At 70.9% G+C, this 57,047-nt stretch carries 52 protein-coding genes and 4 tRNA genes (1 of these 56 running past the window's edge); 26 read left to right on the plus strand and 30 right to left on the minus strand.

Annotated elements, in window-relative coordinates:
- Positions 1-59 precede the first annotated feature (59 nt).
- The 5 genes from ABZ459_RS42450 (at position 60) to ABZ459_RS42470 (ending at position 5,482) form a co-directional block, all read left to right on the plus strand.
- Entirely contained in the window at positions 60-776 is a 717-nt protein-coding gene (locus ABZ459_RS42450) for an ABC transporter ATP-binding protein (RefSeq protein ID WP_357983510.1), read from the plus strand.
- Positions 773-1,498 carry an ABC transporter permease gene (locus tag ABZ459_RS42455; protein WP_357983513.1) on the plus strand — a complete coding sequence of 242 codons (726 nt, stop codon included), beginning with the start codon at positions 773-775 and terminating at the stop codon, positions 1,496-1,498. The genes ABZ459_RS42450 and ABZ459_RS42455 overlap by 4 nt, the downstream gene beginning before the upstream one ends.
- Positions 1,495-2,685 (plus strand): sensor histidine kinase, encoded by a 1,191-nt coding sequence (locus ABZ459_RS42460; RefSeq protein WP_357983515.1) that lies wholly within the window; start codon positions 1,495-1,497, stop codon positions 2,683-2,685. The genes ABZ459_RS42455 and ABZ459_RS42460 overlap by 4 nt, the downstream gene beginning before the upstream one ends.
- A 3-nt stretch (positions 2,686-2,688) precedes the next feature.
- Complete coding sequence (locus ABZ459_RS42465) at positions 2,689-3,315, plus strand: response regulator transcription factor (RefSeq protein WP_357983517.1); 627 nt, start codon at positions 2,689-2,691, stop codon at positions 3,313-3,315.
- A 124-nt stretch (positions 3,316-3,439) separates the two neighbouring features.
- The gene (locus ABZ459_RS42470; protein ID WP_357983520.1) at positions 3,440-5,482 is read left to right on the plus strand and encodes a cellulose binding domain-containing protein; all 2,043 of its coding nucleotides are present in this window, start codon (positions 3,440-3,442) and stop codon (positions 5,480-5,482) included.
- Between the two features lie 175 nt (positions 5,483-5,657).
- On the opposite strand, the gene ABZ459_RS42475 is transcribed toward ABZ459_RS42470, so the two are convergent.
- Together ABZ459_RS42475 and ABZ459_RS42480 are read right to left on the minus strand one after the other, a co-directional pair.
- A complete protein-coding gene (locus ABZ459_RS42475) occupies positions 5,658-7,592 on the minus strand; it encodes a protein kinase (RefSeq protein WP_357983522.1) in 1,935 nt (644 codons plus the stop codon).
- A 378-nt stretch (positions 7,593-7,970) separates the two neighbouring features.
- On the minus strand, positions 7,971-8,954 hold the full coding sequence (locus ABZ459_RS42480; protein ID WP_357983525.1) for a DUF5937 family protein: 984 nt from the start codon (positions 8,952-8,954) through the stop codon (positions 7,971-7,973).
- Between the two features lie 135 nt (positions 8,955-9,089).
- Between ABZ459_RS42480 and ABZ459_RS42485 the strand changes: the two genes are divergently transcribed.
- Complete coding sequence (locus tag ABZ459_RS42485) at positions 9,090-9,944, plus strand: isocitrate lyase/phosphoenolpyruvate mutase family protein (RefSeq protein ID WP_357983528.1); 855 nt, start codon at positions 9,090-9,092, stop codon at positions 9,942-9,944.
- 264 nt (positions 9,945-10,208) lie between these two features.
- Here ABZ459_RS42485 and ABZ459_RS42490 read toward each other — a convergent pair whose 3' ends face one another.
- Positions 10,209-10,700, minus strand: coding sequence for a hypothetical protein (locus ABZ459_RS42490; protein ID WP_357983531.1), 492 nt, complete (start codon positions 10,698-10,700; stop codon positions 10,209-10,211).
- 617 nt (positions 10,701-11,317) lie between these two features.
- Here ABZ459_RS42490 and ABZ459_RS42495 point away from each other — a divergent pair.
- Positions 11,318-12,370 carry a hypothetical protein gene (locus tag ABZ459_RS42495; RefSeq protein WP_357983534.1) on the plus strand — a complete coding sequence of 351 codons (1,053 nt, stop codon included), beginning with the start codon at positions 11,318-11,320 and terminating at the stop codon, positions 12,368-12,370.
- A gap of 233 nt (positions 12,371-12,603) precedes the next feature.
- Here the strand turns inward: ABZ459_RS42495 and ABZ459_RS42500 are convergent, their stop codons facing one another.
- The 6 genes from ABZ459_RS42500 to ABZ459_RS42525 form a co-directional block, all read right to left on the minus strand.
- A complete protein-coding gene (locus ABZ459_RS42500; protein ID WP_357983537.1) occupies positions 12,604-12,732 on the minus strand; it encodes a hypothetical protein in 129 nt (42 codons plus the stop codon).
- Between the two features lie 155 nt (positions 12,733-12,887).
- Positions 12,888-13,682, minus strand: a complete 795-nt coding sequence (locus ABZ459_RS42505; RefSeq protein WP_357983540.1) for a barstar family protein — start codon at positions 13,680-13,682, stop codon at positions 12,888-12,890.
- A 98-nt stretch (positions 13,683-13,780) separates the two neighbouring features.
- Positions 13,781-13,857 (minus strand) — tRNA-Phe (locus ABZ459_RS42510).
- 5 nt (positions 13,858-13,862) lie between these two features.
- Positions 13,863-13,937: transfer RNA gene (locus tag ABZ459_RS42515), tRNA-Asp, on the minus strand.
- A 100-nt stretch (positions 13,938-14,037) separates the two neighbouring features.
- A tRNA-Glu gene (locus ABZ459_RS42520) sits at positions 14,038-14,110 on the minus strand.
- Complete coding sequence (locus tag ABZ459_RS42525) at positions 14,111-15,616, minus strand: metallophosphoesterase (protein WP_357983543.1); 1,506 nt, start codon at positions 15,614-15,616, stop codon at positions 14,111-14,113. It lies immediately after the preceding tRNA gene.
- Between the two features lie 96 nt (positions 15,617-15,712).
- Between ABZ459_RS42525 and ABZ459_RS42530 the strand changes: the two genes are divergently transcribed.
- Complete coding sequence (locus tag ABZ459_RS42530) at positions 15,713-16,054, plus strand: metallopeptidase family protein (protein WP_352360967.1); 342 nt, start codon at positions 15,713-15,715, stop codon at positions 16,052-16,054.
- A 109-nt stretch (positions 16,055-16,163) separates the two neighbouring features.
- The gene (locus tag ABZ459_RS42535; RefSeq protein ID WP_357983546.1) at positions 16,164-17,450 is read left to right on the plus strand and encodes an MFS transporter; all 1,287 of its coding nucleotides are present in this window, start codon (positions 16,164-16,166) and stop codon (positions 17,448-17,450) included.
- Here ABZ459_RS42535 and ABZ459_RS42540 read toward each other — a convergent pair whose 3' ends face one another.
- A complete protein-coding gene (locus tag ABZ459_RS42540) occupies positions 17,451-17,744 on the minus strand; it encodes a PspC domain-containing protein (RefSeq protein WP_357983549.1) in 294 nt (97 codons plus the stop codon).
- Positions 17,745-17,835: 91 nt separating this feature from the next.
- On the opposite strand from ABZ459_RS42540, the gene ABZ459_RS42545 reads away from it, so the two are divergent.
- Positions 17,836-18,990 (plus strand): acyl-CoA dehydrogenase family protein, encoded by a 1,155-nt coding sequence (locus tag ABZ459_RS42545; protein WP_357983552.1) that lies wholly within the window; start codon positions 17,836-17,838, stop codon positions 18,988-18,990.
- A gap of 49 nt (positions 18,991-19,039) precedes the next feature.
- Positions 19,040-19,115: transfer RNA gene (locus ABZ459_RS42550), tRNA-Lys, on the plus strand.
- Between the two features lie 869 nt (positions 19,116-19,984).
- Here ABZ459_RS42550 and ABZ459_RS42555 read toward each other — a convergent pair.
- The gene (locus ABZ459_RS42555; RefSeq protein WP_357983555.1) at positions 19,985-20,287 is read right to left on the minus strand and encodes a hypothetical protein; all 303 of its coding nucleotides are present in this window, start codon (positions 20,285-20,287) and stop codon (positions 19,985-19,987) included.
- 87 nt (positions 20,288-20,374) lie between these two features.
- On the opposite strand from ABZ459_RS42555, the gene ABZ459_RS42560 reads away from it, so the two are divergent.
- From ABZ459_RS42560 to ABZ459_RS42570, 3 genes are all read left to right on the plus strand, one after another.
- A complete protein-coding gene (locus ABZ459_RS42560) occupies positions 20,375-23,077 on the plus strand; it encodes a LuxR C-terminal-related transcriptional regulator (RefSeq protein ID WP_357983558.1) in 2,703 nt (900 codons plus the stop codon).
- A 129-nt stretch (positions 23,078-23,206) separates the two neighbouring features.
- On the plus strand, positions 23,207-23,788 hold the full coding sequence (locus ABZ459_RS42565; RefSeq protein WP_357983561.1) for a dihydrofolate reductase family protein: 582 nt from the start codon (positions 23,207-23,209) through the stop codon (positions 23,786-23,788).
- A gap of 181 nt (positions 23,789-23,969) precedes the next feature.
- Positions 23,970-24,176, plus strand: coding sequence for a hypothetical protein (locus tag ABZ459_RS42570; RefSeq protein ID WP_357983564.1), 207 nt, complete (start codon positions 23,970-23,972; stop codon positions 24,174-24,176).
- A gap of 454 nt (positions 24,177-24,630) precedes the next feature.
- Here the strand turns inward: ABZ459_RS42570 and ABZ459_RS42575 are convergent, their stop codons facing one another.
- Positions 24,631-24,933: a hypothetical protein gene (locus ABZ459_RS42575; RefSeq protein WP_357983567.1), complete on the minus strand. Its 303-nt coding sequence runs from the start codon at positions 24,931-24,933 to the stop codon at positions 24,631-24,633.
- 643 nt (positions 24,934-25,576) lie between these two features.
- Here ABZ459_RS42575 and ABZ459_RS42580 point away from each other — a divergent pair.
- Together ABZ459_RS42580 and ABZ459_RS42585 are read left to right on the plus strand one after the other, a co-directional pair.
- Positions 25,577-25,954 carry a DUF5655 domain-containing protein gene (locus tag ABZ459_RS42580; protein ID WP_357983570.1) on the plus strand — a complete coding sequence of 126 codons (378 nt, stop codon included), beginning with the start codon at positions 25,577-25,579 and terminating at the stop codon, positions 25,952-25,954.
- Between the two features lie 177 nt (positions 25,955-26,131).
- Positions 26,132-26,707: a DUF6461 domain-containing protein gene (locus tag ABZ459_RS42585; protein ID WP_357983573.1), complete on the plus strand. Its 576-nt coding sequence runs from the start codon at positions 26,132-26,134 to the stop codon at positions 26,705-26,707.
- A gap of 213 nt (positions 26,708-26,920) precedes the next feature.
- On the opposite strand, the gene ABZ459_RS42590 is transcribed toward ABZ459_RS42585, so the two are convergent.
- Positions 26,921-27,073: a hypothetical protein gene (locus ABZ459_RS42590; RefSeq protein ID WP_357983576.1), complete on the minus strand. Its 153-nt coding sequence runs from the start codon at positions 27,071-27,073 to the stop codon at positions 26,921-26,923.
- 495 nt (positions 27,074-27,568) lie between these two features.
- Between ABZ459_RS42590 and ABZ459_RS42595 the strand changes: the two genes are divergently transcribed.
- The 3 genes from ABZ459_RS42595 to ABZ459_RS42605 are packed head-to-tail and all read left to right on the plus strand — an operon-like array spanning position 27,569 to position 33,984.
- Positions 27,569-27,952 carry a YbaB/EbfC family nucleoid-associated protein gene (locus ABZ459_RS42595; RefSeq protein WP_357983579.1) on the plus strand — a complete coding sequence of 128 codons (384 nt, stop codon included), beginning with the start codon at positions 27,569-27,571 and terminating at the stop codon, positions 27,950-27,952.
- Positions 27,949-28,251, plus strand: a complete 303-nt coding sequence (locus ABZ459_RS42600; RefSeq protein ID WP_357983582.1) for a hypothetical protein — start codon at positions 27,949-27,951, stop codon at positions 28,249-28,251. The genes ABZ459_RS42595 and ABZ459_RS42600 overlap by 4 nt, the downstream gene beginning before the upstream one ends.
- A 6-nt stretch (positions 28,252-28,257) precedes the next feature.
- Positions 28,258-33,984 (plus strand): hypothetical protein, encoded by a 5,727-nt coding sequence (locus ABZ459_RS42605; protein WP_357983585.1) that lies wholly within the window; start codon positions 28,258-28,260, stop codon positions 33,982-33,984.
- A 9-nt stretch (positions 33,985-33,993) separates the two neighbouring features.
- Here the strand turns inward: ABZ459_RS42605 and ABZ459_RS42610 are convergent, their stop codons facing one another.
- The gene (locus tag ABZ459_RS42610; RefSeq protein WP_357983588.1) at positions 33,994-34,905 is read right to left on the minus strand and encodes a LysR substrate-binding domain-containing protein; all 912 of its coding nucleotides are present in this window, start codon (positions 34,903-34,905) and stop codon (positions 33,994-33,996) included.
- Between the two features lie 229 nt (positions 34,906-35,134).
- Here ABZ459_RS42610 and ABZ459_RS42615 point away from each other — a divergent pair, with 229 nt between their 5' ends.
- Positions 35,135-36,895, plus strand: a complete 1,761-nt coding sequence (locus tag ABZ459_RS42615) for an adenine deaminase C-terminal domain-containing protein (protein WP_357983591.1) — start codon at positions 35,135-35,137, stop codon at positions 36,893-36,895.
- 75 nt (positions 36,896-36,970) lie between these two features.
- A complete protein-coding gene (locus ABZ459_RS42620; RefSeq protein ID WP_357983594.1) occupies positions 36,971-37,639 on the plus strand; it encodes a DUF6198 family protein in 669 nt (222 codons plus the stop codon).
- A gap of 13 nt (positions 37,640-37,652) precedes the next feature.
- Here ABZ459_RS42620 and ABZ459_RS42625 read toward each other — a convergent pair whose 3' ends face one another.
- Positions 37,653-38,228, minus strand: a complete 576-nt coding sequence (locus tag ABZ459_RS42625) for a hypothetical protein (protein ID WP_357983597.1) — start codon at positions 38,226-38,228, stop codon at positions 37,653-37,655.
- Positions 38,229-38,358: 130 nt separating this feature from the next.
- Between ABZ459_RS42625 and ABZ459_RS42630 the strand changes: the two genes are divergently transcribed.
- Both ABZ459_RS42630 and ABZ459_RS42635 read left to right on the plus strand, forming a co-directional pair.
- A complete protein-coding gene (locus tag ABZ459_RS42630) occupies positions 38,359-38,919 on the plus strand; it encodes an RNA polymerase sigma factor (RefSeq protein WP_357983600.1) in 561 nt (186 codons plus the stop codon).
- Between the two features lie 20 nt (positions 38,920-38,939).
- Positions 38,940-39,596, plus strand: a complete 657-nt coding sequence (locus ABZ459_RS42635) for a hypothetical protein (protein ID WP_357983603.1) — start codon at positions 38,940-38,942, stop codon at positions 39,594-39,596.
- Between the two features lie 101 nt (positions 39,597-39,697).
- On the opposite strand, the gene glpK is transcribed toward ABZ459_RS42635, so the two are convergent.
- Positions 39,698-41,209, minus strand: coding sequence for a glycerol kinase GlpK (gene glpK, locus ABZ459_RS42640; RefSeq protein WP_357983606.1), 1,512 nt, complete (start codon positions 41,207-41,209; stop codon positions 39,698-39,700).
- A gap of 21 nt (positions 41,210-41,230) precedes the next feature.
- On the minus strand, positions 41,231-42,037 hold the full coding sequence (locus ABZ459_RS42645; RefSeq protein ID WP_357983609.1) for an MIP/aquaporin family protein: 807 nt from the start codon (positions 42,035-42,037) through the stop codon (positions 41,231-41,233).
- Between the two features lie 110 nt (positions 42,038-42,147).
- On the opposite strand from ABZ459_RS42645, the gene glpD reads away from it, so the two are divergent.
- Positions 42,148-43,830 (plus strand): glycerol-3-phosphate dehydrogenase, encoded by a 1,683-nt coding sequence (gene glpD, locus ABZ459_RS42650; protein ID WP_357983612.1) that lies wholly within the window; start codon positions 42,148-42,150, stop codon positions 43,828-43,830.
- Between the two features lie 27 nt (positions 43,831-43,857).
- On the opposite strand, the gene ABZ459_RS42655 is transcribed toward glpD, so the two are convergent.
- From ABZ459_RS42655 to ABZ459_RS42665, 3 genes are all read right to left on the minus strand, one after another.
- Entirely contained in the window at positions 43,858-44,844 is a 987-nt protein-coding gene (locus tag ABZ459_RS42655) for a S66 peptidase family protein (RefSeq protein WP_357983615.1), read from the minus strand.
- Positions 44,845-46,011, minus strand: coding sequence for a ThiF family adenylyltransferase (locus tag ABZ459_RS42660; protein ID WP_357983619.1), 1,167 nt, complete (start codon positions 46,009-46,011; stop codon positions 44,845-44,847).
- 153 nt (positions 46,012-46,164) lie between these two features.
- A complete protein-coding gene (locus ABZ459_RS42665; protein WP_357983622.1) occupies positions 46,165-47,454 on the minus strand; it encodes an MFS transporter in 1,290 nt (429 codons plus the stop codon).
- A gap of 186 nt (positions 47,455-47,640) precedes the next feature.
- Here ABZ459_RS42665 and ABZ459_RS42670 point away from each other — a divergent pair, with 186 nt between their 5' ends.
- Together ABZ459_RS42670 and ABZ459_RS42675 are read left to right on the plus strand one after the other, a co-directional pair.
- Positions 47,641-48,132, plus strand: coding sequence for a hypothetical protein (locus tag ABZ459_RS42670; RefSeq protein ID WP_357983625.1), 492 nt, complete (start codon positions 47,641-47,643; stop codon positions 48,130-48,132).
- Between the two features lie 25 nt (positions 48,133-48,157).
- A complete protein-coding gene (locus ABZ459_RS42675) occupies positions 48,158-49,066 on the plus strand; it encodes a cation transporter (RefSeq protein ID WP_357983628.1) in 909 nt (302 codons plus the stop codon).
- Here ABZ459_RS42675 and ABZ459_RS42680 read toward each other — a convergent pair.
- The 10 genes from ABZ459_RS42680 to ABZ459_RS42725 all read right to left on the minus strand — a co-directional run.
- Positions 49,039-49,824 (minus strand): hypothetical protein, encoded by a 786-nt coding sequence (locus ABZ459_RS42680; RefSeq protein WP_357983631.1) that lies wholly within the window; start codon positions 49,822-49,824, stop codon positions 49,039-49,041. The genes ABZ459_RS42675 and ABZ459_RS42680 overlap by 28 nt on opposite strands.
- Complete coding sequence (locus ABZ459_RS42685) at positions 49,821-50,654, minus strand: hypothetical protein (RefSeq protein ID WP_357983634.1); 834 nt, start codon at positions 50,652-50,654, stop codon at positions 49,821-49,823. Before ABZ459_RS42685 ends, ABZ459_RS42680 begins: the two co-directional genes overlap by 4 nt.
- Complete coding sequence (locus ABZ459_RS42690; RefSeq protein ID WP_357983637.1) at positions 50,651-51,490, minus strand: ATP-binding cassette domain-containing protein; 840 nt, start codon at positions 51,488-51,490, stop codon at positions 50,651-50,653. The genes ABZ459_RS42685 and ABZ459_RS42690 overlap by 4 nt, the downstream gene beginning before the upstream one ends.
- Positions 51,487-52,290: a zf-HC2 domain-containing protein gene (locus ABZ459_RS42695; protein WP_357983640.1), complete on the minus strand. Its 804-nt coding sequence runs from the start codon at positions 52,288-52,290 to the stop codon at positions 51,487-51,489. Before ABZ459_RS42695 ends, ABZ459_RS42690 begins: the two co-directional genes overlap by 4 nt.
- A complete protein-coding gene (locus ABZ459_RS42700; RefSeq protein WP_357983643.1) occupies positions 52,287-52,814 on the minus strand; it encodes an RNA polymerase sigma factor in 528 nt (175 codons plus the stop codon). The genes ABZ459_RS42695 and ABZ459_RS42700 overlap by 4 nt, the downstream gene beginning before the upstream one ends.
- A 134-nt stretch (positions 52,815-52,948) precedes the next feature.
- Entirely contained in the window at positions 52,949-53,872 is a 924-nt protein-coding gene (locus ABZ459_RS42705) for an ABC transporter ATP-binding protein (protein WP_357983646.1), read from the minus strand.
- Positions 53,872-54,840, minus strand: coding sequence for an ABC transporter ATP-binding protein (locus ABZ459_RS42710; RefSeq protein ID WP_357983649.1), 969 nt, complete (start codon positions 54,838-54,840; stop codon positions 53,872-53,874). Before ABZ459_RS42710 ends, ABZ459_RS42705 begins: the two co-directional genes overlap by 1 nt.
- The gene (locus ABZ459_RS42715) at positions 54,837-55,802 is read right to left on the minus strand and encodes an ABC transporter permease (protein WP_357983652.1); all 966 of its coding nucleotides are present in this window, start codon (positions 55,800-55,802) and stop codon (positions 54,837-54,839) included. Before ABZ459_RS42715 ends, ABZ459_RS42710 begins: the two co-directional genes overlap by 4 nt.
- The gene (locus ABZ459_RS42720; RefSeq protein WP_357983655.1) at positions 55,799-56,716 is read right to left on the minus strand and encodes an ABC transporter permease; all 918 of its coding nucleotides are present in this window, start codon (positions 56,714-56,716) and stop codon (positions 55,799-55,801) included. The genes ABZ459_RS42715 and ABZ459_RS42720 overlap by 4 nt, the downstream gene beginning before the upstream one ends.
- Positions 56,717-56,750: 34 nt before the next feature.
- Positions 56,751-57,047: the final stretch of an ABC transporter substrate-binding protein gene (locus tag ABZ459_RS42725; protein ID WP_357983658.1), read on the minus strand. Its footprint extends 1,338 nt past the window's final position; 297 of the gene's 1,635 nt are visible here — the last part of the coding sequence; its start codon lies off the right edge, out of view; it ends in the stop codon at positions 56,751-56,753.

Genomic DNA, 57,047 nt, shown 5'->3' on the forward strand with positions numbered 1-57,047 from the left:
CCCGCCCATCCACCGATCGGTGGATGGGCGGGACGCCGCTCCCCCGTGATGCTCGGATCATGACAGTCATCGAGATCGACGACCTGCGCAAGAGCTACCGGCACACCCGGGCCCTCGACGGCCTCTCCCTGACCGTGGAACGCGGCGAGATCTTCGGGCTCGCCGGGCCCAACGGCGCCGGGAAGACGACGGTCGTGGAGTGCGTGTCCGGGCTGCGGCGTCCCGACGGCGGCAGCGTACGCGTGCTGGGCCTCGACCCGCAGAGCGACCGGCGCGCGCTGCTCCAGCGAGTGGGCGCCCAGTTGCAGGAGGCCGCACTCCCCGACGGCATCAAGGTCGGCGAGGCCCTGCGGCTCTACGCCTCCCTGTACGACCGCCCGGCCGACTGGCGGGCCATCATGGACGAATGGGGCCTCACCGACAGGAAGGACGCCCGCTTCGGCGGCCTGTCCGGCGGCTGGAAGCAGCGCCTGTTCATCGCGCTGGCCCTGGTCGGCGACCCCGAGGTGGTCCTGCTCGACGAGCTGACCACCGGCCTCGACCCCGACGCCCGCCGCACCACCTGGGGGCTGATCCGGGCCATGCGCGACCGCGGGATCACCGTCGTCCTGGTCACCCACTTCATGGACGAGGCCGAGGCGCTGTGCGACCGGATCGCCGTCGTCGACCAAGGCCGGGTCGTGGCCGAGGGCAGCCCGCCCGAGCTGATCGGCCGGGCGCGGGCCGCCTCCCTGGAGGACGCCTACTTCGCGCTGACCGGGAGGGCCGAGGCATGAAGGGCTTCACGAGGGTCGTCGCCGTCGAGCTCAGGCTGGGGTTGCGCGATCCGATGTCGGCGTACTTCGCGCTGGGCTTCCCACTGGTGATGCTCTGGGTCAAGCTGCGCGGCGGCGACCGGCCGCTGCCCGGCGGCGAGCGGCTGGTCGACGCCACCGTGCCGATGCTGATCGTCTTCGTCGTGGGGCTGGCCGCGCTGGTCGTCCTGCCGGCCACGCTGGCCCAGTACCGGGAGCGCCGGGTGCTCAAGCGGCTGCGGGCCACGCCCGCCACGCCGTTCATGCTGTGCGGCGCCCAGTGGGCCGCGCACATGCTGCTGGCGGTGCTCGGCAGCGTGCTGCTGGTCGTCCTGGGCGTGGCCGGCTACGGGCTGAGCGCGCCCGCGAGCCTGCCCGGCGTGCTGCTGGCCTGGCTGCTCGGCGCGCTCAGCCTCGGCGCCGTCGGGCTGCTCCTGGGCGCGCTGGCCCCCAGCGGACGGGCGGCGACGGTGATCGGGCTCGCCCTGTTCTTCCCGATGGTGTTCCTGTCCGGCGCGGTGATCCCTCGCGAGACCATGTCGGGGTCGATGCGGGCGATCGGGGACCTGACGCCCATGGCGCCCGCCGTCCAGGCGATCCGCGACGGCTGGTCGGCCGGTGCGCTGCCGCCGCTCGCCCTCGGGATCATGGTGGCGGTCGGCGCCGTCGCGGGCGGCCTCGCGGTGAGGGCCCTGCGGTGGTGAGCCGGTGGGAGCGGGCCATCTCGGCCCTGCCGTACCTGCTGGTGCTGCTTCCCGCGCTGTTCTCGCTGCTGCGGGTGTGGCGGGTCGAGGTGCTGGCGCTGGCGCTGTTCGCGGCGGCCTGGCACTGGTTCGTGGTGGCCTTCCGGCCCGGCTGGACCGCGCGGGCGTGGGTGGTGGCCGGGTACTTCGTGGTGCTGCTGGCGGTGGTCGCGGCGCTGGTGCGGATGGACACGGTCTTCACCGTGACCGGGGTGGGGGTGTTCGTCCAGTGCTTCGCGCTGCTGCCGGGGTGGTGGGCGTACGCCGGGGTCGCGGTGACGGTCGGGACGCTGGTCGCCGCCCGTCCGCCGGCCGGTCGCGCTCCGGTCGAGCTGCTGGCCTCCTTCGTGGTCGGGGTGCTGGTCGCGTCCATGACCGGGCTGGTCTTCCAGACCATCTCCGAGCAGAACGCGCAGCTCAAGGAGAAGAGCGCCAGGCTGGCCGCGCTCGCCGAGGAGAACGCCGACCTCCAGGCCCGGCTCCTGGTCCAGGCCCGCGAGGCGGGCGTGCTGGGCGAGCGGCAACGGCTGGCCAGGGAGATCCACGACACCGTGGCCCAGGGGCTGACCGGCATCCTCACCCAGCTGGAGGCCGCCGACGAGGCCGCCGGAGCGACGCCCGCGGTGCGCGCGCGGCTGGCGACCGTACGGGAGCTGGCCAGGGAGAGCCTGACCGAGGCCCGCCGCTCGGTCCAGGCGCTGCGCCCGGCGCCGCTGGCGACGGCGGCGCAGCTCGGGACCGCCCTGTCGGAGGTGGCGGCGGCCTGGTCGCGGGCCTGCGAGGTGTCGGCCACAGTGTCGGTCACGGGCGACGCCCGGCCGCTGCACACCGAGGTCGAGAGCACGTTGCTGCGGGTGGCCCAGGAGGCGCTGGCCAACGTGGGCAAGCACGCGCGGGCCTCCCGGGTGGGGATCACGCTGTCCTACATGGAGGACGTGGTGGCGCTCGACGTCCGCGACGACGGGTCCGGCTTCGCCCCGGGGCCGGGCGGCGGCTCGGGCAGCGGCTCGGGCGGCGGCTTCGGGCTGGTGGCGATGCGGCAGCGGGTCACCCGCCTGGCCGGCAGCCTCGCCGTCGAGAGCGCCCCTGGCCAGGGCACGGCGATCTCCGCTACCGTTCCGGCCATCCCCGCCGACCCGGGAACGTGAGCCATGCCGGTACGCCTGATCATCGTCGACGACCACCCCGTGGTCCGCGACGGGCTGCGCGGCATCTTCGAGACCGACGGCTTCGAGGTGGTCGGCGAGGCGGCCGACGGCGCCGAGGCGCTCGCGGTGGCCCTGCGCACCGCCCCCGACGTCGTGCTCCTCGACCTGCGCATGCCGGGGCCGAGCGGCGCCGAGCTCATCCGCCTGCTGCGCGAGCAGTGCCCTGGCACGCACGTGCTCGTGCTGACCACCTTCGGCGACGACGCCGACGTGGTGCCCGCGATCGAGCAGGGCGCCACCGGCTACCTGCTCAAGGACACGCCGCGCGCCGAGCTGCGCCGGGCCGTGCTGGCCGCGGCCCGCGGCGAGAGCGTGCTGTCGCCGGCCGTGGCCGGGGTGCTGACGCGGCACGCGCACCCCCCGGAGCGGCGCGAGCTGAGCCCGCGAGAGCTCGAAGTGCTCGGCCTCATCGCCCGCGGCGCGACCAACCGCGAGGTGGCCAGGAAGTTGTTCGTCACCGAGGCCACCGTGAAGACCCACCTGCTGCACGTCTTCGCCAAGCTGGAGGTCAACGACCGGGCGGCGGCCGTCGCGGCGGCGTACGACAGGGGCCTGCTCAAGCCCGCCTGACCGGCCGGGGCCGTGAAAGTTTCAGCGCCGATTGACGGGCCGGACCCCACGTCGCATGATCATGCTTGCCTCCTGGTCAGGAGGGGGCGTCGAGCCATACCGCTACCCACGGCGAGGTACCCCGATGCCTGGCAAGATCCTGCCCAGGGCCGCGACCGCGGCCCTCCTGACCCTCACCGCGCTGATCGCTCCCCCGGCGCGCGCCGACGACGTCACCCCCGTCACGGTGACCGTCAACGCCCGCGCCGCCCTGGCCACCGCCCCCGAGACCGGCATCGGTTCCAACCATGCGATCTGGGACGCGAACCTCGGCACCGACCAGACCGCCGACCTCCTCAAGGACGCCGGCGTCAAGCTGCTGCGCTACCCCGGCGGCTCCTACTCCGACATCTACCACTGGGCCGACCACACCGCCCCCGGCGGGTACGTCGCCCCGAACACCGACTTCGACACCTTCATGCGCGGCGTACGGCGTACCGGCGCGCAGGCCATGGTGACCGCCAACTACGGCACCGGCACCGCCGAGGAGGCCGCCGCCTGGGTCCGGCACGCCAACGTCACCAAGGGCTACGGCGTCAAGTACTGGGAGATCGGCAACGAGAACTACGGCAACGGCCACTACGGCAGCGCCTGGGAGGCCGACGACCACGCCGACAAGAGCCCGGCCGAGTACGCCCGTCACGTCGTCGCCTACGCCGACGCCATGAAGGCGGCCGACCCGACGATCAAGGTCGGCGCGGTGCTGACCACCCCCGCCAACTGGCCCGACGCCATCACGGCCGAAGGCGACGACGGGAGCTGGAACAAGGTCGTCCTGTCCCTCGCCGGACCGAAGATCGACTTCGTGATCCTCCACTGGTACCCCGGCGCCCTGGACAGGGCCGGTCAGGTGCCCGACATGATCCGGCTCACCCGGCAGCAGCTCGCCGCGTACGCCGGGCCCGGCTCGGACCGGATCGGCATCGCGATGACCGAGTTCAACACCGGCTCCAGCAGCAACGGCACGAACACCCAGCCCGGCGCCCTGGCCGCCGCCGACGCCTACGCGAGCCTGCTGGCGAACGGCGTGTTCACCGTCGACTGGTGGAACGTGCACAACGGCATCGGCAACGTCACCGAGGTCGAGGGGCACACCGACTACGGCGACTTCGGGCTGCTGTCCAGCGGGGTCTGCAACTCCTCCGGGGTCTGCGAACCGCCGCTGAACACGCCGTTCGCGCCCTACCACGCGTTGCGGATGGTCAGCGTGTTCGCCCGGGCCGGTGACCAGTTCGTCAGGGCGGCGACCGACCAGCCGAAGGTCAGCGCGCACGCCGTCCGGCGGCCGGACGGCGACCTGGCGGTCATGCTGATCAACACCTCGCCGGACACGTCCTACCCGGTCGCCGTGGACTACGCGGGCTTCACGCCGGCCACGGGCGCGCCCACCGTACTGACGCACGTCAACGGCGCGACCGCCATCACCACCTCGACCACCGGCACCGCCACCAGCCAGACGCTGCCCCCGCTCTCCCTGACCACCGTCGTCGTGCGTCCCGCCGCGCCCCCGACCGGCCTCCCCGGCGCGCCCGGCCGCCCGACGGCCTCGAACGTCACCGACCGGGCCGCCGCCGTCTCCTGGCCCGCCGCCGCCCCCGGCGCCCGCCCGATCGTCAAGTACGAGCTCCACCGCCAGAACGGCGCCGTCAGCGAGCAGCTCGGCGAGACCGCCGGCACCTCCTACACGGTGGGCAACCTCAAGCCCGGCACCACCTACACGGTCAACGTGATCGCCCGCGACAGCGGCGGCGGCGTCTCCTGGGCCTCACCGCCCCTGACCTTCACCACCGGCACCCCGGCGACCAGCTCCTGCGCCGTCCGATTCACCGACCAGACCGACTGGGCCAGCGGCTACGTCGGCGCCGTCGAGATCACCAACAACGGCGCCCCGGTCAACGGCTGGACCCTGAGCTTCAGCTGGCCGAGGCCCTGGCAGAGCCTCGGCAGCGGCTGGAGCGCCACCTGGACCCAGACGGGCTCGACCGTCAAGGCCGTCAGCGAGCCCGGCAACGCCTCCCTGGCCACGGGCGCCTCGACCACGATCGGGTTCGTCGGCAACTACGCCGGCCCGAATCTCCTGCCCACCGTCTTCACCCTCAACGGAACCGTCTGCACCACCAGACAGTGACCCGGCTCCCCGCACCCGGCCCTGGGCCACGGACTCGTGAGCCGGGGCCGGGTGCGCGGCGAAGGCCCTTCAGGCCCGGCCCGGCCGTCATCACAGCAGGCAGGGGCTCTCGCCGCCGTCCGGTCTGACCGTCACCACAGCAGGAAGGGGCTCTCGGGGCCGTCCGGTCTGGCCGTCACCACAACATCCAGGGACTCTCGGCGCCGCCGCCGAACGCCGCCGTGCCCGTCCGCCGCCACCGCTGCCGCACGTCATGCTTGGCCCGGATGGCCGGCGCCGTGGTGGTGAACGGCCCGCAGGTGGCGACCTCGCCGTCGTTCCTCGGGGACACCCCGGAGCAGGTGAAGGGCTGGGAGACGTTGCGGTCCGCGTCGGTGTTGTAGAGCTGGACGTGCACGTCCGACCGGACAGAGCTCGCCCCTCGGATGCGTCCCATCAGGTAGAAGACGTCGCCCACCATGGCCATGCAGGGCGACATCTCCACGCCGCTGCCCGCGGAGATCCACGAGCGGCATTTCCAGTCCGGCTGGGAGCTGCGCGGCGGGGCGCCGTCACCGTCGGTCTCGGGGTCCACGGTGTGCGGGGCCTCCGTCTTCCGGTCGGCCGGCGTCCGGCGGGGGTCGGCGGTACGGTTCGGCGTGGGGTCCGTCGTCGCGTTCGGCGTCCGTTCCGGGACGGCCGTGCCCGGCGTGCGGACGGACTCCTTCGGCGTCTTCTTCGCCGACGACTTGAGCGGTTCGTCCTCGGTGCCGGACGTCTCCTCGTCCGCCTCCGACGGGACAGGGGTCTGCTTCGCCGTCCCGGGGTCGACGGGTGTCGACGTGCCGACCGCATCGGGCGACCTGGACACCGAGAGCCCGGCCGCGTCGTTCACGGCCCCCGCACCCGGCGTCCGCCATGGGGCCATGACGGCCACCGCCGCCGCGGTCAGCGCCACCGCCGCCGTGGTGCTCGCGATGACGACCAGCCGCCGGCGGGACCGTCCGGACGGCTGCGCAACCGCCTTGCCCGCCTGGCCGGCGGCGGCCCGCCCCGAGGGTGGAACCGTACCGACCTGGGCGGCCGCGGCCCGCCCAGCGGACGGAACCGTGCCGTCCCCACCGGCGACGCCCGAGGCCGCCCCGGCCCCGGCGATCTCCCCAGAGGCCGCGCGCGGAGCAGGACCCTGAGCGGGCTCACCGGGCGGCCCGGCGGCGGCCGGCGAGGAACCCGGCGGCGGCCCCGGCAGCGGCTCGGACGTCGCGGACGGGGCGTCCGACCTGCCGACCCGCGGCAAGGCGGCCAGCCCCGCCACCACCGGCCCCGCCTCCCGCAGCGCCACCGCCACCTGCCCGGCCGCCGGACGCCCCGCCGGATCCTTCGCCGTGCAGGCCGCGATCACCGACCACAGGGCGTCGGGCATCCCGGGCAACCGCCGCGGCATGGCCATCGCATGCTGCCGGAGCAGGGCCATCGGATGCTCACCCACGAACGGCGGACGCCCGGCCAGCAGCTCGTAGAGGATCAGACCGGCCGCATAGACGTCCACCGCCGGCGTGGGTGCACCGCCGTCGGCCACCTCGGGCGACAGGTACGTGGGCGTGCCGATGATCGAGGTGGTCTGCGTCAGCCCCGGCCCGAGGACGATCCGGGCGACCCCGAAGTCCGTCAGCCGGACCTGCCCCGTGGGCCCGTCGATCAGGACGTTCCCCGGCTTGACGTCCCGGTGGACGACGCCCGTCGCGTGCGCCGCCGCCAGCGCCTCGGCGACCTGGGCCATCAGCTCGGCGGCCATGGCCGGCGGCAGCGTGCCGTGCTGCTGGAGCAGGCCGCGCAGATCCCCGCCCTCGACGAGGTCCATCACCAGCGCGAGCCGCTCCCCCTCGATGACGAAGTCGCGCATCGTGACGATGTGGGGATGGCGAAGGGTGCGCAACACATTGCGTTCCTGCACGAACCGCAGCACCAGGTCCTGGTCGCCGACGAGGTTGCTGCGCAACAGCTTGACCGCCACGATCTCGCCGGTCTCCCGGTGCCGTGCCCGCCAGACGGTCCCCATGGCCCCGGCGCCGATCTCGTCGAGCAGCACGTACCGGCTGCCCAGGAACGCCTCGGCCCCACCCTCGTCCATCGCCCGCCTTTCCCCCGAACAGTGGGGATCACAATAGTCAGGATGATCCAGACAAAAAAGATCAACGCCTCCGCGGCCTCACAGCACGCCCCCGGCTGACCAGGCCCCCCGGCCGCGCACCCCGCCGGGCCAGAACCACCCCCACAGCCCAGCAGCGAGCACAAGGCCCGCACCGGCCTCCGTCCGGCCTGTCACCCAACCCACCCAACGATCAGCCGCAACGCCGCCAACGCACCGAACAGCCGCCCCACCCCCACCAGACCCCCTCAGAAGACCCCACCCTCAGCCCCACCAGCGCCCTTCGAAGGCCCCATCCTCACCCCCACCAGCGCCCCCGCCCTCACCCCACAAGAGCCCCTCTGATGGCTCCACTCCAGCTCACACCTGTGCCGTGAGCAGGGCGTCCGCGAGACCCGTGCGGGCGTAGAACACCGTGCGGCCCGCCCGGTGAGTGCTGGTCAGCCCGGCGGCCCGCAGCGCGGTGAGATGCTGCGACACCCCCGCCGCGGACATCCCCGACCGCTCGGCGAGCTCGGTGGTCGAGGCCGGCGAGTCGAGTTCGGCCAGGATCAACGCCCGGGAACGGCCGATCACGGCGGCGAGCGCGTCCATGGGCGCATGCCGCCGCGACTCCCACAACGCGCCGATGCCACGCGCCGGGTAGGCGAGCTGCGGCGGCTCCGACGCGACGGACCGCGTCAGCACCCGCGGCCACGCGAAGACCGACGGCACGAGAAGCAGCCCCGCACCGGTCTCGATCCTGGTGATCGCACAGTGCCGCTCTGCCAGCCGGAGACCGCCGCTGTCCCAGCGCACGGTGTGGTGGAGCTGGTCGAGCGTCCGCGCCGTACCGTGCTCGGCCACCTGGCGGCCCCGGTGGAAGACGTCCGCGTCCAGCACCGACCGGATCCGCGCCCAGTAGGGCGCGATCGCGAGCTCCCAGTAGGTCTCGATCTCCGCGACGACCTTGGGCAGGTACGCCCGGGGATTGCGGTGCAGGTTCCGCAACCGGGGCGGCAACCGGCCGTCCCGCTCGGCGGACAACAGGTCGAGGTCTCGTCGTACCTGCTCGGGGTCGGTGGCCTCGATGGCCGCCAGTTCGTCGGGCAGCTCGTGGGACGCGGTCGTCGGATTGAGAAAGTCCGGGAAATGGCCGACGGGCGCCACCATGTCGGCCAGCCACCCACGATCGAGCCCCGCCGCCGCCACCCGGGGACGCACCTGCTCGGCCCACCCACGATGAGGATCGGGCACCGTGGCCGCGGCCAGCGCCCGGCAACTCGTGACGACCTCCCACATGGACGAGACGGCGAACCGGGTCTCGGCCAGATCGTTCACCGAAAAGGCCAGCCGCGCCTTCATCCCGCCTCCCGGAGGTCCACGATTCGGTCAGAGCTTAATCAATGGACGCCTACCTCGCGGCCCGGCAACATCCCGGACCAGGCACCCACCGAGCCATGGTGCCGGACTCCGAACACCCCGAAGGCGGTCACCCACATGTCTGTGGACAACTCCTCCTCCGCTTCTCCCTCCTCTGAGAGGAAGGCGGACCTCTTCCGCAAGCTCAGCGCCGACTCCGTACTGATCCTCCCCAACGCCTGGGACGCCGCCAGCGCCGCCGTGATCGCCGCAGCCGGCGCCACAGCCATCGCCACGACCAGCGGCGGCGTCTCCTGGTCCCTCGGCCGCGGCGACGGCCAGCACCTCACCCGCGACGAGATGCTGCAAGCCGCCCAGCGCATCGTGAACACCGTGGACCTCCCCGTGACGGTCGACATCGAGGGCGGCTACGGCCCCGCCCCCGAGGACGTCGCGGACACCGTCCGGGCCGTGGCCGGAGCCGGTGCGGTGGGCGTCAACCTGGAGGACTCCCAGGCCGTCGGCGGCCCGCTGTTCGACCTCGCCGACCAGACCGCCAGACTCCACGCGGCCCGGGAGGCGGCGGCCGCGGCGGGCCTGCCCGGACTGTTCGTCAACGCCCGCACCGACGTCTTCCTCTTCGCCATCGGCCCCTCCGCCGGCCGCCTGGACGAGGTGCTCAAGCGCACGGCGGCGTACGCCGAGGCCGGCGCCGACGGCATCTTCGTCCCCGGCCTCCTCGACCTCGACGCGCTGGCCACCCTGTGCGCCGAGTCCCCGCTCCCGGTCAACGCGATGGCCGTCGCCGGCGGCCCCACGATCGCCGAACTCACCCAGGCCGGCGTCCGCCGGATCAGCCTCGGCACCGCGCTCGCCCAAACCGCCTACACCGCCGCCCGCCAAGCCGCCGCCGAACTCCTCACCACCGGCACCTACGACTCCCTGACCGACTCCCTGGACTTCAGCACCCTGAACACCCTCTTCCACCCTTGACCCCACCCCGACAGCCGAGCCCTGGCCGCCGCCACGCCATGCCCCGAGCCGTCGATAACGCGACACGCGGCGGCCCACCGCTGGCCAGGCGAACCCGGTGACACCGTCATCGGGCGCACTTCGCTATGACCCGATCCCGGAGTACGCGAACGTAGTCGAATCCCCGGCCCTCCAACCGCCGCACGACCCACTGAGCAGCACAATCGTCAGGATCGAGTTCCCGTAAGTGAGATCGAAGGCTCTCGATCGCGATCCTTGGATTCCTCACATTCGCCCGGTCTCCGTCGCCGGCACCCATGCGAGAGTCACGCCTTTCTGCGACTCCCCTTTGCGGTAGATCTCGCGGGCGTCGCGTCCCTGCGCCCATCGCCGGGCGTACGGGGCAGCCTCGACCACGATGCCGTCACGCACGACCAGTCCAACAGTGGCGCGGTGCGTGGACCACCAGATGAGGCCATTCCTGAAATCGTCATCCACGACCGAACCGTAGCGGCGGCATACGACACGGCTAACGGCGTGGACGAACTGGACCTCGACGCCCCGCCGCACATCGTCGGCCACAGCGACATCGCGGCCACCATGACGATCCACGCACACGCCTCCAGAAGGGCGAAGCGAAAGGCTCTCGGCACGCCCGACGACTGTGCCCGTCACTCGCAGCGCTCGAAGACGAGCTCCACGCCACGCCTCCTTCGTCAAAGTCGGCATCGCGCTGGGAACCGAAAGGCACAGGCTCAGAGCCTCGTCCAGCGCCATCTCGTTCCCCAGCCTGGGCAAGAAGCGCCTCGACAGGCTCAACGCGGCCGACGTCCGCCAGTTCGTGACGTCGTTTCGGTCCGGCTGCCTGTGTCGCCAGCGCGGATGGGACAAGGCGCGGAAGCCGTCCGAGCACTTCGCCAAGAAGAGCGGCGAGTGTTGTGCCTACAAGATCGAGCCTCGGATGGTCCAGTTCATCCACACCGTTCTGAGGAACGCCCTGGGGAGCGCCGTCCGGAAAGAGATCACCGCGCAACGTCGCGAAGCTCATCAAGATCTCGCCCCCAGTACAAGGTCAACCGTGGCCTCACGGCCACTCAGGCGTCAGGGGCAGGGTCGAACTGCCGACCTTCCGCTTTCAGGCGTAGCAATCGTCCTGCTCCTCATCTGCTACGAGGACTCAGCCGGCCGTCCGTGGTGCCCTTCGTGTGAGTTTGGTGACCGACGTTGCCGTCAGCGTTGCCGTCACGGAACCCGCCGTACCCTGCCGCAGGCCTCGACCAAGGAGAGCCACGGCGGGTCCGGCCTCTTGAAGGCCGAGGGAAATGTCAGCACTGCCTACATCATGTAACCAAGATCCAGCCACGCCCTCTTCGTGCGGGATAGCGTGATCGTTCGTGAGATTTGCGACGGTCCTCGTCCTCCTGCTCGCGGTCTGCGGCGCGGACGTACAGGCGACGTGGGCGGCCACGTGGCGGCTCACGTACGCGGTGCGGGGATGGACCGGCACGATGGGCGCCACAGGGCAGGGACAGGCCTGGGCCCTCCTCCAGCACGGCAGGCAGCAGACCAGCTCGACGATGCTCCGCTGGGACGGCGCCTCCTGGCGGGCCACCGTGCTGCCGAAAGGCGCCAGCGCCTACAACGCGCGCTTCGCCGCCTCCCCCTCAGGGGACGACCTGTGGATGTTCTCCGGGGACCGCCCGTTCCAGCTGACCGGCGGCCAGTGGGTATCCCGCCCGTGGACCAGCAAGTACGAGCGCGGATCCGTCGCCGTCGGAGCCAAGGACGACGTCTGGATTTCCGAACACGGTGGCCCGGACGACTACTCCGGATCAGGACTCAGCCATTGGGACGGCCGCTCGTGGAAACCGGTCCCCAAGCCGAGCCCGTACGGCGACCTTGACCAGGTCTCGCTCGTCGCCGCCCCCAACGGGGGCGAGGCATGGGCACTGATCCATCCTCCGGGAGCGACAGCGGCGATACGGCGGAACGGCTCCGGATGGGTCACCGCTCCCCTGCCTCCCGCGCCTGGTTGCCCCCCTTCCCCCACCGGGGGCTTCTACGGCATGGCGGCCCGCGCCCACGACGACGTGTGGCTGGTGACGCAGGGCGCATACGAGCGGTCCGGGTCCTGCGAGGTGCCCGACCGCGGCATGATCGTGCGCTGGGACGGCACCGCGTGGAGGTGGCTGAACCTGCCGTTGGCCAAGACCTGGCTGCCTGCCGTCCGCGCGGACCGGGTCGGCGGCGTGTGGGTCGCCGCCAACCCCGCCCACGCGCAGTCGTACGTGCTCAACTTCCGCGGTGGCCGCATGACCAGATCGACGCTGCCCGCGGGAGGGGGGTGGGCGGGAATCGTGGACATCGTCCCGGAACCGAACAGCACCCGGCTATGGACTCTGGCCCGGCGTGTGGACGGCACCCTCCTGATCTACGAGCTGACCTGACCGCCCATCATCACAGCACCGTGGCCCTGCCGGTGGGACAGCCGGATCAGTCCTCGATCTCCCCACGGGGAGCCGTTCCGGGCTGAAAATCGGGGTAGTGGCTTCGAATACCGCCCCCGAAGATGCGACCTGTCTGGATGACCGGACCACAATGCTTTCCCCCGTACGGCATTCCTCGTGGACGGCGTGCGGAGTCGATGGCCTGCCTGCCCCGGGTCGCCCGATGGTGTCGATCAACCGGTTTGGCCTCGCACCGTGACCGCATGGGTGCCCTGCGCGGCGAGCACCCGGTGATGACGATCAAGGATGATCTCGTACTCGTCTTCGGTGTCGGCGTACCGCTGTCCCACCGAGTTCGCCACGCAGTGGTGAGCGACTCCACCTCGTCGTCCGTCACGGTAACCCCTGTCTGGAAGGCAACAGTGAGCAACCGTCTTCTCAGCCCAGAGGGCCCATAGATCATCTAGCCGGATCTGTCGCACGGAACCTGAGACCTGACATGTGTGCGGGCTGACGCTCACCTCAACACGACACTCACCTCGAGCCCCGCGAAGATCGTCTGAATGGCGTCGAAAAAGGTCGGAGAGTGGTCCACCTGCTCCAAGAGCGTCGACGGAGCCCGTCGCGCAACTTGGGAGTCGCTCCAGACCAAGGTGAACGGTGCCGTTGCCCCGAACCCTCCGCACAGACAGTCATTCAGGGCATCGAGATTCCAACCGAAATAGCCCCCCGGCCCGTTGACGGCTTCTCCGACTGCGAGGTAGAAGGAGGTCATATCAGTGACGTGAGCTCCATCGAGGCAATAAACACGTCCTGCCGGACGATCCACTGGACCCATCTGCCGGAACCTGCTGCGGCCGACAAGGGTCAGCCATTCCCGTCTGCCCTCCGAGTCGTACACCGCCCACTGGTTGATCTGGTCAGGCCGGGCCGTCCGCCAGCGCTCCCAGATATGCCGCGTGCCGGCCTGCGGGCTGTCGTAGCCCCACTTGGCGATGATGTCCGCCCGTTCGGAGCCGAGCCGCGAGGGCCGCCACTCGATGATCTCGCTCACCCAGAAGTCCGCAAGAGGCTCTCCTGCCGCGTCGAGCATCCGAAGCCCTTCCAGCCAGAGAGGATTTCTCAGGCGGTACCGATTGGAACTCCCCAGGTAGTCACGTAACCGCTGAGAAGGAAGGCATCCCAGAATCTCGACCGTCACAGGCCCATCGCCCTCCGCCGCCTCGACGAAGACACCCTCGGCATCGAGGCAAGTGCCGAGAACGCGCCCATCTCCGTCGATCAGCAAGAACTTCGGCTGACTGATATCCACGGACCCGATCCTCATGCATGCATCCGAGACGTTGCTGTCAGTGGATACCAAAAAGCCCCGAACGGTAATCCGCTCGGGGCTTCCTTGTTGTTCAAAGCTGGTGGTCAGGGGCAGGGTCGAACTGCCGACCTTCCGCTTTTCAGGCGGACGCTCGTACCAACTGAGCTACCTGACCCAGAGCGGTCCTGACGGGACTTGAACCCGCGACCTCCACCTTGACAGGGTGGCGAGCACTCCAAACTGCTCTACAGGACCTTGCGTTTCTTGCGTTTCTTTCTGTTTGCGCTTGCTTAGCTTACCAGCTTCCCGGTGGCCTTTCGACCAGCCGGTTCGCGGTGCGCCAAACACTCGCAAGTGCCCCCAACGGGATTCGAACCCGTGCCGCCGCCTTGAAAGGGCGGTGTCCTAGGCCGCTAGACGATGGGGGCTCAGGATTCCCTGTCGCCTTCCGTCGGAGACCTCTGAAGCATAGGGGACGATTGCCCTTGATGCCAAAGTGGCTGACCGGCGGTCGGTGACGCAGTGCCAGTGACCGTTCCCGTTGGCGACGGGGCGTTCGTTGGCTCCGGAGAAATCATACGTTGTGGGTCGGCCTCCACGTGACGCTGGATGTACACCGACTGCTCCCCAAGGCCGCCCAGCGTGATGTCGTCCCAGGCACGCAGGCGGCGTGTCTCCCGGTCGAAGTACAGAACCGAGGCCTGTACGGGCGTGGGCTGGGCGTGTTCGAGCGCCCGCAGGCCGGCGCCGCCGGTCGAGCCCTGGACGAGCATCCGCGAGCCGGACGGCAACATGGACGTCGACCGGTCATGCGTGTGACCGGCCAGGATCATGGGCGTGGCCCCGCTGAAGCCGCGGCCGACGACAGGGTCGTGGACGGCCACTACGTCCGCCTTGTCCACGTTGGGCAGGTGTGAGCGGGCGAATTGTTGGAGCGCGTCCGGGTCCGAGTCGACGGCCACCGATTTGTCGGGGGTGAACCGGGGGTCGCCCAGGCCGTAGATGCGCAGGCCCGCGACCTTTTCCACCCTGTCGTCCAGGACCACGGCGTTCTTCTGCCTCTCGACCGCCTTCTGGGTGATCATCGAGTCGTGGTTGCCCCGTACGTACACGTACGGCACCCCGAGGCGGCTGATCTCGTCGACAAACTTGTTCTCCGGTTTGGTCCCGTGGTCCGAGATGTCACCGGTGTCGATGATCATGTCGACGGCGAACTGGTCCTTGAGCGAGCGGATGACGTTCCAGGCGATGGGGTTGATGTGGATGTCCGAGACGTGCAGGACCCGGATGGAATTGGGGTCGGCGTCGTACAGCGGCAGGGTCGAGACGGTGTCGTACAGCTTCGAGACGTTCGTGACGAGCTTGGTCAGCTGCGACCGGTACGACTCGAACTTCGTCACGATCGACTCCGCGCTGCCCACGAGCGACGGCGCCGCGGCGACCAGACCCGAGTAGCGCGGCTCCACGAGCGAGTTGGGGCGGAACGTGAGGGCGGCGAGGGCCCCGGTGGCCGCGAGGCCCACAGAGGCCGCCAGAAGCCCCACCAGAGCCGTCCTGGGGCGCCTGTAGACCATCAGGACGGCGATCAGGGCCCCCGCCCCGGCACACAGCATGCTGCGGATCGCCAGGGCGCGCACACCGTCCAGGAGGTCGCTCTCGATGAGGCCCGGCAGGCGGTCGGCCAGTTTGGGGTCCTCGATGAGCGCCTTGGCGCGCTCCTGGTCGATGTTCTCCAGGGTGATGCGGAGCCTGAGCGGGGCGTCGTGGGTCTGGAAGGTCAGCGTGCCGAGGGGGCTGGCGTCGACGACCGTCTCGCCGTTCCAGGCGGGTCTGAGCGACATGCCCGTCTCGACCGGGCCGACCTGGGCGTGCACGGTGCCGCTCAGGAAGATGCCCAGCCACGCGCCGGCAGCGGCCACCAGGAGCACCGCCACGGCCCTCGTTGCACGTGATCGAATGACTGCTTTCAACCTGTCAGCGAACTTCATACAGTTTCTTGCATACCTGACCGACAGGGCAGAATGGCATGCGTGATCGAGGTTTCGCGGGAGAAGTTCGAGGAACTCGTGGCCGAGGCTTTGGACACGATCCCCGCCGAGCTCACCCGCGTCATGAGCAACGTCGTCGTCACGGTCGTCGATGATCCGCCAGAGCCCCACCTGCTCGGCCTGTACACCGGTGTCCCCCTCACGGAGCGCGGCGACTGGTACTCAGGTGTCCTGCCCGACCGGATCGAGATCTACCGCAATCCCATATGTCAGATATGCAAGACAGAAGAGGAAGTCGTTAACGAGGTGCGCATCACCGTTGTCCATGAGGTGGGACACCATTTCGGGATCAGCGATGACAGACTTCACGAACTGGGCTGGTGACCCTTTGCAGCCCGTTGACTTCTTTGGGTTGCGCCTTGCCTCATGATCGGGCACCTTAGGTCACATAGCGAACACGGTGAGTCAGGCACAGCGGAGTCCAATGGGGGCCATGCAGGCAGGTAGGCCGCCGGGACGGCATCGCCGTGCCGAGACAGACCAGGCCACCTACGGCGAGGTCATCGCCATCCGGGAGTTCCGGGCACTCTGGTACGGCCAGGGCCTCTCCCTCCTCGGTGACCAGCTCGCCCAGGTGGCGCTCGCCGTCCTCGTCTACTCCCGCACGGGGTCGCCCCTGGCCACCGCGGCCGTCTACGCGCTGACGTACCTTCCGTCGATCGTCGGGGGGCCGCTGCTGGCGGGGCTGGCCGACCGGTTCGCGCGCCGGGGCGTCATGATGACCTGCGACGTCGTCCGGGCGGTGCTGGTCGGCGTGATGGCGCTGCCGGTGATGCCGTTCTGGGCGTTGTGCGTGCTGGTGTTCTTCGTGGTGCTGCTCAGCGCCCCGTTCTCGGCGGCGCGCGCGGCGCTGCTGCCCGAGGTGCTCGAAGGCGACCGGTACGTCGTCGGCTCGGCGTTGCAGAACATGACGAACCAGGCCGTACAGATGCTGGGTTTCGCCGCGGGCGGAGCGATGATCGCCACCCTGGGCCCCTACCGGGCGCTCGCGCTCGACGCGGCCACGTTCCTCGCCTCGGCCCTGATCCTGGTTTCCGGGGTGCGCCCGCGGCCGGCCGCCGGCCAGGACGGCGCGAAGCCGTCCATGTGGGCGATGACCAGGGCGGGAGCCCGACTCGTCTTCGGCTCGCACAGGTTGCGAACGCTTGTCCTGTTCGCGTGGTTGTGCGGCTTCTACATCCTCCCTGAGGGCCTCGCCGTGCCCTATGCCGCCGAACTCGCCACGGGGTCGTTGTCGGTGCCCGTGATCACCGGTCTGCTGATGGCCGCGATGCCGACGGGCACGGTGGTGGGCGCGTTCCTGTTCAGCAGGTTCGTGACCCCGGCGCGGCGGCTGCGGCTGATGGGGTGGATGGCCATGCTGAGCTGCGCGCCCCTGGCCGTGACGGCGCTCCGGCCGCCGCTCGCGGTGGTGCTGGCCGCGTGGGTTCTGTCGGGGATCGGTGGGGCGTACCAGCTCGCGGCGAACGCGGCGTTCGTCCAGAATGTGCCGCCGGAGCGGCGCGGCCAGGCGTTCGGGCTGGTGCAGTCGGGGTTGATGGCCGTGCAGGGGATCGGGATCCTGGTCGGCGGGTTCGCGGCGGAGAGACTCGGTCCTGAGCTGGTGGTTGCGCTCTCCGGCATCACCGGAGTGATCGCGGCGGCCGTGCTCGCCCTGATGTGGACCGAGTCCCGGGACGACCGTGATGCCCAGGAGCTGCCCGCCCGGGCGCCGGCCTGATCACTGCTGCGGCTTGTGCTCGCCGGTCCAGTCGGTGGCGTTCCGCTGCTGCTGCTTGCTGATCAGGTCCTGGACGATCGAGGTGTCCCGCTCCTCGTCCGGCAGCAGGAGCCAGCCGATCGCGTACACGCCGACGCCGACCCCGCCGAACAGGGTGGCGATGGCGAGGGCGACCCTGATCAGGTTCGCGTCGATGCCGACGTACTCACCGATGCCCGAGCAGACGCCCGCGACGATCCGGCCCTTGTTGGTGCGGCGAAGCTTCTTGACGTTGTGCTCGCTGTATTCGTTCATGTCTCAAGACTGCCCCTGGGGCCGGTGTTAGCACATCAGGATTGTCCCTGGTAGAACCCTGGTAACCCCTTACGCGAGGAGAGGACCCGCCATGGACGATCTGCTGCGCCTCGACGACCGCCTCAACGGCGACCAGCGGCTGATCCGCGACACGGTCAGGTCCTTCGTCGCCGACCGCGTCCTTCCGCACGTGGGCGACTGGTTCGAGGAGGCCGTCTTCCCCGCGCGCGAGCTCGCGCCGGAGCTCGGCTCGCTCGGCCTGCTGGGGATGCACCTGGAGGGCTACGGGTGCGCCGGCACCGACGCGACCTCCTACGGCGTGGCCTGCCGCGAGCTGGAGGCGGGCGACTCCGGCCTGCGCTCGTTCGTGTCGGTGCAGGGCTCGCTGGCGATGTTCCCCATCTGGCGGTACGGCTCCGAGGAGCAGAAGGAGGAATGGCTGCCGCGCATGGCGGCCGGCACGGCGATCGGCTGCTTCGGCCTGACCGAGCCGGACCACGGGTCCGACCCCGCCAACATGCGCACGTACGCCAAGCGGGACGGCTCCGACTGGGTGCTCAACGGCTCCAAGATGTGGATCACCAACGGCTCGATCGCCGACGTCGCCGTGGTGTGGGCGCAGACGGACGAGGGCGTCCGCGGCTTCGTCGTCCCCACCTCCACCCCGGGCTTCTCCGCCCCTGAGATCCACAAGAAGCTGTCACTCAGGGCCTCGGTCACCTCGTCCCTGTACTTCGACGATCTCCGCCTGCCCGCCTCCGCCGTGCTGCCCGACGTCACCGGCCTCAAGGGCCCGCTGTCGTGCCTGTCCGAGGCCCGCTTCGGCATCCTGTGGGGGGTCGTCGGGGCCGCCCGCGCCTGCCTGGAGTCTGCGGTGGACTACGCGAAGACCCGCGTCCAGTTCGACAAGCCGATCGGCGCGTTCCAGCTCACCCAGGAGAAACTGGCCTGGATGTACGTCGGCACCGCCCAGGCCCAGCTCACGGCCCTGCACCTGGGCGCCCTGAAGGACGAGGGACGGCTGGAGCCCCGGCAGATCAGCTTCGGCAAGCTGGCCAACGTACGGGCCGCCCTGGACATCGCCCGGCAGGCCCGTTCCGTCCTGGGGGGAAACGGGATCACCCTGGAGTACCCTGTGATCAGGCACATGAACAATCTGGAGTCTGTGCTGACGTACGAGGGGACCCAGGAGATTCACACACTGGTGCTCGGGGAGGCTCTGACGGGGCTGCCCGCTTACCGGTGATGGAGGCGTCGCGGGCGGGGCGGTAATCTCTGTACCCTTGCTCGTGCGAGGGGCGTTAGCTCAATTGGCAGAGCTGCGGACTTTTAATCCGTAGGTTCCGGGTTCGAGCCCCGGGCGCCCTACCACTCCACACCCCACCTGCCCTGGGCTTACTCGTCGACTGCCTCTTGAGGGGCGAAAACGACCGAGTTCATGCTCGTCACATGCTCTTCGGCACGTGTCCGGCACATCGGCGGGCCGATAGCGACATCGAAATAGACCGGTTTGTGCCACCGGGTATCGGCGCCTGGAGCCGGATCAAAAGCCAGACCTGAACGACACCCAACCAATGGGCATCATGGAAGGACTGGTGGGCGGGACACGCCCAGCTCGGTCACAGACCCGTCCAAGCGGTGGTCAAGCCGCCTTCGGGCGAGTTCACGCGCGGTCGACACAGCGGTCGCCCAACTTGCATGGCTGGAACCATCGATCCGTAACAGACCAGTATCCATCGGCGGGTTGCGGATCTTGAGCGTAGATACCGAGCAGTTGCCCAAAACGACTTGAGTGACTCTTAAACGGTCCCGAAACCCGAGAGTAGAGCCAGGATCGTTACACTTGTGTCAGTCTTCGAAGTCGTCTGCACGGATGCGCGAAGTGGTCTGCACGCCGCTTGGATCGGCGTGCCAATCGCGCCGAGGAGCGGCCAAGTCGTACCCGGTCCTCTGCTGTGCGCCCCGCCCCGACCCTAGGAGGGGTCATCGAGACACAGGCCGCCAAAGATCGCGAGACTGCCTCGACCTCGGTGTCGAGCTGGGCGCCTGCGACGCACTCGTCTCCTAGGTAGCGGTCATGCCGGGTCCGGGGAGGTGTACTTGACCTTCTTTCGCCGGAGGGCCGGAGGGCTGGGATGTCCTGGCGTAGGCGGGGCTCTCCTGCGCGTGGTGCGGACCGGTCCGATGAGGAGACCGGCTCGGGGCCGTCGAAGTGGCCGAGGTACTTGTTGCCGGCCTCGTCATAGCCGCCGAGGTTGGCGAAGAAGTGTGCGCGATAAGGCGTCGGTCTCGGGGACGTAGTCGTCGAACTCGTAGCTGGTGTCCTGCACGAGGTGGCCGTCGAGGTGGAAGGTGTGTGACCAGTGGTGCACGAGGAAGAACCCGCCGGGCAGCCAGCGGAAGGTCGCGGTGCCGCGCAGCTCGCCGCCGGTCTCGCCGGATGAGTCGAACTGGCCGCTGAGCGACCAGGTGCCGGCCAGGAAGTCGAGTCGGCGCAGCGCCTGGTCTGGTCGCGGTGGGGTGAACTCATCGCGGGCGTGCACGGTCTCAGGGGTGGACCCGCGGGAGTCTGGCTGGTATCCGTGGCGACCCCGTGCTCGTCACGCGGTAGATACCTACCGGGGTGGTGCGTGATCGGTGAGGATGTGGCGGTGAAGGTGTCTGTGCCGGTGTCAGCGCGTGAGAGTGAGGTGCTCGCGGCGCTTGGTGCGGGGTTGTCCAATGCCCAGATCGCCCGCCGCTTGCAGATCTCGGTGCGCACGGTCGAGGGCCATGTGTCGTCGTTGCTGCGTAAGTACGGGGTCGCCGACCGGCAAGCGCTTGCCGCGCGGGCCGGCGGTGCGGGTGCGGTGACCTTGCCCGGCGACATACCCGGGTTGCCGCGCTCGCGGACCAGCTTCGTCGGGCGTCGGGCCGAGGTCGAGGCGGTGCGGGCGGCGCTGGCGCGGGGTCGGTTGGTGACGCTGGTCGGGCCGGGTGGGGTCGGCAAGACCCGGCTCGCGGAGGTGGTCACGACCGCTGTGGCGGCCGAGTACCGGTATGGCGCGGCGTTCGTGGATCTGGTGCCGGTGCGCGACGGCCGGCTCGGGCATGCGGTGGCGGCGGTGTTGGACGTGGCCGAGCACGCGGACGGGCAGGAGGCGGTCCTGGCCCGGTTGCGTCGTGGCCCGTCGGTGCTGGTGCTGGACAACTGTGAACACCTACCCGACGCGGTCGCCGAGTTCGTCGAGCGAATCCTGGCCGCGAGCCCGGCGACGATCCTCGCGACCAGCCGCGAGCGGCTCGGGCTGTCCGGTGAGCTGGTTCACCCGGTCGCACCACTGCCGTTGGGCTCGGACGCTGAGGAGTTGTTCCGCGACCGCGCGCAGCTGGCGCACCAGGCTGGGACGTACGACGCCGCGACCGTTGCCGACCTGTGTGCGCGGCTGGACGGCCTGCCGCTCGCGATCGAGTTGGCCGCGGCGCGCAGTGCGTCGCTCGGCGCTACCGGGCTGTTGACCGGGTTGGGTGACCATCTGCGGCTCTTGGCTGGCGGGCGCGGTGCGGTGGTGCGGCACCGGTCGCTGCGCGGGGTGATCGGATGGAGCCATGACCTGCTCACCGAAGACGAACGGGCGGTGCTTCGTCGGCTGTCGGTGTTCGTCGGCGACTTCGACCTGTCGGCGGTGGCCGCGGTCATCGGGGTGGGCGCGGCCGAGGCCGCCGACGTGCTGGGGCGGCTGGTCGACAAGAGCCTGGTCCAGCACCGGCACGGCAGGTGGCGACTGCTGGACACGATCCGGGCGTTCGCCGCCGAGCGACTCGCGGACGAACCCGAGCACGCCGAGGTGCGGCGGCGGTACCTGCGCTGGGCAGCCGACCTGGCCACTGACCTGGCCGTCGGTCTCGCGGGGCGGCCCGGTGCGGCCTGGCATGGCGAGTTCGACGCGCTGGCGGGCGATCTTCGGGCCGCGCTGACCGGCTACGAGCAGCCCGACGCCGAGGCCCACCGGCTCGCTCGCACCCTCGCCTGGCTCACGTTCGCGCGCGGTTACCTGTGGCAGGCGCCCGATTGGTACGCCCACGCCGCCCGATGCGCGCCGGATGCGGGCGAGGCGGCCCGGGATCTGGCCAGCGCGGCGGATTGCGCGCAGGTCGGCAACGACGCCGATCGAGCGTTCGAGCTGCGGCTGGCCGCCGCCGACCGGGCGCGGGACGCCGGCGCGGGCAACGCGCGGGCCATCGCGCTGGCGCAGGCGGTAGAGCTGACTGGCCGGTTCCAGGTGGTATTCCGCGACGAGATCCCGTTCGAGCGGCGCCGCGCGCTGCTCGCCGAGGCGACCGCGGCCGGGGATCCGGACGAGCCGGTCGTCGCCGCCCGGCTGGCCTGTGCCGCTGTGTGGACCGCCCACCCGGATACCCTGCGGCCCGAGGCCGGGCTGACCGCGGCTGCGGTCGCGGCCGCTCGCGCGACCGGTGACCCGGTACTGATCAGCGCAAGCCTGGACGCGGTGCGCGTGGCCACGATCAACGACGGCCGCGTCGCGGAGTGGCACCGGATCGCCGCCGAGCGGCTCGAGCTGCTCGCCCCGCTCGACCCGCACCACCCGGAACATGCGGTCGAGATCAGCGACGCGCGCGGGCTGTCCTCGCTGACCGCGGTGGCCGCCGCCGACCTGCCGGCCGCCAGGTCGACCGCGCGGCTGATCTCTGACGCCGAGTTGTCCGGCGACAGCGTGTACCTGGCGGCCAGCAAGACCGTTCCGGTGCTCGTCCTGTCCGGCGACCTCGACGACGCGGTGCAGCTCGCCGAGGACATGTGGGCGGGCTGGCAACGCGCGGGCCGACCGCGGGCGTTCTTTGTCTGGCTCACGATGCCGTTCGCCGTGCTGGCGCATGGCCTGCGCGGTGACCGGGAGCGCGTCGCGCAGTGGCGGGCCCGGGCCGCGGCGATGAGTGACCCGGTGAGTATGGGCTGGCCGTTGCTGGACCCGCTGATCACCTTGGTGGACGCCCGGCTCGCGCTACGGCTCGGTGACCTCGACCAGGCCACCGAGTTGGCCCAGCGCGCCCGGCGACTGCCGGCCAGCTCCTGGTACCGGGTGCTCGCCCGCGCCGCCACCGTCGAGCTCGCGGTGGTCGCCCGCGTGCCGTCGGCCGAGGCCGATCTCGCCGCGGCGCAGGCCGACAGCGCCGGCAACGACTGGGCCACCGCCACCCTGCTGCGCGCCGCCGGCCGGCTCCGTGGCGACGCCGACGCACTCGCCAGGTCGGCCGAACTGTGGCAACGGATGGGGGCCCGGTTCGAGCACCAGGTCACGGTAGAGCTGCTCGCCGGTCCGAAGCTGACGTAGGTGGTGGTCGCGTGCCGGGCACGTGGTCACCACGCATGTGGCGGTCGCCCCACGACTGCGACGCTGTGCTGCACGGCCGGCCAGGCCACAATGCCTGGCCGGGTTCTCGGCAGCGAAGGAGACAACGCGATGGGCAAGGTCACCACAGGCGCCACGATGTCGCTCGACGGCTACATCGCCGGCCCCGGAAAAAGCGGGTTCGACCTGCTGTTCCAGTGGTACGGCAACGGCGAGGTCGAGATTCCGCCGCGGCTCCGTATCTCCGCGGCCAGCGCCGCGCTGGTCAAGCCCGAATGGGACGACACCGGCGCGCTGATCGTCGGCCGGCACCTCTTCGACATGACCAACGCCTGGGGCGGGCGCCACCCGATGGACGTGACCACAGTGGTGCTCACCCACCAGCGCCCCGACGACCGTCCGGACGACGATGACAACTTCGTCTTCGTCACCGACGGCATCGAGGCGGCGGTGGCCAAGGCCAAGGAATTGGCCGGGGACAAGAACGTGGCCGTCAACGGCGGGCAAATGGCCCGGCAGTGCCTGGAGGCCGGTCTGCTCGACGAGGTCGGCGTCGAGTTGGTACCGGTCCTGTTGGGCGGCGGGAAGACGCTGTTCGGCGAGCTCGGCACCGCACCGGTGCAGTTCGACGGGCCCATCGCGGTCGTCGAAGGCACCGGCGTCACCCACCTGCGTTACCGGGTCAAGAAATAGGGCCCCGACAGGGCGGCCTCGCACGCACTGCTGCGTATCGGTGTGTTGCGCACCCGTGCCCGGGTGGAGGCCAATCCCCGGCATGGGGCAGGTGACGGTCACTTTCGAGTCGGACGGCGACCCTGGCACACGGGCTCGCCGGGCACGAGCACGCCAGTGGGTTGCAGATGCAATGCGAGTCGTGCGCGAACATCAGGAAAGCGATCAGCTGATGCCGGGGAGGGCCAGCCCAGACGCCGAACTGGTACTTGGCGCCGTCGCGGCTGAGCAGGAACTGCCCCAATGGCCGATTCAACGAGTCGTGGCCGATTCAGCCGAAGCAGCGGCAGCCTTGCTGCACACCGCCTCCCTCACCACGTTGGCAGCGGATGTCTTCACGAGAACCTGACGTCTCACGACCGCTGGTAGCAACCGAGCCGAACGACAACTCTGCGGCAAACGCCATCACCCACTGGCAAGAAAAGGCAAATAGGCTACCCCCTCCGCCGCCGTCCGAATTCGGCACAGATCGAACGTCAAGAGCGCACAATGGTGGGCCGCATCACGGGCCGCGTGCTCGTCGCGTGCTCTTCGGCCATCGGTACCCACGGACACGCGCCGACATTTTCAGACATTTTAAATGTGGTGAATTCGACAGAGCGACACAATTGAAATGGTGAGACACCGCCCGGCATAGAACCTGTCGCCTTTTAATCCGTAGGTTCCGGGTTCGAGCCCCGGGCGCCCTACCACTCCGGCCTGCACCTTCACACACCCTCTGATCAAAGAATCGAGAGTTGGGTCAGAGGTGGTGCTCGACAGCGTGTTCGGGCGGTCGCTGACGCTGCCGAGCCCCTCCGTTCTCAGCCGGCGGGTGAGGTCGGCTTGCCGAGCACCTCGGTGAGGGCGGAGATGCTGTGGTCGCCGTGGCCGACCTCGACGGCTCGTCTCAGCAGGTCGTTCAGCGGGCCGAGCCAGGTCACGTCGACGTTCGTCTCCCGGGCGAGGTCCTCGTCATGGGCCGCTCCGGCCAGGAAGAGGTTCACCGAAGAGGCGGCGTCGCTGTAGTCACCGCTGTCGATCTCCCTGGCGTACACCGGGAGCAGGGACTTGATCATGTCCAGCCACTTGCCGGTGAAGCGCACCATGCTGCCCGCGTGCAGCACCCGCTACTATCCACGGCCCAACCTGGTCTACGTCCCGTTCCACGACGTCGGGCCGTTCGAGTACGCGCTGATTTGGCGTACGGCGAGCGTCTCCGCCAAGGCCCTGGCCTTCACCAGGGTGGCAGTGGAGACGTTGCCTGAGCACAGCTCAGACCGAGGAGATCCGGATGGCCGCTTGTTGTAGGCGTCGTCCAAGTACCGGCTCCCGCACGGCGTTCACACCGAGCACGCTTTTCACAATGCCCAGCGTCGCGGATCCGTTCCATGGTGGCCGCGCTGATCGGTTTGCCATAGCGGAGTACATCCTGACCACGTGCCACATCGACAGCCGGCGGAGCGGGATCAGGCCAAGGCGCGGGATCAGGCCAAGGCGCGGGATCAGGAACAGCTGGACGTGATTCTGGCAGGCCATGCAGCTGGCCGACCGGATCCGCTGCTCAAGTGCTGGCGTTGGGGGTGATAGCGCAGGAGGCGATTCGCCTCGGCGTCCGGGGTGACCTTGCTCTGGCCCTACCTGGCACAGCGCTCGAAGCGCTCTCTGCTTGGCGATGGCATCGACGGCCCGGGCGGCAGGCGGGATGATCAGGGGCGTGTGGGTTCGCCGCCCGGAAAGCGTCGCTGCCGCCTGCTACTTTCGCGGTTCATGAGCCAGAAGACATGGACGATCGATGATCATCTTGACGGCAAGCCCGACACGTCGGTAGCCCTGTACCACGAATTCGTCAGGCTGGTTGAGGCGTGCGGGCCCTTCACGTACGCGGTGTCCAAGAGCATGATCACCGTCAAGGGGACCCGTCGCGGATTCGCCGGAGCGAAGCCGGACGCGCGAGGGCTCCGAGGGTACTTCGACATCCAGCGACCGATCGGCGACGACGGTCGCATCACCAGCGTGTCTCCGTACACGAAGCGGCTTTATGTTCATGCCTTCCGGATCTCTGATGTCGCCGAGCTGGATGAGGAATTCGCCGGTTGGCTACGCGAGGCGTACGAAGTGGGGCAGGGCGGACACCTGGGAGCTTAGGTCTTGACGCGAGGTGCGAAGTTCCCGGTCGTCAGCTGATCGCCGTGCGATTAGACAGGGGAACGAACTCGGCGCCCCCACGCCGGGCGGTCGTTCAGTCGGCCGGTGGGTGCGTCTGCCGTGGGCTATTTGTGACGTGGAATTCGCCTCGACTGTCTGTCTTTTGGGAGGTACGCGATGGTCACCGGTAAGGCGGCTGCAGCCGCTTATGAGTGGCTCTACCAGGAGTTCACAGACGGTGTGGGTGATACCTGGCTCTGTGCCTGCTTCGTGCAGGACGTGCCTCCTGACGAGGCTCTGCGGCGGATCAACGTAGTCGCGGGCAGCCCTCTGGAAGGGGAGGGGTTCGGCGTCGCGGCATACCGTGCCAGAGGTGGAACAGTCCTGATCGAGTACGGATGGGGCGCCATCGTCTACGACAGTGCCAGGCTCCTCTCCGAGGGGTCGGCGGCCGCCGCGGTCCGCGTGACGATCAAGGGGGCCGACTTCAAATTCCACGAGAACGGCGACTTGGTCACGACCTTCAGCCTGTACAGCTATTGCCATCGAGAGGGCACCGAGCCCGACCGCCTGGAGGCTGACGTCACGGACCTCGGGCTGCACGTCGGCGGGGACGAAGCGGGATTCGTCGACAACCCCACCGCCGCAGCACTGGCCCTTGCGGACCGAGCCACCGGCGTGCGTTTCTCATCTGCGGCATATACGCGCACTGCACTGATCGGCTCGACAGAGCACCTTTATCCCTACGTTTAAACGGCCGAGGCGGAATATGTCGCCGTCTCGAAATGGCGGACCATTGTTACGCGATATGCGTCTGTCGCCGGGGCCCGCCGAAAGGCTGCTTCTGCGGGCGTTGTCTCGTCCGTAGAAGCAGCCGGGGTGGTTCGGGTCAGTCTGTCGGGTGGTCGGTGGCCACCAGCGAGGCGACGGCGAGACGGCGTGCGTGACGCATGACGGCCCTTCCTGTCACTTGGTTCCCCAGCCGGGCGAGTGGCACGCCGGACCGTTCGGGCCGGTGGTGCACGACTGGCCTTCGGTCGCCTGGGCCGGCAGGGACATTGCCCCCATGAAGGCCGCGGCCAGCAGCGCGGCGGTGAGTGCGGGACGGAGACGGGTCACATGGACTCCTGCGGTGAGGTCGCGGCGTACGCGAGGTGCGGGTCCTGCATCTGCGGCGGCCACCGGATGCCCCGATGATCTCCGGCGCCATACTGCCGATTGTCGGACGGAGCGAGCGATCGGCACTCCTCCCGGAGAGTGATCCTCCACGGCCGCCGGGAGGACCCGCCTCCGGCCGGAGGGAGGAGGGCGGCCGCTGCACCGCAAGCCCAAGCCCAAGCCCAGGCCCAAGCCCCGGCCCAGCCCCAGGCCCGGCACCGGCCTCAGGCCTCAGGCCTGAGGCCTCAGGCCTCAGGCCTCAGGCCATTGTCCGGGCGGCGGTAAAGCAGGCGAGCTCCAGGCATGAATGGCCGCCTTTGCACGACACGACCGACGCCACTCAGACAACTCGTGACACTTTTGTTAACAGAAGGTAAACGATACGGACACCCTGATTCCTGTAAAAAAGGGTGTCGTATGATGCCTTGCGGTAATAGGCGGGTGAAAGGTACTTCTGTGACGGACGCGTTCGAGGCGGAGGTCAGCGCGCTCGCGGGCGAGATCAACCAGCAGGTCGCCCGCGTACGCGAAGCATTCGGAGAGCTCTCCGCCCTGGAGCACACGGCACGGTCGGCGGACGGAATGGTGAGCGTGACCGTCGGCCGCCACGGTCAGTTGCGCGGCGTCGAGCTGAACCCCCGGGCCTATCGCAACCTGTCCCCCACCCAACTGGCCGACGCCATCATGCAGCAGGCCAACGCGGCCACCGCCGCGGTCTCCGAGCAGAGCAGGCAGCTGCTGGATCCCCTCATGCCGGACGGCCTGCCGTACGAGGACCTCTTCGGGGAGCGGGCCACGCTCGACGCGTTCTTCCCGGGCCCCGTGGAGCCGGCCCCGTGAGCGGCTACTACGTGCAGCGGGAGGCGTTGTACCGGGAGGCCAGGGCGTACGAGCTGTTCGCGGGGAACGTGGAGCAGGTGCGCGACGACCTCCGCGCGGCCTTCAACCGGGACAGGAACACGCTCGGCGACGACGAGTACGGCGCGGAGCTGGCCAAGAAGCTGCCCGAGATGGAACGTGGCATCTTCGACGTCCTGGCGAAGTTCATCGACGAGCTCGAGGACGTCGCCCTGGGACTGAACGCGACCGCCCGTAACTACAAGGCGGCGGAGCCCACTCCCCCCGTCACGCGGAACTGATCGTCCATGGGGTTCGACGGGTTCATGGTGCCCGAGTTCGCCAAGCCGTACGTCGGCTGGGTGGTCGGCATGGACTGGCCGGAGGGGGACGAGACCGGCTGCTTCCGGTTGGCCGACGCCTGCGTGATCGCCGCGCACCGGCTCGTCGAGGGCACCGGCGCCGACCTGCCGGGCAGCGCGCGCAGGATCGGCAAGGACTGGGACGGGGAGGCCCATCTCGCCTTCGCCGCCCACGTCGACAAGGTGGCGGGCGGTCAGATCGCCCTCGCGGTCAAGCGGCTCGTGGACGCCGCGGTGGCGCTCAACGGCGTGGGCGTGCAGATCCAGTACGCCAAGTACATGATCGAGGTCACCGTCTGGCTGCTGATCGTGCAACTGGGATATCTGCTGGCCGCGGCCCTGGCCACCGGCGGGGCGAGTCTGGCGCTCGTGCCACCGCGGCTACAGCTCGCCCGGCTGGCGGTCGGGCAGATCGCCCGGCAGTGCCGGCGCAACATGCTGCTGTTCGCCGGGATCGTGGCCGGCATGGACCTGGGCATCCAGGGCACCCAGATGGTCCAGGGCCGCAGGGACGACGTCGATGGCTGGCAGCTCGTGATCTCGGCGGTGAGCGGCGGCGCCATGGGCGGGCTCATGGGGCTGGTCTCCGGCGGGCTGAGCCGCCTGGCCACCCCCACGCTGCGGGCCGGGCTGACCAGGGCCGAGATGTCCACGGCGGAGAAGCTGCTGGCGGCGGCCCACTCCTCGTTGTACGGCCAGGCCGGGCAGTTCGCCCTGACCGGCGGCATCACGACGGCCGGCTCCTTGCTGGCCCACGGCAACTTCAGCTGGGACCTGCTGGCCAAGGGCATCACGTCCAGCGCGCTGGGTGCGGACGGGCAACACCTGGCCTCGCCCCTGCCGCACGGCGCCGACGGCCCGTCCGCGCCTCACTCGTCCTCTTCGTCCGGACGTCCGCCGGCCGGTCCGGACGGAGGGCCGGGGCACGGGCCCAAGGACGGCGCCGGCTCGGTCCTTGCGGCGGTGAACCACAACCAGCGGACCGTCGAGTCGCCCGCCTGGCACAGCCCCGACCTGCCGTCCGAGGTGCTCCAAGGTCTGACGTCCCAGCTGGCGTCCGCCGATCCGGGGCTGCCGAAGCCGGAGATCCATCCGCCTCGCGTCGTCGAGATGGGAGCCCTGGGCGAAACGGCCGTGCACGACGTCAGGGTGCCGGTGGACCCGAGGGCGACGGCGCACGCCATGACCGCCGGGATCACGGGGATCGTCCCGCGGGAACGAGCCGTGATCCGCCTCTGGCTGTCGGAGGCGCTGGCCAGCAGCGACCGCGACGTCTGGACCAACCATCTCCAAAGGGGCGTGGCGCTCGGCGTCGGCGACAAGGTGATCTACCTCAAGCTCCGGCCGAGCGAGTTCACGCACCTGGAGCAGCCGAGCCTGGCCCCGGAGAAGCCGGTCGCCTTCGGCGGGGACGGTGTGGAGGGCAAGTCCTCGCGGGGCTCCTCGCTGGACCGGACCGCGGGGCTGATGAAGGGCCTCTACCAGTCGTCGGACGAGGGCGAGGCGAACGCCCTGCCCCGTTCGGGCGTCAGCAGCACGGCACGGACGACCCACACGAACGGCGTCGAGGTCATCAGCGGGCACAAGGCCATCTCCCCCGCCCATGACTACTTCGCCACGGACATCGCCCTCGACATCTACCGCAACGGCGAGAAGGTCACGGAAACGGCGGCGGTGCCCGACCTCTCGCTGACCATCCCCTTCCCCAAGCAGTTCACCCGGGAAGGGCCGCTGCTGAGCACCGACCACCCGTCGCCGCTCCCCCGGCACGAGGTGCCGGAAGGAGCGGGGCACAAGTTCCGTGACCACGGGATCGCCATCACCGGGCTGGACGTCACGCCTCTCGTGCTGGAGGTGCAGCGCAGGGGGCTGGCGGCGGGGCTGCCGGCGGGCGAGGTGGTCAGGATCACCGATCATCTCACCTCCAGCCTGCTCAGCGAGCAGGGGCTGAAGAACCGCAGCCAGTCGATGTCGTCGAGCGGGGTCTCGTCCGAGGCGATCCGGTACAAGACCTCGCTGCTGCGGTCGGAGGAGGACTCCGTCCGGATCACCAGCGAGATCACGCGGGTCGAGCCGATCGACGGAAGCGGGCGATCGCCGGTCGAGACGATGTTCCGGGACGACCTGGGGCGGCGCGAGAGCGAGGGCACGTCGCACCGGCAGGGCGCGAGCGTCGGCGTGCACGCGGGCGGCAAGATCGGGTTGCCGCTGGGTGACCGCGCGGAGGTCGTCGCGCGGGCCGTCGGCGGGGTCGGTTACGGGACGGACCACGTGACCTCCACCAACAGGGCGCACGGCAACCACACCGTCCTGACCAGGCTCGGTGACGTCACCATGTACGACGCCCGGATGCGGCTGCAGGTCGAGACCGAGAGGCTCGGCGCCTTCGAGGTGGAGGTGAACGCCGAGCTGATCGTCCCGACCCGCGACGCGTCCCGGATGGAGCAGGACGTCTTCGGGCACGATCTGCGCCCGCTGGGCGAGTTCAACGACATCCAGCGCAAGCTCGCCGATCTCCACCGGGAGATGGACGAGGTGCGGGCGGAGTTCGCACGGAGCGAACCGGTCGGCGAGTACCCGGCCAGGGGCGAGCACCCGAACCGCGGCTACGACCCGCACGTCCTGGAGCCGGAGACGCTCGCGGCCGGTCGGGGCACGGGGCTCGGCAGCGGCGTCCGGGTCCATGGGGAGACGCTGCTCAGCGCGGACATCCACCAGGCCGTCGAGCGGGCGCTGCCCGACCTCCCGCCGGAGATCGGACGGCAGATCATGCGGGACGTCGAGAGCCGCTTCGGCGTCGCGGCGCTGGAAGCCGACCTGACGCACGCCATCCACGGCATCAGGTACGACAGGACGATCGGCGGCTACACCGTCGAGGTCCTGGCCGAGGGCACGCTGGGCCGGCGGCACGAGGTCGGCGCGTCCGACCTGACGGTCAACGAACGCCGGATCACCTCGCGCACCGACACCAGCCAGCGGGAGAGCTCCCGCACGGGCCGTGCGGAGGTGCGCGGGGTCGCGCGCCTCGACGTGAACGAACGGCTCAAGATCGACCCGCTGAACCTGTCACTCACCGGGAGCGGCACGAAGTCGGAGAGCACCGGCTTCTCCTCGGGTCACACGAGGTACGACCGCACGGAGACCAGCGGTGGCTTCACCATCACGCGGGACCTGTCCTTCGACGTCAGGATGAGGATCTCGCGGGACGGCACGGAGACGCTGAACACCTCGTGGGAGGTGCACGGCAGCCGGGCGGAGATCCTGGTGCCGGACGTCCACCTGCCGCAGCGGCCGGTGCTCGCGCAGGACGTCGCGCATCTGGGGCGGGTCGAGTCGTCCGCCGAGCGGCCCGCCGACCTGTGGCGGCCCGGCGCCGACGAGTTGTCGGCCATCGTCCGGATGGGGGCCATGCCCGACCTTCCCGCGACGCTGGCCGAGGCCCACCACCGATGGGCGGGACTGCCGGCGCCCGCGGAGCGGCTGGACGTGCCGCCGGTGTTCGAGACCGCCACCGACGTGATCAACCTGGAGACCATGATCACCTCTCATCCCGACGGTCTCCACTACACCGTGTCGGACCGTGCGGGATCGCGGCACGACGTGCACGTGAAGGCCCACGTCGCCGGGGTGCGGCACGTCAAGTCGGAGACCGGGGTGGAGCACGAGAGCTACTCCAGCAGCAACTCCAGGGCGCTGGACGGCGAACGCGGCAGGCGTACGGTCGGCGGCCACGCCAGGACCGGCCTGCGCGTCACCCTCAGCGACGGCGAGGCCGCCGGTGCCGCGTACGGAGCCGGGGAAGCCGGCGGAACCGAGCGCAAGGTCGTGGCGCGAGCGGGTGTGCACGGCGCCGCCAAGCGCAGCGCCGTGGAGAGCTCCTACCTGGGCAGCAGCGACGTCTCCCGGGTCACCTACTCCGACGGCAGCACCTCCCACTGGTACCGCGGGGACCTGGTCCTGGAGGTCACCCCCAGCAGGACCAGCGGCGGCACGGTCGAGCAGGGCCCGACCACGTACGTCCGGGTGGAGGACATCGTGGACCTCGTGCTTCCCGACGAGGTGGCCCGCCGGCACGGGCTCGACGGCCCGGAGGCCATGGAGCCGGCGAAGCCGTCCGGGGACACGACGCGGGCCTACGCGGCGCCCGAGGCGGCGTTGAACACCGCCCACGTCCAGCACCTCGACGCGGAGGCGGTGCTGCCGGCGCTCGTGGAACTGCTGCGCCGCGACGGCCTCCTCCCCCCCGGCCAGGAGCTCACGAACCACCCGGTGGCCGAACACCTGCGCGGCAACTACAGCCAGAGCGCGCTCAGCACCAAACTGGGCGAGCTTCGCGGGAACGGCGTGTCCTCCTGGTTGTTCATCACGGACGAGCACGACCGGGTCACCGAACGCGTGGGCATCCGGGTCACGGCCGAGGTCGACGAAGGCGTGCACGTCGGCGAGCGTCCTGACACCAGCCTCATGCTGCGCAACGAGCGCCTGAGCGGCGACCTGAGCGTGCGCGAGGCGGGGACGGACCGCGGCGCGGAGGCGCTCGCGCGTTACATGGAGTCCTCGGACGGCGAGCTCAGGGGAGGCGAGGCGGGGTTCGCGAACTACCGCGACTCCCACACCGTGGACGGGCAGGGGACGATCGCGAAGGAGATCAACCGCTACCAGACGCGCGAGGCCCCGCAGGAGTTCAGGCACCCGGTCAGGTACGAGATCACGCTCGAACACGTCCCGGTCCGCCCGCTCCTGGAGCCCGTGCAGAACGTGGCCCGCAACGTGCTGCTCAAGGTGGGCGAGGTGACCGGGCACGACGGCGCGGGAAGGCTGTTCGACCGGCACGCCGGGGTCACCTCGACGTCCAGGGCGGTCGCGGACGGCGGGGTCGACCTCCTGGTGCCGGGGCACCTCACCATGGAGGTGCCGCAGGGCACGCCGGTCGCGGGGCGTACGCCGGTCGTCGCCGCGGATCCGCGCTGGGCGGACGCGACGGGGCCCAACCCCATGTCCGCCACCCTGGGCGAAGGCGTGCCCAAGGGGGACGTCAGCCAGGTCGCGTTCCCGGCCGCCACGCTGGTCGAGCAATGGGCGCCGATGAGCACGGTGCCGCCGAGGCTGCGGGGCGAGGTCCCGTCCCTGGCCGACCGGCCCGACGGGTTCGAGCTCTCCCGCCCGGCCGGCATGTCACTCGCCGAGGCCACCAAGGAACGGACCATGCGCGCCCACCTGGAGCAGTTGTTCGCGCACGACTACGAGATCCCGGGGATCGGCCGGGTGGGCATCGACGTCACCGGAGCCCGCGAGATCACCACCGCACTGGTCAAGCAGCGTGTCTACGCCCAGACCATGAGCACGGTCGGGCACGGCCAGGAGCAGGGCCGGGGCGTGGCGGCCCGAGTGGGCGGGTCCGCCGGGTCGCAGGACGGGAGCCTCGGCTTCGGCGGCGTCGGCGGCAACGTGAAGACGGCGGACGAGGCCGCGTCGCGGAACGCCAACATCGTCGAACGCAACTTCATGGAGGAGCAGCACGACAACACCTACCTTGAGCTGGACGTCTCCCTGGTGTTCTACGGCAAGGACAAGCCCCTGACGGTGGACGTCGCCGGCGGCCTTCATCTCCGGCTCACCGCCGACGGGCTCGCCGCCTTCGAGGCCGCGCACCCCGGCGCGATCGTACGCTGACCCCGTTCGTCAGAGGGGTGGGTGGGCGACGGATTCCAGGGTTTGGATGATCTCTTCGGCGAACAGCAGGGCGGCGGGGCCGGGGCCGTGCTTCTCGCGGCGGACGAGCGAGAGGATGTTGTTGCTGAAGGCGCGGTCGCGCACCGGCCGGAAGGCGAGAGTTCCGTTGTGGTGGTCCTCGGCCATGTCGAACCTGCTGAGAAAGGCGATGGCCTCGCCCGCGGCGGCCAGGCGTTTCATCGTCTCGATCGAATTGGTGTGGAAGGCGGGCTCGACCTTCAGGCCGGCCTCGGCGAAGGTGTCGGCGATGATGCCGTGGATCACCATCGAGCGGTCGGCGAAGATGAGGGGGTAGGCCGCGCACTGGGCCAGGGGGATGGAATCCAGGCGGGCCAGCGGGTGGGCGGGGGCGATGACCGCGCCGAGCCGGGTGTCCATCTGCCAGCACAGTTCGAGCTGCGCCGAAGACGGGACGTTGAATCCGAGGCCCAGGTCGGCCTCGCTGTCGGCCACCGCGCGGAGGATCTCGTGGGTGGACAGGGCGCGGATGGAGATGCGCACCTCGGGGTGGCGGGCGTGGAAGTTCACGGTGGCGGTGGAGACGATGCTGCTGGCCAGGCCGGTCATCGTGGCGATCACCACCTCGCCGCTCGGCAGTGACTGCAGGTCGCGTATCTCGGTCACGGCCTCGCGGTACTCCTGGAGGGTCCGGCGCACGTGGGCGAGGAGGACCTCCCCCGCCGGTGTGGGCCGCATGCCGCGCGGCAGGCGTTCGAACAGGGGCTCGCCTAGCTCTTCCTCGAGGAGCAGGATCTGCCGGTTGATGGCCGACGGGGCGACGTGCAGCCGCGCGCCGGCGGCCCGGATGGAGCCGTACCGCGCCACCTCGTCGATGTAGTGCAGCACGCGTGAGTGGAGCATGGGGCCTCCCTGGGCTGGACCGTGCGCAAAAAGAGTACAGTCCGTGCGAAAACGGCTGCTTGTCAGCAACGGTGCCGTGCCATTTCATAGCCACAGCGCGTACGAGCGACACGGCCACGGCGGCCCTGTGCCGAAACTCCGCGACCGGCCACCGGCATCCCGGAGCCGCGTCCTCGGGTCTCGTTCCGCGAGCGGAAATCCAACAGCCGAGCAACGAAGCGAGGAAATCATGCTCCAACAGGAGAAGACGAGCCAGGCCGGTGGGACGGACCGGGTCTCGGTCCACTACGACCACGTGCGGGCGGTCTTCGACATCCTGAGCGGGGAGAGGGAGGCGGACCTGCTACTGCGGAACCTCAGCGTGCTGGACGTGCACAGCGAGAGCGTCTTCCAGGGTTCGATCCTCGTCTACAACGAGCGGATCATCGCGTTGAACCCCGACGAGTCGATCGTGCGGGTCCGCGAGGTGTTCGACGGCCAGGGCCTCTACGCGATCCCGGGGCTGATCGACGCGCACCTGCATTTCGACGCCCAGCTGGCCCACCCGGCGGCGTTCGGGGAGGCGATCGTGCCGAGCGGCACGACCACCATCTTCGCCGAGACCCTGGACTTCGCCAGCGCGGCCGGTGAGGAGGCCGTCGAGGCCGCCGCGGCGTTGTTCAAGGACTACGAGAAGCTGCCCTACCGGATCTACGCCTTCGCGCCGGGCAAGAAGACGTCGGTCGAGGTCACCGACGCCATGCTGAAGATGGACCCGGTGATCGGGCTGGGCGAGCTCGCCCACCTGTCCTACATGACGGGCAACGAGGACGACTTCCGCAAGTCCGCCCTGGGCCGGGCCAACGGCGGCTTCGTGAACAGCCACTGGGGCGTGACGGCGCTGCCCGACATGTTGCTGAACTACATGCCCGCGATCGGTGCGCACAACAACCACGATGTCTGGAACGAGGACGACATCGAGAAGAGCATCCGGTACGGCTTCCAGACCCAGATCAAGTTCGGCGTCGGCAGCCCCGAGGTGATCAGGACCATGCTGCGCGCCATCGTCAAGCGCCGCTGGCCGGCCGAGAACTTCCAGATGTGCGCCGACAACATCTCGGTCGACCGCGTGCTGACCAAGGGACACATCGACTGGGTGATCTCCCTGGCCGTCGAGATGGGCCTCAACCCGATCCAGGCGATCAAGATGGGCACGCTGTACTCCGCGCGCTCCTTCGGCATGGACCACGACTTCGGCTCGCTCGCCCCGGGCCGCTTCGCCGACATCGTGCTGACCGACAGCCTGTCGAAGATCAACCCGCTGTACGTGTTCAAGGGCGGCGAGCTGGTCGCCAGGGACCGCAAGCTTCTCAAGCCAGTCGATCTGGACTATTCGGTCATGGTGCAGGAGCCCCGGCCCGGCCTCGCCGACCTGGCTCCCGGACAGCTCGACCTCACGCCGATCGAGATCTCCGACGACGGGAGCCGGGCGAAGGTCCTGCTCTTCGACGTCTACGGACGCGGCCACCTCAAGTTCGCCCAGGAGGTCTGGGTGCCGTTCGCGGACGGCGCCGTCGTGCCCGAGGTGGACGGTGTCAGGCTGAACCGCATCTCCGTCGTCCAGCGTTACGCGGACGGCGCCCGGCACGTCGTCAACGGGCTGTTCAAGGGGGTCTCGATCGACCGGGGCGCCGTGTCGACGTTCTGGCCCGCGCCCTTCGCGTACTTCGTGGTGGTCGGCAGCGACAGCGCCGAGATGTGCGACAACCTCAGGCAGCTCGACACCTTCGTCGGCGGCTGCCTCGTGACCGAGGACGGGCAGGCGAAGGCCGCGCTGCCCCTCGACATCTACGGCGTGATGGCGGACATGAGCCTGGCCGAGCTGGTGGACGCGACCCGGTCGATCGACGCCGCCCTGGAGAAGCTGGGCAACCACAACGAGGGCGAGCCGGTCGTCAACAAGCTCCTGACCCTCTTCATCTCACTCGACCGCTTCGGGTTCATGGTCTGAGTCGTGCGCTGAGAAGCGGACACCGCGTCGTCCGGCAGGCTCCGGCCGGAACAGCAAACAGCCAAGGAGGCAACTGTGCTACAGCATGAAAAAGAGGCCGGAGTCGTCGACACCGGAAGTCTGGTGCGGCGTTGGATCACCTACGGCGCCGGCATCTACCTGCTGACCCTGGGGGTCAGCCTGGCCATCAGGGCGGGGATCGGCATCTCGCCGCAGAGCAGCCTCACCCGGACGATGACCCTGGTCTTTCCCTCGATCAGCCAGGGGACCTTCAACTTCGCCCTTGAGCTGCTGATGTTGCTGCTGACCTATCTCGTCCTGCCGAAGGACTTCAAGCTCAGGAACTTCCTGGCGTTGATCCCGGCCCTGGTCCTGGCCACGTTCCTCGATCTGAACCTGATGCTGACGAGCTGGATCGCCCTGGACGTCTACGCCGCCAAGTTCGTCCTCCTGGTGGTCGCGGACGCGACGTTGGCGTTCGGCCTGTTCCTGATGATCCGGGCCAACCTGGTGCTCATGCCGGTCGACATGTTCGTCAACACGCTCTTCAAGCGGACCGGCTTCAAATGGGGCAACCTCAAGACCGGCTTCGACTGCACGTTGCTGGTGGTCTCCGCGGCGATCGGGCTGATCTTCCTGGGCGGCCCGCAGTTCATCCGCGAGGGGACCGTCATCAACGGCATCCTCGTCGGGCAGTACATCAAGCTCTACTTCTTCCTGTTCAAGAAGTTCTCGCGGTCCTGAGCCCGGCGTTCGGTCACCGGAGATCCTCCAGGATCGGGCGCCGCCGGGCGGCCGGGACGCCGGCGGCGTCCATCGCGCGCCGCAGCAGGCCGGGGTCGAAGCCGTGGGAGCGCAGGTGGGCGACGAGCGGGCCGTACCGGTCGGCGCGGTCGCGCAGGAGCTCGGTGGCCAGCCGGATCTCCAGCCGGACCGCCGGCACCTGGTGCGGGCCGCACGCCACCAGGACGTGATGCCGCCACGGCCCTTCGCCGACGCATTCCAGGGCGTCCGACCCGGCCTGCCGCTCGACGGTGCTGAGCTCGACCTCGACCCCGTTCACCGCGAACCTGGCGAAGTACTGGGCGCTCCCCTCGATCCAGGTGGGGGCATGGAGGCAGGGGAACGGCGACAGGGCCGCGGCGAAGACGTGCAGTTCCGCCCGGCCGGGCATCAGAAGGTCGATGTCCCCGGCCGGCAGGGGGACACCCTGCAGGAGCGCCGCGCTCGTGCCGCACAGGCGGTAGGGGACGGCGGCGCCCGCGGCGTCGAGGGTCATGACCAGCGCCGTGGTGACGTCGGTCCGGCTCAGTGATCTCGTTCCGTGGCCCATGCCGGGCAACGTAGCAAGACCGCGCCCGGCGATGTCAGAGCCGGCGCGAGGCGTCTGTTCTGTCAGCTCTCATAACGTTTTCTCGGCTACTGACCAAGAAGGGGTGTAATCGACGAAGGGAGCACGGCCGGTGCGTCGCAAACAGCCGGATATCGCTACAGATCCGGACGCTTTCGAAGCCTTCTACCGGCGCCACGTCGATGCGGTCACCTCGTTCATCGCCCGCCGGGTCGATGATCCCCACACGGCCGCCGACCTGGTGGCGGAGGTGTTCATGGCGGTGCTCGACTCCGCCCACACCTACCGCCCCGGACGCGGCAGTGAGATCGCCTGGCTGTACGGCGTCGCGCGCAACACGCTCTCGGCCGAGCGGCGGCGGGCGTACAAGGAGACGATGCTGGCCGGTCGCGTCGGCGGGCGAAGGCACCTCGACACCGACGACGTGGCCGAGCTCGTGGCGCGGATAGACGCCGAGAACCTGGCCAGGCGGGCCTTCCAGGCCATGGCCGGACTGCCCGACGGTGACCGCGCGATGCTCGAACTGGTCGTCATCGACCAGCTCACGATCAGCGAGGCGGCCACCGCCCTGGGCATCCGGCAGGGAGCCGCCCGGGCCAGGTTGCATCGTGCCCGCCACGCGCTCATGGACGTGCCGGAGATGGCTCCCTTCGTCATGGAAGGAATCCGATGAACTTCAAGGAGCACGTACTGATGGAACTGAAAGCCGAGATCGAGGCCCGCAACGGGGCCCGGCGCCGGCGCACCAGGCGGCGCCTGCTCACCGGCGCGGCGGTGGCCGCCGTCGCGGCCGCCGCGGCGGTCGTGACGCCGTTCCTCAACGGTTCTGACGCCCCCGCCTACGCGGTCACCAGGAACACCGACGGCACGATCACGCTGCGGATCAACGAGTTCCGCGACCCCGGCCAGGTGGAGAAGGACCTGGCGGCGCTCGGCGTGCCCTCCGACGTCTCCTACCTCAAGCCCGGCACCCGCTGCGCCCCCGACCGCGCGCCCGCCGACCCCGGCCCCTCCTTCACCAAGGAGGAGCTCCGGAGCAAGGACCCGGCGGTCCGCAAGAGGATCAGGGACGCGATCGAGAACAGCCCCAACGCGAAGACGTTCCGGATGGGCGGCGGCCAGCTACGGATCGACCCCAAGCGCATCAAGGCGGGGCAGACCGCCGTCCTGGAGTTCACCGAGAACGCCGACCAGACCTCCGGCCCCGAGAAGCCCAGGGTGCTGTGGCAGTTCAGCGGCTTCCTGGTCGACGGGCCGGCCAAGCCCTGCAAGGTGATCGACGACCCGTCCTGGGACCAGATGCCCGACCCGAAGAAGCACCCGGAGGCGTACCCGCCGCCCGGCATGTGAGCGACCCGCCCGAAAAGGCGGCCCGCGCCCGGATCGGGGGCCGGGCCGGGCCGCCTGGTCGCGGCCGTGCCGGGCGCGGCCGTCCGGGGTCCGGCCGGCGGTCAGGACTCCCAGTCGAGGGTGCGGCTCACCGCGCGTTTCCAGCCCTCGTAGCCCGTCTCGCGCTGCTCGTCGCTCCACTCCGGGTTCCAGCGCCGGTCCTCGGCCCAGTTGGCGCGCAGTTCGTCGGTGTCCTTCCAGTAGCCGACGGCCAGCCCGGCGGCGTACGCGGCGCCCAGCGCCGTCGTCTCGGCCACCACCGGACGGCTGACCGGCACGCCCAGGATGTCGGACTGGAGCTGCATGCACAGGTTGTTCGCGGTGACGCCGCCGTCGACCTTGAGCACGTCCAGCACCACGCCGGAGTCCTGCTGCATGGCTTCCACGACGTCCCTGCTCTGGTAGCAGATGGCCTCCAGCGTGGCGCGCGCCAGGTGGGCGTCCCTGTTGTACCGGGACAGGCCGACGATCGCGCCGCGCGCGTCGGGCCGCCAGTACGGCGCGAACAACCCCGAGAACGCCGGGACGAAGTAGATCCCGCCGTTGTCGGTCACCTGCCGGGCCAGGTCCTCGCTCTGCGCGGAGGAACGGATGATGTGCAACTGGTCGCGCAGCCACTGCACGGCCGACCCGGTCACCGCGATCGAGCCCTCCAGCGCGAACACGGCCGGCTGGCCGGCGAACTTGTAGGCGACGGTGGTGAGCAGGCCGCGCTCGGAGCGTACGAGGTCGGTGCCGGTGTTGAGGAGCATGAAGTTGCCGGTGCCGTAGGTGTTCTTGGCCTCGCCCGGCGAGAAGCACACCTGGCCGACGGTGGCCGCCTGCTGGTCGCCGAGGATGCCGGTGATCGGCACCTCGCCGCCGAACGGGCCGTACCTGCTGGTCGTGCCGTAGGAGGCGGGCTCCGAGGACGGGCGGATCTCCGGCAGCATCTCGCGCGGGATGCCGAAGAAGGACAGCAGCTCGTCGTCCCACTCCAGCGTCTCCAGGTCCATCAGCATGGTGCGGCTGGCGTTGGTCACGTCGGTGACGTGCACGCCGCCGCGGGCGCCGCCGGTGAGGTTCCACAGGGTCCAGGTGTCGGTGTTGCCGAAGACCGCCTCGCCCCGCTCGGCCGCCTGGCGTACGCCCTCGACGTTCTCCAGGATCCACTGGATCTTGCCGCCGGAGAAGTAGGCGTCCGGCCGCAGGCCCGTCTTCCTGCGGATGACCTCGCCGCGGCCGTCCCGTTCGAGCTGCGCGGCGATCCTGGCGCTCCTGGTGTCCTGCCACACGATGGCGTTGCAGTACGGGCGGCCGGTGCGCGGGTTCCACACGACCGTGGTCTCGCGCTGGTTGGTGATGCCCACGGCGGCCAGGTCGGTGTCGTGCAGCCCGGTCCGCTGGAGCGCCGTCTCGATCACCGCGGACGTCCTGGTCGAGATCTCGATGGGGTTGTGCTCCACCCAGCCCGCCCTGGGGAGGATCTGCTCGTGTTCGAGCTGGAACTTGCACACCTCCAGGCCGCCGTGGTTGAAGATCATGAACCTGGTGCTGGTGGTGCCCTGGTCGACGGCCCCCACGAAATCGGGCATGGTCGTTCTCCTCCGTTCGGGTCAGACGCGGCCCGCGTCCTCGATGTCGGGCTCGGGCTCGGGGAGGAACCGGGCGATCATGAGCTGGTAGAGCCCGGCGCCGGCCAGGCCGCCGAGCAGGGGGCCGACGATGGGCACCCAGAAGTACAGGTCGCCGTACTGGTCGCGCCAGGCGCCGGAGTAGCCGGTGAGGAAGCTGGCCAGGCGCGGCCCGAAGTCGCGCGCCGGGTTGATCGCGTAGCCGGCGTCGGCGCCCCACGCCATGCCGATGCCGACGATGAGCAGGCCGATGACCACCGGGCCGAGGTTGGCGCTGGGCGCGAGGTTGTGCGAGTCGGACAGGGCGTACAGGACGAACATCAGGATGGCGGTGCCGATGATCTGGTCGCGGAACCCGCCCCAGGCGCCGACCGGGAGCGAGCCGTTGCCGGGCAGGGTGGAGAAGACGGTCTGGGTCTTCAGCGTGTGCCCGGGGTCCACCTTGTTCAGCACCTCGGTGTAGTTCCAGCGCACCAGCAGCGCCCCGACGAACGCCCCCGCGGTCTGCGCCAGCGAGTACGGCAGCACCTTGGCCCACGGGAACCCGCGGAAGGTCGCGAACGCCAGCGTGACGGCCGGGTTGAGATGGGCGCCGGTGATGCGGCCCGCGACGTAGACGCCGAGCGCGACGCCGATCCCCCACGCCCAGGCGATGCTGTCGTGGTCGCCGAGGCCCGCCGCGACCACCTGGGCGACGACGCCCACCCCGAACAGGATGAGCACCATCGTGCCGGCGAACTCGGCGATGAGCTCACCGGCAAGTTCCAGGCGTTTGACACGTTCGACCACCGCTGTCCCCGCTTTCGTGGTGTCGGCGTTGTGTGCCATTCCCCGATCGGGGAAACGTATACGGATCGTGAGCGTATGAGCACAAAGTGTTGTTCGGGGGATCGATGAACATGACCGGGGCGATGGACGCCAGGAACCGTCAGGCAGCCATCGACCGGCTGGCGGAGCAGTCCTTCGACGTGCTGGTGATCGGCGGCGGCGTGACCGGCGCGGGCGCCGCGCTGGACGCCGCCTCCCGCGGGCTGCGGGTCGCGCTGGTGGAGAGCCGCGACCTGGCCGCCGGCACGTCCAGCAGGTCGAGCAAGCTCATCCACGGCGGGCTGCGCTACCTGGAGCAGTTCGACTTCAAGCTGGTCCGCGAGGCGCTGAAGGAGCGCGACCTGCTGGTCTCGCGGCTGGCCCCGCACCTGGTCAAGCCGGTCACGTTCCTGTATCCGCTGCAGCACGGGCTCATCGAGCGGCCGTACGTGGGGGCCGGGCTCACCCTGTACGACACGCTGGAGGGCATGCGCCGGCCGATGCCCCGGCACCGGTACCTGTCGGTCAAGGAGTCTCGCCGGATGGCGCCCGGCCTCCGCGCGGACGCGGTGTCGGGCAGCATGATCTACTTCGACGCCCAGGTGGACGACGCGCGTTTCACCCTCACCCTGGCCAGGACGGCCGCCGCGCACGGCGCCGTGATCGCCACCCGGACGCGGGTCGTCGAGATGCTGCGCGACCAGGGCAGCGAGCGCGTCGTCGGCGCCCGTGTGCATGACGAGGAGACCGGCCGCGACCTCGACGTCAGGGCCGACGCCGTGGTGGTGTGCGCGGGCGTGTGGACCGACCCGATCAACGGGCTGCCCGGCTCGGCGCCGGCCGGTTTCAAGGTCAGGATGTCGAAGGGCGTGCACGTGATGGTGCCGGGCGAGGCCATCGCGTCGTCCACCGGAATGATCATCCCGACCGAGAAGAGCGTGCTGTTCATCATCCCCTGGACGCGGCGGCGGTGGATCGTCGGCACCACCGACACCGAGTACGACGGCGACCGCGAGGAGCCGGCCGCCACCGGCGAGGACATCGACTACATCCTCGACCACGCCAACGCCGTGCTGGCCCGGCCGCTGACCCGCGACGACGTGGTGGGCGTCTACGTGGGCCTGCGCCCGCTGGTGGCGGCCGACGAGAACTCGGCGACCACGAAGCTGTCCCGCGAGCACGTCGTGGACGTGCCGGCGCCGGGCCTGGCCACGATCGCCGGGGGCAAGTTCACCACGTACCGGGTCATGGCCAAGGACGTGGTCGACGCGGCGCTGGAGGGCTTCGACGTGCCGGAGTCGGTGACCGACCGGCTGCCGCTGATCGGCGCGGACGGGCTGCCGGCGGTGCGCGCGTCCGTCCGGCGGCTGGCCGAGGACCACGACGTGGACGCCGACGTCGTGGAGCACCTCGTCCAGCGTTACGGCACGCTCGCGATGGAGGTGCTCGCCCTGGTCGACGACGACCGCTCGCTCGGCGAGCCGCTGGTGGAGGGGTGCCCGTGGATCAGGGCCGAGGTGGTGTACGCCGTCACGCACGAGGGCGCGCTGCACGCCGAGGACGTCCTGTCGCGCCGGACCCGGATGCTCATCGAGGCGATCCCCGCCGCGCTCGACGCGGCCCCCGTGGTGGCGCGGCTGATGGCGGGGCTGCTCGGCTGGGACGAGGCCCGGGTGGAGGCCGAGGCGGCGCGCTGCCGCACCCTGGTCGAGGCCGAGCGCGAGGCCCTGGCCGAGGCCACGGCCCCGCGGCGTGAGCCCGCCGCCGCGTCCTAGCGACGGCGGGTCACCGGTCGGCGAGGGTCAGTGGCTGAGGAGGGTCAGCGACGGTTCGGGGGTGACCGCCAGGCGGGCCCGGCCGCCGACCGGGAAGGTGGCCAGCGGGTTGGTGTGGCCGACGTCGACGTTGGCCAGGACGGGAACGTCCCGCAACCCCGGCTGGGTCTCGACGATCTGCTCGAGAAGGGGCCGGGTCATCCGGCTGGCCTGCTGGAACCGCCCGATCACCAGGCCGCGGACGGTCTCGGCGCCCGGGAGCTGGAGCAGCGAGGTGAGGTTGCGGGCGAAGGTCGCCGGGTGGGACTCCAGGTCGTCCTCCACGATCAGCAGCGCGCCGTCGAGTGACGGCATGTACGGCGTGCCCTGCAGCAGGTTCAGGGTGCAGAGGTTGCCGCCGACGACGCGCCCCTCGGCGGCGCCGGGCCGCAGCGCCCACCAGCCCTCGTTGGGGATCGGCTCGCGCCCGTCCTGGTCGAGGAACCACAGGTCGTCGGTCCAGTACTTCGACGCCCCCAGCTCGACCGGCGCGTCGCCGAACAGGACGGAGGCGAACCACTCCAGGGTCTGCTCGAAGTGGTCGCGCATCCCGAACGTCGACCAGTGGGGCCCGGAGTACGTGACCAGCCCGGCGCGGGCGAGGACGGCGTTCTGCAGGGCGGTGATGTCGGAGTAGCCGCACAGGATCTTGGGGTTGGCCCGGATCAGCTCCCAGTCGAGGTGCGGCAGGAGCTCGTTGCAGTTGTAGCCGCCGATGACGGTCAGGATCGCCGCCACCGACGGGTCGGCGAAGGCGTCGTGCAGGTCGGCGACGCGGGAGGCGACGCTGCTGGAGTTGAAGGCGTCCCGCTCGTCGACGTGGCGGCCGTAGGTGAGCGTCAGGCCGAGCTCGGCGAAGCGGGCGTCGATGATCGCGGTGTGGTCGTGCTCCATGACCATCGCGCGCGAGCAGGCCGGCGCGATTACGCGGACGACGTCGCCCGCTCTGAGTTTGGGGGGATGGATGACGTCCATCTAGCGAAGCATAGGCGAGGCGCTCTCCGCCTCCGCCCACACCGCGAACGAGGCCGCGTCGGCGCCGTCGCCGCAGACCGGGCAGCCGTCCGGGTCGCGCGGCCACTGGGACATGACCTCCAGCTCGCCGGTCTCGAAGTGCACGTCGAGCTGGCGGCCCAGGGCGATCGGCTCGGCGTGGCCGGTGACCAGCCGGATCGCCTCGCCGGCGATCAGCGACGCGACCAGCGCGATGTGCGGGGCGAAGGCGAGGGTCACCCGGCCCTGCTCGGCCCGCAGCGCCCCGGCGAGCTGGGCGAGATAGCTGGGGTCGGCGCGCGAGTAGTACAGGTGCAGGCAGTCCATGCAGCCCGTCTCGTGCGGACGCACCGAGAACAGCCGGCCCCGGGTGACGAACGAGCCGCCGCACACGTACGGCACCCCCTCCTGCACGCAGCCCGCGTTCACCCGGCGCTGCGCGACGAACGGCGGCTCATCGATCGCGCAGATCGCGACGTCGGCGCCCCGGACGAGCCGGGCGACGTCCGCGGCCGACTCGATCCTGCGCTGCACGGCGGCGAACTCGACGCCCGGGTTCACCTCCTTGGCCGTCCGCGCGGCCACCGCGGTCTTGTACGCGCCGAGATCGCTCTCCCGGTAGAGGAACTGCCGGTTCAGGTTGCTCAGCTCGACCCGGTCGTAGTCGACGGCCGTGATCCGGCCGAACCCGGCCGCCAGCAGCATGGGCAGGATGTACGAGCCGCCGCCGCCCAGGCCGAGCAGCACGCAGTGGGCGCCGCGCAGCCGGTCCTGCGGCTGCTCGCGGGCGGCGGACAGGCCGGCGTAGTGGCTGAAGTAGTTGACGTTGCCCTGGTAGCGGCGCGCGTCGCCGCCGTCGTACGGGCTGGGGCGGGCGTCCTCCAGGAAGCCGCGGCCGTCCAGGTCGCGGACCGCGTTGAGCACGTCCTCGACGCCGATGCCCGGGTGCGCCCGGCCCACCGCCGCGGCGACCTCGCCGAGCGTCCGGGTGCCGTCGAGCGCTTCGACGAGGGTCCAGAGTTGTCCGTACGGGTCGGTGAAGTCGATGGTGACGCCTGCCTGGGCGCCGATCCGGAACCGGGTGCCGTCCAGCCGGTACACCGGGTAGATGGGTTTGACACGGATGAGTCTGTCGAGCGAAACGGGCATCTTCCTTCGTCCTTCTGCGCCGTCGGGTCGGAAATGGCCGAACGGGCATCCGGGGGGCGGCCGTTCCCCCCGGATGCTCTTGTTGCTGACTGCCGCTTTCTGCGGGCCTGTCGTCAGGATCAGAAAACGATCCAGCTCACCTCGACCGGCGCCTCAGTGCCCAGGTCGTTCATCTCGTACGTCATGCGATTCACCCCCTCTCGCGAATGCCCGGACCGGCCCGGAGACGAGACCGGCCATACCTGCCGCGGCCACGAGGGCGGCCCCGAGAAGGAACACCGCCCTCGGACCGGCCGCGGAAGCCAGGAGTCCCGCGAGCAGCGCGCCCACGGGGAAGAGCCCGAACGAGGCCACCAGCAGCGCCCCGGACACGCGCCCGCGCACCGCCGCGGGCAGCGTGGTGTGCACGACGGTGATCAGCAGCACGTTGCCCGCCGCGTTCGCCGCGCCCGCGCCGAGAAAGAGCGCCGCGGGCCATGACTGGCCCTCGATCAGGCCGACCGCGCCGAGCAGCGCGGCCTGCGGGAGCATCAGCAGGACCGCCGCCCGTACCGGGTTGCGCGGGGCGCGCAGCAGGCCCGCCGCGACGCTGCCCGCGAGCGCGCCGAGCCCGAAGGCCGCCAGCACGATCCCGTACGCGGTGGAGAACGTGGCCGGCGCGCTCTCGTGCAGCAGCGCCGGCAGCCCGACCTCCAGGATCCCGGCGAACCCGAGATTGCCGACGGCGGCCAGCGTCAGGATGACCCTGAACAGCGGGAACCCGCGCACGACGGCCCACATGCCGGGCCCGCCGCTGCCCCGCTCCGGACGCACCCGGCCGGGGCGCGGCCGGACGAACCACAGGGTCGCCACCGACACCGCGAAGGAGGCCGCATCCACGGCGAGCGCCGGTCCCGGGCCCAGACGGGCGACGAACACGCCTGCGACCACCGGCCCGGTCAGCGCGACGGCCTGCGCGGTCGCGTAGTTGCGGCTGTTGGCGCGCTGGACCCGCGACTCCTCGACAATGTCGGGGATGACGGCGAAGTTCGCCGGCAGGAAGGCGCCCCCGGCCAGGCCGAGCACCGCCGCGCCCGCCGCCAGCGCCCAGAGCCGGTCCGCGCCGTCCCAGGCCAGGGCGCACAGCAGCCCGGCGGCCGGGGCCCGCACGACGTCGGCCGCCAGCATGACCGGCCTGGGCGTCCAGCGGTCCGCGAGCGGGCCGCCGAGCACGAGCCCGACCAGCCGGAAGACCCCGTAGACCGTCAGCACCGTGCCGAGGGTCGCGGTGCCGTGCCGCAGCAGCACGATCCCCGGCAGGGCGACGACGAAGAACTGGTCGCCGAAACCGGAGAACCCCTGACCGGCGATGAGCAACGCCAACGACGACACCGGAGAGCGGCGCGGTCCGGTGACGTGGCCGGTGTGGCCGGCGGGTATCGAGGACTTCGACGAATGACTCACGTAAATCAGGGCGTTCCATCCCGTTCCGGACCCGTTCCATGCGCGACCGCCCTGCACGGCTGCGCCTCCGGCCGGTCCGGCGGCTGTGCGTCGAGTGGGCCTCGCGCGTCACTCGCCGAGCACGTGCGGCGGCGCGCCGGGCGAGGCTCCGGGGCCGGGTCGGTCCCGGAGCCTAGGGTGTTTGCCATGGTCAAGTGGCTTGTACTTCTGCTGGCTTGCTCTCTGACCGGATGCGCCGGTCCCGTCGGGACGGCCGGGCGCACGTCGCCGTCCGCGCCGTCCGAATCCGCGTCGTCCGGGTCCGCGTCGGGTGAGTCGCCTCCCGATGCCGCCGCGGGCGAGGGCGGGCGGGAGGTCGGCGGGTGTGCGGACGCCCGGTGCGAGGTCACCCTCAGGGCGGGCGACGTCCTGCGGTTCGGGCAGCGTCACGGGGTCTCCCGGTTCGCCGTCGGGAGCGTCCAGGGCGACAAGGTCACGTGGGAGGCGGACTTCACCGGGGGCGGGGACATGAGCTCCCAGGGCGAGCAGGGCGGCGCGTCCACCTGCAAGTTCGACGAGGGCGGCGGCTGCTCGGGCTACATCCGGGGCGTCACCACGCTCACCCTGAACGACGTCGTCCTGCGTTTCCTCTCCTTCGACCGCGGCCGCGCCGTCGTACGGGTGACACCGAAGCGATGACCGCCGGCCGGGAGGTCGTGCGGGCATGAGCGCGCGGCCCAGCAGCCGGACCAGCGTGATCGTCACGATGGTGGTCGTGGGGGCGCAGGCCGTCGTCCTCGGGGTCCTGGCGGCGGTCACCGGCTCGGCCATCCTGTACGCCGAGGCCATGTTCAGCGTGGCCGACTTCGGGGTGGAGGTGTTCCTGCTCATCGGGCTGGCGCGGGTGGCCCGTCCGGCCGACGAGCGCCACCCGCTCGGCTACGGGCAGGAGATCTTCTTCTGGTCGCTGTTCGCCGCCGTGGGGCTGTTCGTGGGCGGGGGCGTCGCCTCGATCGTGGAGGGCCTGGGCGAGCCGTCGGCCTCGGGCGGTTCGTACGCGCTGGGCTACCTGGTGATCGTGCTGATCACGGTCAGAGACGGGTGGGCCCTGGCCGTCTCGGTACGGGCGCTCGGCGCGCGGGCCACGGTGACCGGCCGGTCGTTGTGGGCGGAGCTGCTGGCCGGCAGCGACCCGGCGGCCAAGACCGTGACCCTGGCCAACGCGGCGGCCGTGGTCAGCGGCCCGATCGCGGTGGCCGGCCTCGCGCTGCACCAGGCGACCGGGAACGAGGTCTTCGACTCGCTGGGCAGCGTGCTGATCGGGATCCTGCTGGTCGCGGTCTCGGGCCTGCTGCTGCGGCTCAACCAGAACCTCATCGCCGCGCCCAGCGTGGACGCCGCCGACCTGGCCCGCATCCGCCGCGCGATCGTCGAGGTGCCGGATGTCACGGGGGTGCGCGGGGTGATCGCGGTGATCGTCGGGCCCCACCAGGTCATGGTGGCCGCCCGGGTGACCCTCGCCTCGGCCACCGACCTGCCCCGGGCCGAGCGGGCCATGGCCGCGGTCGAGGAACGCCTGCGGCGGCGTCCGGAGATCCGCGAGGTCTACGTCACGCCGGTCGCCCCCGAATGAGCCCGCGCCCGGTCGAGCCGCGGCGACGGCACGCGAGGACGCGGGCGCGGGCCCGGGAGCGGGGACGAGGCCGGTTGCGGGCGCGGGTCCTGGAGCAGGGCTCTGATCTCCTGGCTGATCGTGTTCATGGCGGCGCTCAGGTCGTGCAGGAGCCGGTCGGCCGCGGCCGGGTCGGTGCGGTGGCCGGTGGCGGCGGCGTCGACCGTCCCGGCCAGGTCGCGCAGTGCCCGGCCGAGCCCCTCGCGCAGGTCGTGGTGGAGGCGGCGGCGTTCCTCCTCGCGGATGGCGAGCACGCGTTCCCTGGCCCGGCGCAGGTCCGCGGTGACGGCCATGGTGTGGGCGGCGCCGGCGACGTACGGGGTGATCGCGGCGACCGCCCGCGGGTCGGCGGACGGGGTGATCAGCAGGCGGCCCACCGCCCGTCCGTGCCACACGAGCGGCACGTCGTGGGCCACCGGCCAGGGCTCGCCCGACACGATCCGGACGCCGGCCAGCTCCACGGCGACCCCGGCGGCCGGCAGCCCGTCCCGTACCAGCTCGACCACGGCGGCCAGCGCGGCCTGCGGCCCGGTGGCGGCGACGGCCCGCCGCAGCCGCCGGACGAGCGACGCCCCCGCCCTGCCACGCACACCGGGCACCCGGACCAGCAGCGCACGCGCCCGGCCACGCACACCCGGCACCAGCACGAGCAGCGCACGTGCCCGGCCACGCACACCCGGCACCCGCACGAGCGGGTGCCGCGAGGTGGGCGGGGTCACGGCAGTTGCCGGGTGGCGGCCACGGCCGCGATCGTGACCAGGGCAGCGCCGATGCCGAGCCAGAGCCCGCGCCGAGCCGAGTCGCGGGTCATGGCAAGCGCCCCGGCCCCCAGGCTCAGCGCCAGCAGGTAGAGGGCGTGCCAGTCGGGCGAGCCGGCCACGAAGCCCACGCCGTCCAGGTACGGCGGCGGCCCCCACCGCGCGAACTCGACGTAGAAGCCCAGCATGGTCAGCGTCGAGTGCAGCGGCTCCACGACCCCGTTGACGGCGATCAGCACGAGCATCACCAGGACGGACGCCCCCGGCCACGGCAGCCACCGGGCCACCGCGACCCCCAGCGTGCCGGCCCCGAGCACGCACAACGGCCCGGCGCCGATCTCGTGGACGCTCGGGAACCGCTCCAGCTCGACGTCGGCGACGGCGTAGACCGTCGCCAGGACGGCCTGCATCGCGCAGGCCAGCAGGAACGGCCCCAGCGCGGCCAGGCAGGAGGCCGCGGTGCGCAGGTCGCGTCCGGCGGGGGTCGCGGCCAGCAGCTCGTCGGTGCCCGCGCGTCTGGTGGCCGAGGCCGTGAGCGTCGCGGCGAAGAACAGCGGCACGCCCAGCGGGAGGACGAGTTGGCTGGTGAGCGCGCTGTAGGCGGGCCTGGGCGCCCATTCCGTGGTGGCCAGGCCGATCAGGTACAGGACCAGGCCCGTGATCGCGAGCGGGTGCAGCATCAGCCGCCGGGTCTCGGCCAGCGCGAGCGCGGGCAGCAGGTGCGCGGGTCCGCCGCCGTTCTCCAGCTCGTCGGAGGTGCCCGGCGCGATGGGGCTCATGTGGCGCGTCATGCCGTCGTCTCCGTGGTCGCGCCGGTGAGGAGCAGCAGGTAGCCGTCCTCCAGGGTGGGGTCGGCGGGGCGGGCGTCCCCGGGGGCGGGGCCGAGGCCGCGGTACCGGCCGTCACCGGTCCGCCGGGAGCGGCCGGCCGCCTTCTCCGCCGACACCCAGACCTGCCCCTCGGCCAGCGCCCGGAGCTCCGCCGGGGTGCCGGTGAACGCGCACCGGCCGCCCTTGAGCACGACCACCCGGTCGCAGAGGGCGGCGACGTCCTCCGTCTGGTGGGTGGACAGCACGACCGCGCGGTCCTGGCCGAGGCGCGCGACCAGCTCGCCGAACAGCAGCCGCTGCTCCGGGTCGAGACCGGCGGCGGGCTCGTCCAGGAGGATCAGCTCGGGCTCGCCGAGCAGCGCCTGGGCGATGCCGAGGCGCCGCCGCATGCCGCCCGACAGCGTACGCACGCGCCTGCCGCTCACGGACGTGAGCCCGACCTCCTCGATCACCCGGCGCACCTCGTCGTGCCTGGACCTGCGGTGTGTCATCTCCTTCAGGACCGCCACGTAGTCGACGAACTCGAAGGCGGTGAGGCCGCGCTGGAAGCCCAGGTCCTGCGGCAGGTAACCGAGCCGCCGCCGGATCTCCAGCCGGCCCGCGCCCGGGTCGCGGCCGAGCAGCCGCAGCTCGCCCCCGTCCGGCGCGAGGACGGTCGCGAGGACCCGGACGAGGGTGCTCTTGCCCGCGCCGTTCGGGCCGAGCAGGCCGGTGACGCCCTTGCCCGCGCTCAGGGTGAGCCCGTCCAGGGCCCGGTTCCGGCCGTAGGTCTTCACCAGGCCGACTGCCTCGATCATGAGAACTCCCCGCGACGGACGGCGAGCAGGACGACGGACACCACGATGACGGCCAGGTAGCCGGCTTGCCCGGCGGCCCCGAACATGGCCAGGTCCGGCTCGCGCACGTTCGTGGCGACGACCGCGGCCACCCAGGGCACGGTCACCGCGACGGCGCAGCGGCGCGGGTCGTACCGGCTGGACAGCGCCAGGGTCAGCGAGGTCAGGGCGAGCGAGGGCAGCAGCCACGCGGCCGTCGCCCAGCCGCCGCCCGGCAGGGTCAGCCCGGCCGCCAGCGCCAGCGCCGACGACGACGCCACCACGGCGGCGGCCCGCATCAGCATCAGCCGGAACGTCGAGTACGGCGCGGCCAGCCCGATCTCGTACGCCGGATCGCCGTCCCGCCCGAAGGCCACGGCGACCCCGGCCACCGGCACGACCGGCGCCAGCGTGAGGAACGTCAGCAGCCCCCACCGGGTCGTCTCCCCCGAGGCCAACGCGGCGAAGAACAGCGCCACGGCGCTCGCGGCCAGCCACGGCAGCCGCAGCGAGGTCGTGGCGCCCAGCAGGCGGGCGGTGTGCTCGCGCACCCCGGCGGCCCGCAGCAGCCGTTCGACCGGGCGGGGCGCGGGCGCGTCCACGGCGTCGGCGATGTCGTCCCAGACCCGGTCCAGGCGGGCCCGCGGCACCCGCGCGGCCAGCAGGAGCCGGCACTGCTCGCAGGCCAGCAGGTGTGCCTCGACGGAGGCGGCGGGCGTCGCGGGCAGCTCGCCCGCCGCGTACGCCGCGGCCATGCCGTCGTCCATGTGCCAGGCGCTCACGCCAGCTCCTCCCTCAGCAGCGCGCGGGCGCGCATCATCCGGGTCTTGACCGTGCCGGTCGGGATGCCGAGCAGGCGTCCGGCCTCGCGGGTGGTCAGGCCGTCCAGCACGGTCGCCTGGACCACGGCGCGCAGCTCCGGGGAGAGCTGGTTGAGCGCCCGGCCGAGCTCGCCGTACTCGATGCCGAGCAGCACCTGCTCCTCGGCGGAGACCATGACCTGCTCGTGGGCGGGCAGCGCCGCCGCGGGGCGGCGGCGCAGCTGGTCGAGCAGGCGGCGCACGCCGATCCCCCAGATCCAGGCCGCGACCTCGCCCCGCCCGTTCCACTTGCGCGCGGTACGCCAGACCGCGACGAAGGTGTCCTGGACCGCCTCGTCCACCACGGCCGGGTCGGCGCAGCGACGGGTGAGCCGGAGGAGCAGCCAGGGCGCGTGCCGGGCATAGAGGACTTCCAGCGCACGCCGGTCGCCGTCGGCCACGGCCTCCAGCAGCCGGGCGTCCTGCCACGTCTCGTGCTCGCTCACGGCAGCCCGTTCATCGGTGTCATGCCTCTCTGTCGCATCCCTCCACTCCGGCGGTTCACGATGAGAGGAAAAGTACTGGCGGCGACGACCGCTCCGGCCGTCGCCGCCTGCACAGGGCCCCTACGCGGGCCTGCTCACTCCTCGGGGAAGTGGCAGCTCACCTGCCGTCCCCGCACCGTCGTGAGCACGGGCGCCTCGGTCCGGCACAACGGCTGCGCCTTCGGGCAGCGGGGATGGAAGGTGCAGCCGGGCGGCGGCGCGAGCGGGCTGGGCGGGTCGCCGTGCAGGACGATGCGCTCCCGCGTGGCCTCCACCTCCGGATCGGGCACCGGCACGGCCGACAGGAGCGTGCGCGTGTAGGGATGGGCGGGATCGGAGTAGACGGTCTCCGACGAGCCGGTCTCCACGATCCGGCCCAGGTACATGACGGCGACCGTCTCGCACATGTGCCGCACCACCGACAGGTCGTGCGCGATGAACAGGTAGCCGAGCCCGAGGTCGGCCCGCAGGTCGGCGAGCAGGTTGACGATCTGGGCCTGGATGGACACGTCCAGCGCCGAGACCGGCTCGTCGCAGACGACCAGACGGGGCCGGGAGGCGAGCGCGCGGGCGATGCCGATCCGCTGCGCCTGGCCGCCGGAGAACTCGTGCGGGTAGCGGTCGGCGTGCTCGGCGTCCAGGCCGACGAGCCGGAGCAGCTCGACGACGCCGTCCCGATCGACCGTCCGGCGCGGCCCGGCGACGATCTGCCGGACGGTGTGGCGCGGGTTGAGCGACGCGAACGGGTCCTGGAAGATCATCTGGAGCCGGCCGCGCATCGGCAGCAGGGCCCGGGGGCCCAGGTGGGTGATGTCGTGGCCGTCGAAGGTGACGGTCCCGCCGGTGGGCTCCAGCAGCCGCACGATCATGCGCCCGGTGGTGGACTTGCCGCAGCCCGACTCGCCGACCAGGCCGAGCGCCTGGCCTTCCGGCACGTCGAAGCTCACGCCGTCCACCGCCCGGACCCGTTGCCCGCGGCGTCCGGAGAAGGTCATCCGCAGGTCGCGCACGGAGAGCATCAGTGGTCGGCTCCTTCCAGGTGGCACGCGACCCGGTGGGGGTCGCCGGCGAGCGGCGGGCGCGTGGTCGCGCAGACGTCCACGGCGGCCGGGCAGCGCGGGTGGAACCGGCAGCCCGGCGGCGGCGCGAGCAGCGAGGGCGGCGCCCCCGCGATCGCCCGCAGCCGCGCCCGGCCCGCAACCGCACCCGCCGGCACGTCCGGCGGCGCCGCGCCCGGCACCGAGTCCAGCAGGGCCCGCGTGTACGGGTGCAGCGGCCGTTTGAAGATCTCCCTGGCGGGGGCGTGCTCCACGGTCCGGCCGCCGTACATGACCAGGACGTCGTCGGCCATGCGCGCCACCACGCCCAGGTCATGGGTGATCAGGACGACCGCGAGCCCCCGCTCGCGCTGGATGCGCGCGATCAGGTCCAGGATCTGCGCCTGGACGGTCACGTCGAGCGCCGTCGTCGGCTCGTCGGCGATCAGCACGCCCGGCTCGCAGGCCAGTGCCATCGCGATCATCACCCGCTGCCGCATGCCGCCCGAGAAACGGTGCGGATGCTCCCCGGCGCGCCGCCGCGGCTCGGGGATGCCCACCTCGGCCAGCATCTCCACCGCCCGCTCGCGGGCCACCCGCCGGCCGGCCCGGCGGTGCAGCCGGTACGCCTCGGCGATCTGCTCCCCCACGGTGAAGAAGGGATGCAGCGACGACAGCGGATCCTGGAAGATCATCGACACCGCGCTGCCGCGCAGCCGGCGCAGGCGATCGGCCGGGGCTCCGACGAGCTCCTCCCCGTCGAGCTCGATCGACCCCGCGACGGTCGCCCGGCGGTGCAGCCCCAGCAGCGACAGCGCGGTCACGGACTTGCCGGACCCCGACTCGCCGACGACGCCCAGGGTCCGCCCCCGCTCGACGCCGAACGACACGCCGTCCACGATCCGGACGTCGCCGAAGCTCACGGACAGGTCGCGCACGGAAAGGATCACGAGTACCTCACCCTGGGGTCGATGACCGCGTAGACCAGGTCCACGAGCAGGTTGGCCAGCACGATGAAGAAGGCCGCGAGCAGCGTCGTGCCGAGGATCACCGGCTGGTCGGACTTGACGATCCCGTCGTAGGCGAGCCGGCCGACGCCGGGCAGGCCGTACACGGTCTCGGTGATCATCGCGCCGGCCAGCAGGCCGCCCAGGTCCATGCCGAAGACGGTGACGACCGGGGTCATGGCCGCGCGCATGCCGTGCTTGGCGACGACCGTCCGCTCGTGCAGGCCCTTGGCGCGGGCCGTCCTGATGTACGGCTCGGCCATAGTCTCGATCATCTGCGCCCGGGTGAGCCGGGCGTACATGGCGGCGTAGAGGGCGGCCAGCGTGACCCAGGGCAGGATCAGGTTGCCGGCCCAGGCTGCGGGGTCGTCCGTGAGCGGCACGTACGCCGGGTACGGCAGCAGCCCGGTCACCCGTACCACCAGCAGGAGCAGCACCATCGCCACGAAGTAGACCGGCAGGGACGCGCTGGTCAGCGTGGCGATCATCAGCGTCCGGTCCAGGGCGCTCCCCCGGCGCAGCGCCGACACCACCCCGACCGTGACGCCCACGGCCAGCCACAGCAGGGCCGCGCCGACCGCCAGGGACGCGCTGGCCCCGAGCCGGTCGATCAGCAGGTCCCAGACCGGCAGGGCGTTCTGGTAGGAGAACCCGAGGCAGGGCACGTGGCAGCCGGGGCGTCCGGCGACGATGCCCGCGACGTAGCCGCCGAACTGCTCCCACAGCGGCCGGTCCAGCCCCATCTGCGCGCGCACCTCGGCGACCCGCTCGGGCGTGCAGGTCTTGCCGCACGCCTGGACCGCCGGGTCGGACGGCAGCACGTAGAAGATCACGAAGGTCACCGCGCAGATCACCAGCAGCACGCCGACGACCGCGAGGGCCCTTCTGGCCAGGTACGACGTCACTGTGCCGCCCCCTTGGGGTCGATGGCGTCGCGCAGGGCGTCACCGAGGAGGGTGAAGGCGAGCACGGTCAGGAACAGGCAGGTGCCGGGGACGAGCAGGTACATCGGGTCGACCTCGTACCAGAGCATCGCCTCCTGGATCATCTGCCCCCAGGAGGCGGTCGGCGGGCGCACCCCGACGCCGAGGAACGACAGCGCCGCCTCGGTGCCGATGTTGGCGGGCACCGCGAGCGTCGCGTACACGAGGATCGGCGCGGTGATGTTCGGCATGATCTCGCGGAAGACGATGACGCCGTTCAGCGCGCCGCCGACCCGGGCGGCGTCCACGTACTCGCGGTGCTTGACGGAGATCGCCTGCCCACGCACGATCCGCCCGATGTACGGCCAGCCGAACCCGCCCATCACACACACGAGCAGGACCATCCGGTCGCCGTCGGGCATGACCGAGATGAGGGCGATCATGAAGATCAGGCTCGGGAACGACATGAGCAGGTCCATGGTCCGGCTGATCACCGCGTCCGCCCAGCCGCCGAGGTAGCCGGCCAGCAGCCCGAACACGGTGCCGAGCAGCACCGACACCAGTGTCGCCAGGGTGGAGACCATCAGCGAGACGCGGGCGCCGTACACGATGCGGCTGAACACGTCGCGGCCGTTGACGGGCTCGACGCCGAGCCAGTGCTCGCCGCTGACGCCGCCCAGCGCCCCCTTGGGCACGCCCGCCAGCTCCTGGTCGATCGCGGAAGGGTCGAAGGCGTCCGGCGGCCAGCCGTTCACCTTGGTGAGCAGCGGCGCGGCGAGCGCGACCAGCACCAGGACCGTCACCACGACCAGCGCGAACCGGGCGGCGCCGCCGCCCAGCAGACGCTTCCTGACCAGCCGGGCGGGCGGGCTCGCCGTGACGACCGTCGCCGTCATGTCCGGCTCCGCCGGTATCCGGGGTAGCCGTTCCTCACTTCTGCCGCACCCCCAGGACGGCGAAGTCGAGCTGCCCGGACCAGACGGGATGGCCCACCGCGCCGGAGACGTCCTTGCCGACCAGGATCGGCTTGCGGTCCCACGCGTACGGCACCGCCGGCGAGGACTGCATGACCTGCCGGTCGAGGTCGACCCAGGCGGCTTCGGCGGCCTTCGGATCGCTCATGGCCTGGATCTCGTCGATGCGCTTCTGCACCGCCTCGTCGCGGAACTGCCAGACGTTGCCGGAGTTGCCCTTCTCGACGATCGTGCGCCCGTCGAACAGCAGCGG

Origin of the sequence: Nonomuraea sp. NPDC005692 (assembly GCF_040631115.1) — a bacterium.
Taxonomy (GTDB): Bacteria; Actinomycetota; Actinomycetes; order Streptosporangiales; family Streptosporangiaceae; genus Nonomuraea.

Coding starts and splice junctions, on each gene's coding strand:
- ABZ459_RS42450 (WP_357983510.1), top strand. CDS start 60: ATGACAGTCATCGAGATCGACGACCTGCGCAAGAGCTACCGGCACACC.
- ABZ459_RS42455 (WP_357983513.1), top strand. CDS start 773: ATGAAGGGCTTCACGAGGGTCGTCGCCGTCGAGCTCAGGCTGGGGTTG.
- ABZ459_RS42465 (WP_357983517.1), top strand. CDS start 2,689: ATGCCGGTACGCCTGATCATCGTCGACGACCACCCCGTGGTCCGCGAC.
- ABZ459_RS42470 (WP_357983520.1), top strand. CDS start 3,440: ATGCCTGGCAAGATCCTGCCCAGGGCCGCGACCGCGGCCCTCCTGACC.
- ABZ459_RS42475 (WP_357983522.1), bottom strand. CDS start 7,592: ATGGACGAGGGTGGGGCCGAGGCGTTCCTGGGCAGCCGGTACGTGCTG.
- ABZ459_RS42480 (WP_357983525.1), bottom strand. CDS start 8,954: ATGAAGGCGCGGCTGGCCTTTTCGGTGAACGATCTGGCCGAGACCCGG.
- ABZ459_RS42485 (WP_357983528.1), top strand. CDS start 9,090: ATGTCTGTGGACAACTCCTCCTCCGCTTCTCCCTCCTCTGAGAGGAAG.
- ABZ459_RS42490 (WP_357983531.1), bottom strand. CDS start 10,700: ATGGCGCTGGACGAGGCTCTGAGCCTGTGCCTTTCGGTTCCCAGCGCG.
- ABZ459_RS42535 (WP_357983546.1), top strand. CDS start 16,164: ATGCAGGCAGGTAGGCCGCCGGGACGGCATCGCCGTGCCGAGACAGAC.
- ABZ459_RS42540 (WP_357983549.1), bottom strand. CDS start 17,744: ATGAACGAATACAGCGAGCACAACGTCAAGAAGCTTCGCCGCACCAAC.
- ABZ459_RS42545 (WP_357983552.1), top strand. CDS start 17,836: ATGGACGATCTGCTGCGCCTCGACGACCGCCTCAACGGCGACCAGCGG.
- ABZ459_RS42565 (WP_357983561.1), top strand. CDS start 23,207: ATGGGCAAGGTCACCACAGGCGCCACGATGTCGCTCGACGGCTACATC.
- ABZ459_RS42580 (WP_357983570.1), top strand. CDS start 25,577: ATGAGCCAGAAGACATGGACGATCGATGATCATCTTGACGGCAAGCCC.
- ABZ459_RS42585 (WP_357983573.1), top strand. CDS start 26,132: ATGGTCACCGGTAAGGCGGCTGCAGCCGCTTATGAGTGGCTCTACCAG.
- ABZ459_RS42605 (WP_357983585.1), top strand. CDS start 28,258: ATGGGGTTCGACGGGTTCATGGTGCCCGAGTTCGCCAAGCCGTACGTC.
- ABZ459_RS42610 (WP_357983588.1), bottom strand. CDS start 34,905: ATGCTCCACTCACGCGTGCTGCACTACATCGACGAGGTGGCGCGGTAC.
- ABZ459_RS42615 (WP_357983591.1), top strand. CDS start 35,135: ATGCTCCAACAGGAGAAGACGAGCCAGGCCGGTGGGACGGACCGGGTC.
- ABZ459_RS42625 (WP_357983597.1), bottom strand. CDS start 38,228: ATGGGCCACGGAACGAGATCACTGAGCCGGACCGACGTCACCACGGCG.
- ABZ459_RS42635 (WP_357983603.1), top strand. CDS start 38,940: ATGGAACTGAAAGCCGAGATCGAGGCCCGCAACGGGGCCCGGCGCCGG.
- glpK (WP_357983606.1), bottom strand. CDS start 41,209: ATGCCCGATTTCGTGGGGGCCGTCGACCAGGGCACCACCAGCACCAGG.
- glpD (WP_357983612.1), top strand. CDS start 42,148: ATGACCGGGGCGATGGACGCCAGGAACCGTCAGGCAGCCATCGACCGG.
- ABZ459_RS42655 (WP_357983615.1), bottom strand. CDS start 44,844: ATGGACGTCATCCATCCCCCCAAACTCAGAGCGGGCGACGTCGTCCGC.
- ABZ459_RS42660 (WP_357983619.1), bottom strand. CDS start 46,011: ATGCCCGTTTCGCTCGACAGACTCATCCGTGTCAAACCCATCTACCCG.
- ABZ459_RS42670 (WP_357983625.1), top strand. CDS start 47,641: ATGGTCAAGTGGCTTGTACTTCTGCTGGCTTGCTCTCTGACCGGATGC.
- ABZ459_RS42675 (WP_357983628.1), top strand. CDS start 48,158: ATGAGCGCGCGGCCCAGCAGCCGGACCAGCGTGATCGTCACGATGGTG.
- ABZ459_RS42685 (WP_357983634.1), bottom strand. CDS start 50,654: ATGACGCGCCACATGAGCCCCATCGCGCCGGGCACCTCCGACGAGCTG.
- ABZ459_RS42690 (WP_357983637.1), bottom strand. CDS start 51,490: ATGATCGAGGCAGTCGGCCTGGTGAAGACCTACGGCCGGAACCGGGCC.
- ABZ459_RS42705 (WP_357983646.1), bottom strand. CDS start 53,872: ATGCTCTCCGTGCGCGACCTGCGGATGACCTTCTCCGGACGCCGCGGG.
- ABZ459_RS42720 (WP_357983655.1), bottom strand. CDS start 56,716: ATGACGGCGACGGTCGTCACGGCGAGCCCGCCCGCCCGGCTGGTCAGG.